This window comes from Pedobacter sp. UYP30 (assembly GCF_040547165.1).
Classification (GTDB): Bacteria; Bacteroidota; Bacteroidia; order Sphingobacteriales; family Sphingobacteriaceae; genus Pedobacter.
This window is the reverse complement of sequence record NZ_JBEPPD010000002.1, coordinates 288358-346028: the sequence shown is the minus strand read 5'-3', so window position 1 is coordinate 346028 and position 57671 is coordinate 288358. Positions and strand designations below refer to the sequence as shown.

Below are 57671 nucleotides of genomic sequence, written 5' to 3'. Positions count from 1 at the left end.
TTTTCTGTCCACTCGCACCCTCTTTTTGCATTTTTTGAAACGAAGGTACAGCAACGCCAAGTAACTGAACAACGATGGATGCCGAAATGTACGGCATAACCCCCAACGCTAAAATAGACACTCGCGAAAACGAACCACCGGCAAACATATCCAACAGGCCTAAAAGACCAGACTTCGTTGTATTTCCTAATGCACTCGGGTTTACACCTGGCATAACCACGTGAGAAACAAAACGGTAAATTAAAAGAATTAAGAACGTAAACAAAATACGTTCTTTTAATTCTTCAATTTTCCAAATATTACTTATAGTCGTAATTAGCTTTTTCATGTACTAGTTTACAGTTTTACGATTGAACCACCTGCAGCTTCAATTGCCTTTTGTGCGGTTGCAGAAAATGCATGTGCCGTAATTTCTAATTTTGCTTTCAACTCACCACGACCTAAAATCTTCACCAAGTCGTTTCTAGAAACCAATCCGTGTTCTTTTAATACTGCCAAATCTACAGATTTTAACTCGAATCTTTCTACTAGACCTTGCAGTACATCCAAATTTACACCAACATACTCTGTACGATTAATAGGCTTGAAACCAACCTTAGGCACACGACGTTGTAAAGGCATTTGACCCCCTTCAAAACCAACTTTAGATTTGTAACCAGAACGAGATTGAGCACCCTTGTGACCACGGGTAGATGTACCGCCACGTCCAGATCCAGTACCACGACCGATTCTCTTAACTTTTTTTGTAGAACCCTTTGCAGGTCTCAGATTACTTAAATTCATTTTCTTAAACTTGTGTTGCCCTTCGCTTTCACTAAACAGGTACAACGGTTAAAACTATAAAAAAGTAGCTACAAAAAAGCGGCTACTTTTCTAAATATTTATAAACTTTCTATGGCGATAAGGTGATTTACCTTTCTAACCATACCTACGATTTGTGGAGTTGCCTCAACTTCAACGCTTTGATTCATTTTCTTTAAACCCAAAGCCCTTACAGTTCTTTTTTGGCGTTCGCTTCTATCGATAGTACTTTTAATTTGTGTTATCTTAATTTTAGCCATGATTTTCTATCCGTTAAATACTTTGTTTAAATCTATGCCACGGGTTTGTGCAATCGTGTAAGCATCACGCATTTTTGTTAACGCATCTACAGTTGCCTTAACCACGTTGTGGGGGTTAGAAGAGCCTTTAGATTTTGCAAGTACGTTAGTTATACCGGCACTCTCTAATACGGCACGCATTGCACCACCGGCAATTACTCCCGTACCAACGGCAGCTGGCTTTATTAAAACAAAACCACCAGAGTACTTACCAATTTGCTCATGCGGAACTGTACCGTTTAAAATAGGCACCTTAACCAAGTTTTTCTTTGCATCATCAATTCCCTTAGCAATTGCTTCGGTAACCTCTTTCGCTTTTCCAAGCCCAAAACCAACCACACCATTTTCATCTCCCACAACAACAATTGCAGAAAAACTGAAGGTACGGCCACCTTTGGTAACTTTGGCAACGCGTTGTATGCTAACCAACCGATCTTTCAGTTCTATATCGGTTGTTTTTACTCTCTTTATATTGATAGTTGACATCTTCTTTCTTTCTTTACAATTTAAAAAACTAGACCACCCTCACGTGCGCCTTCTGCTAATGATTTAACACGACCATGGTATAAGTAGCCATTTCTATCGAAAACAACTTCTTTAACACCTGCTGCCAATGCTTTCTCTGCAACTAATTTTCCAACCGCTAAAGATTGCTCTACTTTGTTGCCTTTGCCAGCGAAATCTTTTGATAAAGATGAAGCAGATGCAATGGTACTTCCGTTCACATCATCTATCACTTGAGCATATATACCTTTATTGCTTCTGAAGACAGACAATCTTGGGCGTGCTTCTGAACCAGTAAGTCTCTTTCTGATTCCTTTCTTAATTCTATCTCTTCTTGATAATTTCTTTCCTGCCATGATTACTATTTCTTAGATGCTGATTTACCTGCTTTTCTTCTTAATACTTCGCCAACAAACTTAATACCTTTACCTTTATATGGCTCTGGCGCACGTAGCGAACGAATTTTTGCAGCTACTTGTCCTATCAATTGTTTGTCTATACTTTCCAAAATAATTTTTGGAGTTTGGCCTTTCTCAGAGCTTGTAGTAACCTTAACTTCTACAGGCAATTGAAAGATAAAGTGGTGGGAGTAACCCAAAACCAAATCTAATGTATTACCCTGATTTGTAGCACGGTAACCAACACCAACAAGTTCTTGTTGTAATTTGTATCCTTCGGTTACACCAATAACCATATTATTGATTAATGAACGGTATAAACCATGTAGTGCTTTATGTTTCTTTTGCTCTGATGCGCGACTTACTTGTAGTACGCCATCTTCTTGTTCAATGGTGATGTCTCGATCAACATTTTGAGTTAACTCACCTTTAGGTCCTTTCACCGTAACTACGTTTTCTTTAGAAACCGTTATTGTTACGCCTGCTGGAATTGTAATTGGGGCTTTTCCTATTCTCGACATTGTGTTTTCTCCTCTAATTAATAAATGTGACACAATACCTCACCACCAATTTTTAATTTGGCTGCTTCCTTATCGGTCATTACACCTTTAGAAGTAGATAAGATTGCGATACCTAAACCGTTTAATACCCTGGGCATATTATCTACACCGGCATACTGTCTCAAACCTGGTTTACTTATTCGCATCAACGTACGAATAGCAGGAACTTTTGTGATGGGGTTATACTTTAAGGCGATTTTAATGGTGCCTTGTGCGGTAGTGTCCTCAAATTTGTAGTTCGTGATGTAACCTTTGTCAAAAAGTACTTTCGTAATTTCCTTTTTAAGGTTTGATGCAGGAATTTCTACAACCCTATGGCTGGCCTTAATGGCATTCCTTACTCTTGTTAAATAATCTGCTATTGGATCTGTATTCATTTTTTATTGTTATGATAGTGGTTTCCATTTAGCTACCTAGCTAAAAGACCTGCCATCGGTTTATTTTGAGTTCTGAGTCATACGTAATAAGTTATAAGTTGAACAAACGTACAACGTATAACTTAAAACCTTCAACTCTTTGTTACCAAGATGCTTTTCTTACACCTGGTATCTTGCCATCTAATGCCATCTGGCGAAAAGTTACCCTAGATATACCAAAGGTGCGCATGTAACCGCGCGGTCTACCTGTTAACTTGCAACGGTTATGCAAACGAACTGGAGATGCATTTTTTGGCAACTTGTCCAAACCTTCGTAATCTCCTGCTGCTTTCATTGCGGCACGTTTATCTGCGTATTTTTCTACCAACCGTTGGCGTTTTACTTCGCGTGCTTTTATACCTTCTTTTGCCATTATTCTGCTATTTTTTGATTTTTAAACGGTAAACCGAATTGTTTTAGTAACTCAAGGGCTTCCACGTCAGATTTTGCCGAAGTTACGAAAGTAATATCCATCCCTAAAATTTTACTGATTTTATCGATGTTAATTTCCGGAAAGATGATTTGCTCAGTAACTCCCAACGTGTAGTTACCACGACCATCAAAACCTTTATCATTGATGCCTTTAAAATCGCGGATACGAGGAAGAGCAACAGAGATCAAACGATCTAAAAACTCATACATGTTGTTATCGCGCAATGTAACACGCACGCCAACAGGCATCCCTTTACGTAATTTAAAGTTAGAGATATCCTTTTTTGAATTTGCTCCAACTGCTTGCTGACCGGTAATGGTGGTCAACTCAGCAATAGAGGTATCCATAATTTTCTTATCTGTTACAGAAAATCTTCCCACACCTTGATTGATACAGATTTTTTCCAATTTTGGAACCTGCATAACCGTTTTGTACTGAAATTTCTCTTTAAGTGCAGTTACAACTTCTTCTTTGTACTTGCTTTTTAACCTAGGTGTAGCCATTATTTAATTTCCTCCCCTGATATTGTAGCCACTCTAACTAATTTACCTTCTGCATTTGCCTTACGGCCAACGCGGGTTGTCTTTCCAGATTTAGGATCAATCAACATAAGGTTTGAAATGTGTAAAGCTGCTTCTTTTTTAATAATACCACCGTTAGGATTAGCTGTATTTGGTTTAGTGTGTTTAGACACTAAGTTTACACCTTCTACAATGGCTCTGTTTTTCTCTATAAATACTTCTAGTACTTTTCCTTGCTGGCCTTTTGAGTCTCCTGCAATGATCTTTACTAAATCTCCTGTGCGGATCTTCAGCTTTGATGGTTTGTTTACTTTAGTTCCCATTTTATAATACCTCCGGTGCTAATGATACGATTTTCATGAATTGTTTCTCACGTAACTCTCTCGCAACGGGGCCAAAAATACGTGTACCTCTTGGCTCGTCTTGTGCGTTTAGCAATACGGCTGCATTATCATCAAAGCGGATGTAAGAGCCATCTTTGCGTCTAATCTCTTTTTTAGTTCTAACAACAACTGCTTTAGAAACTGTACCCTTTTTTATATTGCCTGATGGCAATGCGCTTTTAACGGTTACAACAACTTTATCGCCAATTGAAGCATAACGTTTGCCGGTTCCACCCAACACACGTATAACTAAAACTTCTTTTGCGCCACTGTTATCAGCAACGTTTAATCTTGATTCCTGTTGTAACATGTTATTTAGCCCTTTCTAAAATTTGTACCAATCTCCAATTCTTGTTTTTACTTAGCGGGCGAGTTTCCATAATCAATACAGTATCTCCGATACCACATTCGTTCTTCTCGTCATGTGCCATAAATTTGGTAGTTTTCTTAACGAACTTACCATAAATAGGGTGCTTTACTTTACGTTCTACAGTTACCACAACAGATTTATCCATCTTGTTGCTCACCACCAACCCTGTTCTTGTTTTTCTTAATTTTCTTTCCATTTCGACTTTCAAATTAATTGCTTTCAGTAGTAGCAGTTGCCGCGGCAGCCTTTACTTTAGTCAGTTCAGTATTTAAACGAGCTATATCTCTCCTTAATTTCCCTATACGAGAAGGATTTTCTATGGCCGAAACAGCGTGCGCAAATTTCATCTTTTTAAGATTTTCTGTTTCTTCTGCAATCTTAGCTACTAAATCTTCTTTTGAAAGCCCTATGATTTCTGAATATTTCATTTCTATTTTTCTTTTAATTTTGAGTGTAGCGGTTGTACAAACAAGTATCTACAACATTCATCTCAAATAACTTATGCTTCTACGTAATCTCTACGTACTACAAACTTGGTTTGGATTGGTAATTTTTGTGCTGCTAAACGTAATGCTTCTTTAGCAACTTCTAAAGGAACACCCTCGGCTTCGAAAATTACGCGCCCAGGTCTAACTACGGCAACCCAGTATTCTGGAGCTCCCTTACCTTTACCCATACGCACCTCTGCCGGCTTTTTGGTAATTGGCTTGTCCGGGAAAATTCTGATCCATACCTGGCCTTCACGTTTCATAAAACGTGTTACCGCAATACGGGCAGCCTCTATTTGTCTACTGGTAATCCAAGTAGATTCTAGAGATTTGATGCCAAAAGACCCAAATGCCAGCTCAGCTCCACGAGAAGCTAAACCTTTCATCCTGCCTTTTTGCATCTTCCTGAACTTTGTTCTTTTTGGCTGTAACATTTTATTCTTATCTTATCGTTAAACGATGTTAATTAATCAATTATTTGCGAGGACCTCTAACACCTGCACCTGCACCGCCGCCTCTATTATTGCCGCCGCCACCGCTGCGTCTGTCATTTCCACCACGGTTGTCTCTTCCACCACCTCTATTATCTCTTCCACCAAAAGAAGGCTTATCGCCGGCACCTTTAGGCCCGTTGTTTGTAACACCTATGTTCGGAGACAAATCGCGTTTGCCATAAACCTCGCCCTTCATAATCCAAACCTTAACACCTATTTTACCATAAGTAGTTAAAGCTTCTGCCAAAGCGTAATCTATATCTGCGCGGAAAGTGTGCAAAGGTACTCTTCCTTCTTTGTATTGTTCGCTACGTGCCATTTCTGCACCACCTAAACGACCAGAAGTCATGATTTTTATACCTTCTGCACCCATACGCATGGTTGATGCAATGGATGTTTTCATTGCTCTACGGAAAGAAATTCTTGCTTCTAATTGCTTAGCAACACCTTCTGCAACCAATTGTGCATCTAGCTCTGGGCGTTTGATTTCGAAAATGTTGATCTGAATTTCCTTTTTAGTCAATTTCTTCAACTCTTCCTTAATCTTATCAACCTCAGCTCCTGCCTTGCCAATTACAATTCCTGGGCGTGCTGTGTGGATAGTTACAGTAATACGCTTTAACGTACGCTCAATAACTACCTTAGATATGCCACCCTTTGCAATACGTGCAGACAGGTATTTTCTTATTTTTTCGTCCTCAACTAATTTATCGGCATAGTTATTTCCACCAAACCAGTTAGAGTCCCATCCTTTGATGATACCTAGCCTGTTACCTATTGGATTTGCTTTTTGTCCCATTTCCTAAATTAGTTTTGAGTTTCTGTATTTTTACTATCTACTATCAGCGTAATGTGGTTAGAACGTTTGCGTATTCTAAAACCACGGCCTTGCGGCGCTGGTCTTAAACGCTTAAGTTGGCGGCCACAGTCTACCATAATTGTCTTTACAAACAACTGGTTTTCTTCTGGTCGGGCACCATCATTTTTAGTTTCCCAATTTTTAATGGCAGATAATAATAGTTTTTCAACTCGTATTGCCACCTCTTTATTGGTAAACTTTAAAATGCTTAATGCTTTTTCTACGCGTTCACCTCTGATAAGATCTACAACTAGGCGCATTTTACGCGGCGAAGTTGGACAATTATTTAATTTTGCTATTGCTTCCATTGTCTAATTATTTCCTTTTTTCAGAGTGTCCTCTAAATGTTCTGGTTGGGGCAAATTCTCCCAACTTGTGTCCAACCATGTTTTCTGTTACGTACACAGGAATAAATTTATTACCGTTGTGTACCGCAAATGTATGACCAACAAAATCTGGAGAGATCATTGATCTGCGAGACCATGTTTTAATGACCGACTTTCTGCCTGCGTCATTCATAGAGAGAACCTTTTTCTCTACATTATGGTCTATATAAGGTCCTTTTTTTATCGAACGAGCCATTATTTCTTCCTTCTCTCTATGATGTAACGATTAGAATATTTTTTCTTTTCTCTGGTTTTAAAGCCTTTAGCTAATAAACCATTACGTGAACGTGGGTGACCACCTGATGATCTACCTTCGCCACCACCCATTGGGTGATCGACAGGATTCATCGCTACCGGCCTAGTTCTAGGACGGCGACCTAACCAACGTTTACGACCGGCTTTACCGAGTACTTCGTTTGCATGGTCTGAGTTAGAAACAGCACCTATTGTTGCCAAGCAGGTAACCAGTATTAAACGGGTTTCGCCAGATGGCATTTTAAGTGTGGCATACTTGCCATCGCGTGCAGCTAATTGTGCATAGGCACCAGCGCTACGTGCAAGCTGTGCTCCTTTGCCCGGGTGAATTTCTACGTTGTGAACGATAGAACCCAAAGGAATGTTAGCCAATTTTAAAGCATTACCAACTTCTGGAACAGCTTTCTCACCAGACATAACTTCTTGTCCTACTTGAATGCCTTCTGGAGCGATGATATAACGCTTCTCGCCATCTGCATAATGCAATAACGCTATGCGGGCGGTTCTGTTAGGATCGTATTCTACTGTTGCTACAGTAGCAGGAACATCAAACTTATCGCGTTTAAAATCTATTAAACGATAAGATTTTTTATGACCACCGCCCATGTAGCGCATAGTCATTTTTCCTGTGTTGTTACGCCCACCAGATTTCTTTGATGATACAACCAATGATTTTTCGGGCTTGGTTGCTGTAATCTCCGAAAAGCTGGCACCTACCCTAAAGCGAGTACCCGGAGTGACTGGTTTAAATTTTCTTAAGCCCATAGTTATTATTAATAATTGAATTAGATATTTGCGTAATAATCTATCGTTTCGCCATCTTTTAGCGTAACAATTGCTTTCTTATATTTATTGGTGCGACCAGAAACAAAGCCTCCTTTTGTATAACGAGATTTTGCTTTTCCGTCTACCACCATCGTATTTATCGCTACAATAGTAACACCATACATTTTTTCGATTTCCGATTTTATCTGTATTTTGTTAGCTCTATGGTCTGCGCTAAAAGTAAAGCGGTTGCCTTTCTCGGTTAAAAGAGAAGCTTTTTCGGTTAATATTGGTTTTTTTAAAATTTCCATATTACTTGGCAAATGCCTCCTCCAAAGATTTGACAGAATTTTCGGTAAACACAAGTACACCTGCATTTAATACGTCGTACGTATTTAATTGGCTTGCAAGAACTACCTTGGTTCTCTGAATGTTTCTGCTTGATAAATAAATATTGTTATCTGGTGCTGGTAATACCAACAATGTTTTTTGGCCATCTAAATTTAAAGCTTCCAATAAACCTCTATAGCTTTTAGTTTTCACAGCATCGAATGTAAAATCTTCTAAAACAAGCACGCTATTGTCTTTAGCTTTATAAGCCAGGGCAGATTTACGGGCCAAAGATTTAAGTTTCTTGTTTAACTTGAAGCCATAATCGCGCGGTTGCGGACCGAATACACGACCACCTCCATTAAACAAAGGTGACTTAATGCTACCAGCACGTGCACCACCTGTACCTTTTTGCTTGTAAAGTTTGCGGGTAGAGCCTGCAATTTCATTACGTTGTTTAGACTTGTGCGTACCTTGACGTTGATTGGCCAAATACTGTTTCACATCTAAATAAATAGCATGGTCGTTTGGTTCTATACCGAATACACTTTCAGAAAGCTGCACCTTGGCACCTGTTTCTTTACCTGAAATATTTAATACTTTAACTTCCATCTGACTACTTATCTAAAATTACGTAAGAACCCTTGGCGCCTGGTATGGAACCGTTAACCACAATTAGGTTTTGATCTGCATAGATCTTTAACACCTGCAAGTTTTGGACTTTTACCCTGTCTCCACCTGTTCTGCCTGCCATACGCATGCCTTTAAATACACGAGATGGAAACGAAGACGCTCCCAATGATCCTGGCGCACGTAAACGATTGTGCTGACCGTGTGTTTGCATACCCACACCGGCAAATCCATGACGTTTTACAACCCCTTGAAAACCTTTACCTTTAGAAGTTCCAACAACATCTACGTATTCTCCTACTTCGAAGATAGAAACGGTAACTGTATCACCTAAGACAACAGAATCGTCAAACTCATCAAACTCGATTAACTTACGTTTTGGAGTGGTCTTTGCTTTGGCAAAGTGGCCTTTTAAAGGCTGGGTGGTGTTTTTTTCTTTGGCTTCGTCATATCCAAGTTGAACTGACGAGTATCCATCTTTTTCTTCGGTTTTTACTTGTGTCACCACACAAGGCCCAGCTTCGATTACGGTACAAGGAATGTTTCTTCCTGCCTCATCGAAAATACTGGTCATTCCTACTTTCTTTCCAATAATTCCTGACATTATATTTTATTTTTTTAACACCCATCGAAGCAGTAGGGCTTCGTTCAAGGTGGTTCTTCATCCCGTTTTAGGGGAGGGCAAAAATAGGAAAGAATTATTAATATTCAAATAGTTAGCTCATTATTTTTTCAAATAGTTTATCGGATGTTAATCAGTTCTATTTAAAAGCAATTTTTAGAAAGACAAAAAACAGAAAAAAAGCGCTCCATACGGCCGTCTGTTGGCAATATTCCGGTTATCCTTATTGAAAGTCAATGAAATAGCTGCCGATCTTTTTACTGGGCACTGAATTATAGACTGTATTACAGAAACTAAGTTACACCTATCATGCAAAACCACCATTTAAGCTTAGCATGATAATGCAGAGTACGATGAAACCAATGACAACATACATATAGTCCTTCTCTAAAGAAAAGGTGAAAATGGAAAAGATAACTCTAGAGATAGGTGTAAAGATTAGCAGCAAAATCCCGAACTGTATGATGACTTTACCATTTAAGCTTGGCAACATTTTAATAATCTCGGTTGGTTTAGATAGTGATGCTATCTCTGGGGTAAACGTTTTATAGCTTACCTTTGTCCCGCTCTCGGCAATTAAAAAGAGAACCCCGCCAATAAGCACAACCGCCATAGATATGATTACCCCTACGCGCAACAAAGTGCCTAGAATTACCTGTATGTCTTTATCTTTCATCATTTTACTAAATTATATACTCCCGCTAAGGCCATTGTATATCATTTGTATTGCCAAAAAAAGCACCACGCCTGCAAATATGATTTTTAGTTTATCTGCTTTTGTGCGCACAAGTATTTTAGAACCCAACGTTGCTCCAAAAAGCACCCCAATGCATACCGGCATGGCAATACCAGGGTCTATCTGGCCGCGATGCAAGTAAACAACGGCACTTGCGGCCGCCGTTACCCCGATCATAAAATTACTGGTGGTGGTAGAAACCTTAAACGGCATACTCATTATGTTATCCATAGCGATTACCTTTAACGCGCCCGAGCCAATACCAAGCAATCCAGATAGCGTTCCAGCGAAAAGCATCATAAAAAAACCACCTACTACTCTGTGCACTTTATAGGGTTTTTCTACACCATCTATCGGATAACTCCCATTTAGTTTAAAATACAGCGCAAGTTTGCTTGTCTTTTGATTTTCTGATGTCCCCTTCTTTTTTACGACCATCATCACGGCAGAGAAAATTAGAATAAGACCAAATACCACAGCAATAAAACTTGGGTTGAGGTAAACTGCGATAATGGCGCCTCCAATAGCCCCCAAAGTGGTGGCAATCTCCAAAAACATCCCGATGCGGATGTTCGTAATGCCTTCCTTTACATAAGCGGCTGCAGAGCCAGAAGAAGTTGCAATAACTGAAACAATAGATGCACCAATGGCATAATGAATATCTACACCTAAGCCTAAAGTGAGCAAAGGTATGATGATAACTCCTCCACCCAAACCTGTAAGCGAGCCGACTAAGCCCGCTAAAAAAGCGCCGACCAGCAGAATTAAAGTAAAAAGTAAGATAGACATCTAGGCAAATATAATATACCTGTTTATGGTAAACGAAAGATTTACCGAATAAAACAATGTCTATCGGTTACGTGGACAAACTGGGAAAAATGCCCTTTACGTTTGATAAAAGGTTATTTTCTCTTAAACCAACTGGGTTTTTTTTACAAGAATAAAATGCTGCCATAATAACAAATATAAAATTTTGAGATACCCTACTATTGATAAACTTTTTCTCCCTTTTTTAGCCAAATGGACCATGTTCTGCTGTAAGCATGAACTTTAATTGTCTGCTTGCCATTCATATCAAAAACTGGAAAGCCCTCGTTTATCCATTCAAAAACTCCACCATACATATTGTGGGCGTTTGTATAACCTTCGGCAACGAGTTTGCCAGTTATTTTTTCGCTCCTTGCGCCAACAGAACAATACACGATAATTTGTTGGTCTTTAGGGATTCCTTTTAAACGTTGTGTATCAAAATCATCACATCCAACCCAAACCGCATTTTTTACATGACTGACTTCATATTCCGCTTTTTCCCTAGAATCTATAAACTGATATTTCTCTTGTTCTTTATGAGCTTTTTTAGCACTAATTTCGGGAACGTTCTCCTTTAATAACGCTTTTAACATTAAGTTATACGCTCCGCTCTCTACCTTTCGTTGAGCGCTAACAACTAAACTTGAAGTGCTCATTAGCAACATAAACGTATATGTTTTAAAATCATTCATTGTCTTTTAATCGTTGTTATGATTTCTACAAAAATAAGTGCATTACTTCCAATCTAATGGCGCAAGATGGTAGGTGCACTGTACAGATGGCAAAGATCAATTTGTCCATTCTTTTTTCAAATTAATAAAGTAGGGTTTGATGTAATAGCCTTTTTTGGCCAAAAGATTTAATATACCATGTTGGTAAGGTAAATGAGCTGCTCCAATCATTATGAAAAGGCTGTTATTTTTCAGCAACCTATCTATTCCATTAGCCATATTTGTATTTCTGCTGATCATGGTAGAATCGGAGTATTCTTTTTTTGGCAAAAGCTTTAAATTCTGATTGGAATAATTAAAAAACATATCAACATCGGTTTTCGTCTTATTAAAATCATCAATAGATTTCTTTAATTCTTCAATCGCCTTATCAAAACTCAAGCTGGGTTTGACTACCAAATCTACTTGTTCGTCGGCAGTTTCTAACCCCTTAACCGCTATACTTTTAGATTCACAATACTGTGTGAAAAATCCCTCTGGATTAAATTTAGATCGGCTAAATTCATTGGATGTGGATAATTGCTTTTCTAAAGTTATCATCGTAGTAAGGAATGAAGGTTTAATGTAATCTAACATATCCTTAAAACCTTTGAAAAAATCATTAGATGAATCAATCATTAATTGAAGTTTTTTTAAGTGTACCTCATCAAGACTATTTGAAATAGATTTTTCTCTTTTATCACCATCAAGATACATTTTGATACCTAATTTTTCAGATACCAGTTTAAAGTCAGCACCAGATATCTCAAGACAGAGCATACCTGTCTTGTCAATCAAACCTTTAATTTTCTCTATTGGAAACCTAACCTTTGTTGTATCTAATAGATGGATTGAGCCAAAAATATAAGAAGGATAGGAATTTTTGCTCTGTCTGATTTCCCAGCAAACTGAGTTGTCGAATTTTTGAGCTTTACTTGAATAGCCAATTGATAGCCCTGTAAGCAAAAGGAAAAATATTTTAGTTTTCATTCATAAAAATTGTATTTTTTTTACAAAGCGCTCAACGATTCGCGAAAGAGAAATTTCTTATTTCGATTTTCATCTCCCTACTTTCCCAACCTTCTAATCATTTCTGCACTCAAATCTCTCCCGTCGCTTAATCTATCTGCAAAAAAAGCTTTTGCTGCTTCGAAATGGGCTTTATAACCTTTTAGATCACCATAGCCAATTATAGACGCCCACTCGTGTACCGCGGTATGAAATTCTAGATCATCTCCCCTAATCGATTTATCGAACAAAGCTGTATGGATAGATTCCTCTAACATAGCGTCGTTTTTAAAAAGATATTCTGCAATGCCCAACCGAAGCTTAAAAGGAGGCGTTTGGCAAATTAGATTGTCATACGGATTTATACCCATTTTATACCATGCATACACCATACTCAGCAAGCTTAAATGCGAGTTTGGTTTTTGGTTGTGATTTGCATCCGATAGGCTAAATTCCCTCATAATGCTGTCATCAAGCAAAACAAATTTCCTACTCTCGTGAAAAACGAAACTTCTAGCAGCATAAATCTTTGCCCTAAACTGCTCCTCATCTTCACAAATCATCAATTTATATAATTCTGATTCTGCTTGGGCATAATACTTAACTTGTTCTTGGGCATACGGATTAAGGATTGCCAAACCGGCGTAAATGTGAGATTTATAACTAAAAATCCTCAGCGTGGTTAAAATTTTCACGTTATCTATTCCACCGGCATAAGCTGGATTATCCCAAGGGAAAAAACCTGCATTTTTCCACGCCGAGCCCATACTCTCAAAACCCATGTGCGTTACTGCCTGCGTATCTGCTACAATTCTATCATGGGTTTTATAATCATCTAGTTCGATGATGTTAGATTCTAGTGTTTTTAACACCGTAAGCGCTTTTAGATAAGCCTCATCAGAAGCGCGGTGCCTTACCACCACCAATGTCTGCCCTTTAGAACTAAAACCAGGCCCATGCAGGGAGTGACAAGTGACTATATGAGTTTCTTTTGGCAAATATTTTTCAAAAGCGGCAATCTCCGGATGCTTTACAGAGGTTTGCCCACCAACAATAGCGCCATACTTTGTAGAAAGCGCAAACTTTTCTACAACCTCTGCCACCTTCTCTGCCTCCACGCAATACAAAATAAAATCAGATTTGCGCGCAACCTCATGTCCGTCTCTAAGTACCTCTATATTACTGGGCGTTAACTCTGCCTTTAACACCTCAAACTGGTCGGGAACATCGGCACCACACACCCCAAAGCCTGCTTTGGCAAAGCATAGCGCATACAATTTGCCCATGTCGCCCAACCCGATAATTCCTATTTGCATTTAACAAATGTAACCGATACTCCTATAAATTATAATAAAATTTGCATAAAATTGTTAATTAACCATAAGTTTGAGCAAGGATTGAAATAAATTGGTTCTCGTTCAGGATTGCTTCGATTAAAAAATCACAACAAAAACACTAAAACCATTAACAATACGCTATGCAATTTTTAAAAAAAACAACGCTTCTTTTTTTTGCACTTACCCTACTTATTAGCTTCTTGGCGAATGCACAACAAGACACTACTAAAAATGCCGATCATTCTTTAAATGGCCAATACAGGTTCATGCTGTCCAAATCAAAGAGTCTTTATGGATCGAGGCTGATAAACCCTGGTAGATTATCGGTGCTGTGGCGGAGTGTTACAGATACCTTGAAAAAAGAACGCAAAGAACTTGCTCAAGCGAAAGGAAAAATTAATTCGCAAAAAGATGCAAGCGATAACTTAAAAAGCGAAATATCTAACAAACAGAGTGCTTTAGTAACAGCTACGGCAGCGGTAAACGAAATCGGGTTTTTAGGTATTCCGTTTCAAAAGGGAACTTATTCTGTGATGGTTTGGTCTATCATTATATTATTGGCGGTTGCGCTTGCAATAATCATATTTCAATCGGGTAAATATAGACAAGAGGCCAAGTACCGAACAGAACTCTACCAAGAAGTTGCAGACGAATTCCAAACCCATAAAGTAAAGGCCAAGGACAAAGAGATGAAACTAGCTCGCGAGCTACAAGACGAGCGAAATAAATGGGACGATCAAAGAAGAAACTAGTAATCTCTGCTTAAACATTCGTAAACAGCGGTAGTTAAGAAACATCCAAAACCTTTAATAGCATTGCGTGTTCTTCTTTTAAAAGAAAATAGCCATGAAAATAAGTACCTATAGAAAAGACCCTCACTTAGAAGGGTATGACGGCAAGGAGGGCTCGCCAGAAAAAAAAACAACCGTGGAGAGCGTTGAGAACGTTCAGAGCGTTGATGGCGTTAATAAAGCTTCTGAAAAAGGAAACGACGCAAACACTGTAACAAGTTTTGGAAACAAGACTCTAAAAGCAAAGAACAGCCGAGGCTTAAATGAAAATAACATTTTGGCCAAAGACGGTTTCGATAATACCGGAACGCAGGGCAAGGATTCCTTACACGACGACGCCTACCCGCACAAAGATGGGATGGAAACAAAGGAGAGTGCAGAAAGCAATACCGGAAGTTCTTCAAAAGATTTTAAATAAAATATCCATGAATTTATTCAAACTAGTACTTACAGGTGCAGCAGCTGTTTTCGCATATAAGTATGCTACAAAAAAGAGAGAAAGTGATGGCAAATCGTTTGTAGACGATATTTCTGAACAAGCGCCAGAAATGGCAGATAAAGTTAAAGCTTTTGGCGAGCAGCTTAAAGACAAGTATAAAAGCACCGCAGAAAACTTTTAAACCTAAAGTTTCTAAAATCCCTACCTAATTGAGCTGTATCCCTAATCGGATATATCTCGATATTTAACTGAAAAATTTTTTTTATAACTTGATACGCTTGTTTTAGTTATCGCTATCTCAATTTCTATATCGTGGATTTTTGGAGGATGTATGCGTATAAATATTGAAATTTAGCGTATTTATCGTCCACGTTGATGGTTTAATTATTTTGATATTTGATTTCGCTGAAAATCAATCAAAATAACCTTATAACTTGGATCAAGAAATTACGCTTCTTCATGTTTCTCTAATTTCTCTAGTTTCTGGCAACAACAATCTAGCACTTAAAAGCATAGATAATGTTAGTAATATTAAGTTAGCCGCCTCCTTGTTTAGCGAACTAGATACGCTGAGATTTTTAGAGGAAAAACCACTTCCACATCTGCTCTTCTTAGAAATACACACATTTACTAGCATAGAGCTAAACTTTATAAAACATTTAAAAGAACAACATCCAAAGTTAAAAATACTGTGCAACGCCTTTCTAGATGATGTGGAACTGCTTCAATTAGCATTCGAAAACAAGATAGAAGGTTTTATTATCGGCGGCTTCGAGTTACAAGAATTGATTTATGCTGTTAAACAAATCTTATTAGGTCAACCCTATCTTTCCTCTCAACTGGGCATAAAATATATGAAGCAAGCGGCGTCCATTAAAAACAAATCGGCGCATGGGGTGGCGAGGTCGCAACTAAAAATTAGCAAACGAGAGCTGGAGATCCTAAAGTTTGTTGCAGCGGGGTTTACCAACGAAGAAATTTCTGAAAAATTATTTTCGAGTAAAAGAACGATTGAGGGAAACAGAAAGAAATTGTTAGAGAAAACAGGAACAAGAAATACTGCAGAATTAATTGGGTTTGCAGTTAGAAATAATTTTATAGACTAATTACTCATCCGCTTTCTAAGCGTCAGCCATATTTATACAGGCTAAACGGTTAATGCTAAATGGCTTAGATTCGGCAACACTAGAAAAACCTATCTATTTCTTTTGCGAAGTGCACCCGCGATAACCTATAAAAAAAGCCCTGGCAATTTACCAGAGCTTTTTGCTTAGTTCTTTCTAAAGTTACACTTTAATCTCAACCTCAACACCGCTAGGCAATTCAAGTTTCATTAAAGCATCTACCGTTTTAGAGTTAGAGCTATAGATATCCAAAAGACGTTTGTAAGCGCACAATTGAAATTGCTCTCTAGCTTTCTTGTTTACGTGTGGAGAACGCAACACTGTGAAAATTTTCTTCTCTGTTGGCAGTGGAATCGGCCCACTAACCACGGCACCCGTAGGCTTAACCGTCTTTACAATCTTCTCAGCAGATTTATCTACCAAGTTGTAATCGTAAGATTTTAATTTAATTCTAATTCTTTGGCTCATTTTATTTTAAATTAAGACTATTTGTTAGAGCTATTGGTAACAAATAATCGGGTTTATTTTTGAGTAGCAAGTATAAAGTATCGAGTATCAAGATAAATGATCTGTCTTGATACTTGATACTAATATCTTAATACCTGATACTAATGTCTCGATACTATTTAGTCTTCTGCTTTCACCTTACCTTTAGACTTTGCAATTACTTCTTCCTGAACACCTTTTGGTGCAGCTTCGTAATGATCAAATTCCATAGTAGATGTTGCACGGCCTGAAGTGATGGTCCGTAACTGAGTTACATAACCAAACATTTCTGAAAGTGGCACGGTAGCTTTAATTACTTGCGATCCTGCTCTAGAATCCATACCTAACAATTGGCCACGACGACGGTTCATATCACCAATAACATCTCCCATGTTTTCTTCTGGAGTTAAGATTTCTATCTTCATAATCGGCTCCATCAAAGTAGGCTTACACTTAGGCAAAGCTTCACGATAAGCCATCCGAGCAGCAAGTTCGAAAGATAAAGCATCTGAATCGACAGCGTGGAATGAACCATCTGTTAAACGCACTTTCATATCTGGAAGTGGATAACCGGCCAATACACCATTTGCCATAGCGCTAGCAAAACCTTTTTCTACCGATGGAATAAATTCTCTAGGAATAGAACCACCAGTAATTTCGTTCACAAACTGTAAACCACCTTTTTCGTAATCTGCATCAATTGGAGAAATTATAACTGAGATATCGGCAAACTTACCACGACCACCAGATTGTTTCTTGTAAACTTCTCTGTGGTTTGTAGTTCCAAAAATTGCCTCTTTGTATGCAACTTGTGGTGCACCTTGGTTAACTTCTACCTTAAATTCGCGTCTTAAACGGTCAATTAAAATATCTAGGTGTAATTCGCCCATTCCAGAAATAACCGTTTGGCCAGTTTCTTGGTCGGTTTGAACCCTAAATGTAGGATCTTCTTCTGCAAGTTTACCTAACCCAATACCCAATTTATCAACATCAGCCTGAGTTTTTGGCTCAATAGCTAATCCGATAACCGGCTCAGGAAAGTTCATTGATTCCAGAACGATTGGATTCTTCTCTTCGCAAAGTGTATCTCCAGTTTTTATATCCTTAAAGCCCACTACCGCAGCAATATCTCCAGCAGCCACATTAGGCACAGGGTTTTGCTTGTTGGCATGCATTTGAAAGATTCTAGAGATACGTTCTTTATTTCCGGAACGCGAATTGTAAACATAAGACCCAGCGTCTAAATTACCCGAATAAACGCGGATAAAACATAAACGGCCTACAAAAGGATCGGTTGCGATTTTAAACGCTAAAGCTGCAAACGGCTCTGTAATACTTGGTTTTAATAAAACTTCTTCTTCTGTATCTGGGTTAATACCAACCACACCTTCGCTATCCATAGGCGATGGCAATAATTCCATCACATAATCTAGCATAGTTTGCACACCTTTATTTTTAAAAGACGAACCACAAACCATAGGTACAATTTTAGCATCTAAAACAGCTGCACGTAAAGCATCTAAAACTTCGCGCTCGGTAATGGTTTCTGGAGCATCAAAGAATTTCTCCATCAATGACTCATCATAATCTGCAACAGATTCCAATAATTTCTCTCTCCACTCGGCAACCTCTTCCAACATATCTTCTGGAATTGGCACTTCAGTAAAGGTCATACCTTTATCTTCTTCGTTCCAAACAATACCGCGGTTGTTAATTAAATCAACCACACCTTTAAATCCGTCTTCAGCACCGATAGGTAATTGCAATGGAACTGCATTGCTACCCAACATATCTTTAACCTGCTTAACAACCTGTAAAAAGTCAGCACCAGAACGGTCCATTTTGTTAACAAAACCGATACGTGGTACACTGTAATTATTCGCTAAACGCCAGTTGGTTTCAGATTGAGGCTCAACACCATCAACAGCCGAAAACAAGAATACCAATCCGTCTAACACTCGTAACGACCGATTTACCTCTACGGTAAAATCCACGTGACCAGGTGTATCAATAACGTTAACATGATATTTTTGACCCCTATAATTCCAATCAACCGTAGTTGCAGCAGAGGTAATGGTAATACCACGCTCTTGCTCCTGCGCCATCCAATCCATTGTTGCTGCACCTTCGTGCACCTCACCAATTTTATGACTAACACCAGCATAATATAATATACGCTCCGTAGTAGTCGTTTTACCAGCATCGATGTGTGCAGCGATACCAATATTTCTTGTAAATTTTAAATCTCTTGACATTTGTTATAATTAGCAAATGATTGAATTAGAGAACAAAGAAACAGTAAGCACCGTCGCATTATTCAAAATTCAATCATTCAAATTAATTCAATTTATATTAAAATCTGAAGTGAGAGAACGCTTTATTGGCTTCGGCCATTTTATGCGTATCTTCTTTCTTCTTAACCGCAGCACCTTCACCTTTGGCAGCAGCAACAATTTCTCCAGATAATTTTTCTTTCATCGTTTTTTCACCACGACGACGAGCATATAAAATTAACCACTTCATGCCTAAAGCAATCTTGCGATCTGGTCTAACTTCCATTGGAACCTGGAAATTTGCACCACCAACTCTACGGCTTTTAACCTCTACAGAAGGACTAATATTTGCCAATGCACGTTTAAACATTTCTAAACCGTTCTCGCCAACTTTCTTTTCAGCAAGTTCTACAGCATCGTAAAAAATAGAATAAGCGATGGATTTCTTTCCATCAAACATCATATTGTTTACAAAACGGGTTACCTGAATATCGTTAAATTTCGGATCAGGAAGAATAATTCTCTTTTTTGGTTTCGACTTTCTCATTTCTTATTTCCTCCTAATTATTTTTTCTTTTTTGCTGCGCCTTTAGCCGGCGCCGCTACTTGTCCTGGTTTTGGACGCTTAGTTCCATATTTACTACGACGTTGGTTACGGCCTGCCACACCTGATGTATCTAATGCACCACGGATAATGTGGTAACGTACACCCGGTAAATCTTTTACCCTACCACCGCGAATTAACACGATAGAGTGCTCTTGCAAATTGTGACCTTCTCCAGGAATGTACGCATTTACCTCTTTACCGTTCGTTAAACGAACACGGGCAACTTTACGCATTGCTGAGTTTGGTTTTTTAGGGGTAGTGGTGTACACACGTGTACATACACCTCTTCGCTGTGGACAGCTGTCCAACGCTGGAGCCTTACTCTTGAACTCCAGTGCTACTCTACCTTTTCTAACTAATTGTTGAATGGTTGGCATTGTGCTTTTTTATGTTGTTTATTAAATAATTACCGCTCCCCTAGCTTCTTTGCAGATAGCCCATAAAACGGACTGCAAAAGTAGAACAAAATTCTTGTAAAATCAAGGGGTAGAGGGAATTGTTTTTCGATCGTCGGTTGCTTGTTTGATATTGAAGCTTAGCGAGTTGCAAATCTACCGAAAATGGATGCATGTGGCCAAATAAATTACAAATACTTTTTTGGCGTTCCCCGGAAAAAAACCGGGGCCGGGCTGTTCGGGGGTACGCTTCGCTACCGTGCCAATAAAAAATTGGCACCAAGCCCCTACCATCCCTACCGCTAGCGAGGTGGCAGGGATGAAGTTTTAGGCACATGCCTTTCTCTTTTTTCGAAATTGCTCGCTTGTTAGATATGACCCCAAAAGGGCTGATGAGTATGGAAATACCTGTGAAAAAAAATAAAAGGCGCCATGATTATTTAAATTTAATAAGCCCCAATTAAAATTTCTGCAGGGATATTCAAAACTTCGTGCAACTTTCTAATCATGCTTAAACTTAGTTTTCTTTTGCCGCTTAATATTTCAGATTGGCGACTACGAGCACCGAATATTTTAGACAGTTCTGTCTGAGTTTTGCCCAATTGTTCTAATCTAAATTTAATGGCTTCAATTGGAGAGGGCGGCATTATGGGGTAATGAGCTTCTTCATAATGTTCAATTAACAAGGTAAGCAAATCTAGCTCATCTGCTTGTGCGGTATTTATTTCGACATCTTCTTGCATTAACAAATAAGCTTTTTCTAAAGCCAATTCATATTCTTGCTCTGTTTTACTTAATTTCACCATCTTTCAATTCCTCCACTTTAATTTTATCAAAGTTAAACGAACAAGAACATCAACAAACTATACTCAGATTAAGAATGAGGTCTAAGCTGAAAGACCAAAGTGTAAAACTCCCTTGAGCACTTTACTTCGTGCACTTTGTGAAAAACTTTTGTGCACTTTGTGGTAAACCAAAAATCTACTTCACAATATACCTATAAACACCACGGGCAACATCGCCATTATCGTCTATACCTTCTACCACCACTTTATATTTTCCTTTTCCGTCGGCATTGTAAAACTCAAAACTTGCTTTTCCTGCAGCATCTGTCACCACGCTAGGATTCCAATAAACGGTTGTTCTCAAATCATTACGGTTTAAGTTTGCAGGCACATCATATCGCGGCACATAAAAGGTACGCGATTTATCATATCCTTGTGGCGAAAAGGTTAACTGATAGTTTTTTGGGAGCATATCCAACAACTGCGCTTTGGTAATTCGCTGGCCTTTTGGCTTTTCCTTTTGATTGATTACAATAACACCGTTAATGTTATTTATCCGGTTTACAGTACCAAGGTCGTCCTTTAAAAATACCTCTACAGAAGATATATTGTCGCCAGACGCGGAGCCCAAAGAGCTCACATCAACAAAGAAACCGTTATAAAAAATACCCATAGGCGTACGGTTCCCAGCGTTGTAGTCTCTAGTGATGTAAAAATTATTGTCTACAAAAGTTACGCCAGGCAGCATGCCTTGCAAGCAATTAATTAATACGTTGCAACCCTTTAAGCTTTCGCCATTTATTTCATGATCAGCCAGTTGGCTAAGGCCGCTTAAGGCAGAGTAGTCTTTATGGCTTGGCTTAGGTTTTGCCGAAGCACGCACCGTTACATCTTTTAACGTGTGCAAGTAACCATATTGCTTTTTACTGTTGTTTAAATAGGTAGTTAAGGTGCTGTCTATATTCAACACTTCATCTGGCCCATTAAAATTACGACCTACATTGGGGTACGCATTTCCCTTTAAAGTTAGCACCATGTTTTGGTAACTGGGGTTGTACTTAGCAGATATGGTTACCTTCGAGGTATCATTTAAAACAAGGTTAGAAAACTTAAAATTACCCACCGGATCTGTGGTAAGCTCTTGCCTGTACCGCTTATCGGGAATGGTTAGCAGTAATTGGCCTTTTCTAACCGGGATACCATTGGCCATTCTCAACACACCAGAGACCTCGATTCCCTGCTCTGGAAAAAAAGCAATTTCTGGAACTCTATCTGCCAAAATATCACTATAATTAAAACTTCTGTATCCTTGTGTAAGCAACAGTAAATCTAGATTTTCAACCTTTTTTTCATCTGGCTTATCGAAATAATAATTCGGTTGTTCTATATACCCCTTAACATCGCTGGTAAGTAAAAATGTACTCAATATTGTCGCTTCGCGATCATCGTTATACGGCACTTTAGTTTCGTCGACTACTGCAACAGAAAAATTTCCCTTAACGGTAGCGGTATCATTTTTAGCCACAATATTTACTTTAACCTTCTTTTTTGCTCCATAACTTGTTAAGGGAGTAGAAATATTTAATGCAAGTGTATTTTTATGATCTACAAAAACGATACGTTCACTTACCGGCTTTCCATCTTCAGAAAACAAGGTAAACTGCGCAATACCTCGCGGAAACTTAATTTTCGGAATAGTTGTGTTGTACACTGGTTCTGCCAACGATGTTTGTGCGCCGTAGCAAATAACGCCTTTAGAACGTGCGATGAGATAGACTTTTTTCCCCTTATTTTTATCTAGAAAAGATTTGTTTGATGAGATCTTAACCACCAAATGATCCGGATTTGAATTATCAATATGAAGTACGCTGCCCTCTGCAGATACTGTTGGTAATTTTACCGTTTTTGTGCTTCCACCTGAAAAGGTAACTTTAGCCGAATACGTTTTCCCGGCTTCGGGCGTAAACTCAAAACTGCCCATTCCCAAATGTTGGGTGGTAAATGTGGTTACTTGCTTTGCACTTTCGTCTACAACAGAACCTTTCGCATCGACTCCTAGCCCATCGCTTTTAATCGATTTAAAGGCAACTTTGTTGGGAATATCGGCTACAAGGACACCACCCTCCGGAAAAAACTGGATGTCTTCGCTAACAATGGCATTCTTTAGCTTAAAACTGCTATTCGCCACGCTGATGTCGCTAATTTTTAGACTTGTATTTAAATTTCCATTTTTAAGCTGATATTCCGCATCTTGGTCTGCACTCATCGAAATTGTTAAATACCCGTTGGCATCTGTTGTTCCTCTACCCTTATCAACTATAGTATAAGTGGTTACCGCTTGCCACGTTACAGCCTTATTGGCGTAAGGCTTATCATTTGTATCTTTAAACTGAATGCGCGCACTTATCTGTTGTTGCTTATCGGTAGAAGTATTTTTGTAGGTAATGTGGGTCTTCAATTCTTTATCTATCGTTTCGCCAATGTAAAAAGTCTTATTAAAAAACGCAGGGTTTTCAAAGTTCAACATCCACTTGGTATATGCCCTAACGTGATAATTACCTTGGGCATAATTTATCTGATCAAGCGGAAAATTTCCGTCTGCCATACCATCTACCAATGGTAATTTTACGGTTTGTATCAACGAATCTTTCTGGTTGATAACATCTACATAGACAATCTTGCTAATTTTAGACAGCAGATTTAAGTTTTCGGTAACGTAAGCCTTAAACCAAACCGTGTCGGCCACAGCATAATAAGGCTTATCGAAGTGCAAATAAATTTTCTCCTCTGGGTAGGTTGATAAATATTTACCTGTTTTATTGATAATGGTATTGACGCTAAGGGTATCGGTTTGTGCTTTAGCACTAAAACAAGCCGCCCATAGTACGAAAAACAATATACTCGACCTTTTGAAGGAATTCATTTAGATAGTTTTAAATCTCGATGTGGTAAATATATCCAATTAAAAATTTTACACCTAACATGTTCTGCGCTTTAACATTTTTTTACAAAAATTCTCTTGGTAAATAACGCTAGCTTATTAAAGGAACAGGCTAGATATATAGCTTACTTAAATCTTAAATCGCTCCTTACGGGAAAATGATCTGAAAGTTTTGCTTCTGTAATGTTGTAATTCAACACTTGCAAATCTTTAGATGTGGCGATATAATCGATCTGAAAATTTGGAAATTTCCCATTATACGTTTTCCCCAAGCCAATCCCTTTTTTAACAAAAGCACTATTTAAACCTTTGGTAATTTGAGTAACCACGTAAGAAGCAGGTGTATCGTTAAAATCGCCAGCTATAAGATAAGGTGTTTTGCAACTCGCCATTTCGCTTTTCATAATATCTACCTGACCGCTTCGCTTTTCAAAGGCTCTTTTCAACATCCGCAAAATGCGCTTAATGGGTCTAACTTTGGTATCCATATCCTTTACTTGATTTAGATACTCATAATCTTGCGGCTGAAAAGAAATAGATTGGAAATGAACATTGTATACACGTAGTATTTTACCGCTTACATTTAGGTCCGTATAAATGCACATATTCCCCTTTAAGCCATTTAAAAAAGGAATTTCTCCCTGTGCAACAATTGGAAATCTTGAAAAAATGGCCAGTCCATTTGCCTCATATTCATTTTTTGTACTCTTTACAAAATATACATTTTTTATATCCAACTGCTTTTTCAGGCTATCTATAATATCAAACTTCCCCTTAAACCTTGTATAAAACTCCTGAAAACAAACCACATCTGGATTTTGGTCTTTTACAACTTGTAACATCTTTTCCTTTGCCGATTCTGTTTTCTTATCGTCGAATGGCTGAAAATTATGAACATTGTAAGTCATTAACCTAATGCTGTTCTCGGGTTTCTGTGCACTTCCCTCATCGCCCGAAAAAGAGAATGTAGCCCTTAATGGTCTATATCCGAGGATTATGATGGTTAAGGTTAGTATTGCAAAGGTGTATTTTTTGCTAATGATCCACCAAGCAATAACTATTAAATTTATAACCAGCACGTAAGGATATGCGAGCCCAAAAAATGCAATCATAGGCAACTTCCTTGGATCTACCACTCCGGCAAAAATTCCCATAACCAATGATATTGCAAACACGATAGCTATTGGCAACAAAAACTTGTCGAAAAAACTATATTTCCTTTTTGCCATCAATTCTTGCTTGCTTTAAAAAGCTGTTCCTTTTCGTTTGCCGTAAGTTTATCATATCCAGAAGTAGATATTTTATCGAGAATGGCATCTATTTCCTTTTGCGACACTTCATTTACAGGGCGCTTCTTTACAATTGGTCTATCGTTTTTTACCACTTTTAACTTGGGTTTCCGCTCTAAAATTTTACTCCAATCGCTGCCTTTTTGCAGGCTTTTGATGTAAAAAAATCCAAATAGCGCACCACCAATATGGGCAAAGCTGCCCCCGGCATTCGTACTGGCAATGCCCAAAACATCTAACACCAAAAACCCCAAAGCCAAGTACTTTATCTTTACTGGCCCCAAAAACATCATAAAGAGCGTATAATCGGGCATTAGCGTTGCCGCCGCCATAACAATGGCCATTACAGCTGCCGAAGAACCAATTACCGTAGCGCCATAAACGCTATTGGCAAAAACTGGAAAAACATTTAGTCCAATAATGTAAAACACCGCACCTGCCAATCCGCCAACTAGGTAAATAAAATGAAACTGTCGGCTTTTGGCAAAGTTTAAGAATATTTGTCCAAACCAATAAAGGCCTAGCATATTAAATAACAAATGGAAAATACCATCATGAAAAACCATGTAAGTAAAAATCGTGTAAAACCGCTCTGGCAATTTGCCTAGCGCGGCAGGAAGGCCAAACCATTCTCTTACCAAGGCGCTCATGTTAAAATGGCTGCCACTTAAAAACAGGGCAAGCGAAGCAATTCCTACAACTAAAAACACAAGAGTATTTACTCCGATATAAAAATAAAGTGGATTGCCCGAATTAAATACCTTGTACTTTAGGTCTTTTAAAATATTGTTATTATTCATAAAGCGTGTAAAATGTGTCGTCTTTATCTTTCCAAACTTTAACGAGGATAAATCCAATTAATGCGCCACCCAAGTGGGCATAGTGGGCAACAGAATCGCCAGCAAATTGCCCAACCCCTAAAAACAACTCAAATAATATGTATATGGGAATGATATATTTTGCCTTTACCGGCACGGGAATAAATAAAATAAACAACTCTGCATTAGGATAAAGCATGCCAAAAGCAACCAATAAGCCAAATATGGCGCCAGATGCGCCGATCATTGGCGTACCATAAATATCTGCCAACTTTCCAAGCTGAGCTTGCGTAATTCCGGGTACGTTGGCTTCTACCGTTCCCTTAATAAAGTCTATGTTAACCAAGTTGGTAATAGAGCCTGTAATTTGGTGCGCTTCAAAAGCTTGAACAGCCATCTGTAAAGCAAGGGCGCCTAAACCCGTAATCAAATAAAAGATGATGAATTTTTTAGTTCCCCATTTTACTTCTAGTACCGAGCCAAACATGTACAAGGCAAACATGTTAAAGAAAATATGTGCCAAACCACCATGCATAAACATATAGGTTATGGGTTGCCATGCCCTAAAAAACTGCGAATCGAAATAAAATGCGCCGAGCGAAAAGGCAAGTGGAGTTCCCTGAGCGTTAAAGTACATGGTTACCAGGTAAAAAAGCACGTTAATGATTAAGAGGTTCTTAATTACCGGCGGGATGTGTATGTTGTTCATTAATTTTTCTATCTTTTTTGTAAGCCGTTAAATTAACCGATTAAGCTAATTTTTATCAAATTTTTTATCCAACTCTGCCAACGTTATAGTTTGCACAATTGTTTTACCACTAGCTGTAAAGTTCGGTACTTTACAAGCAAAAAGCTCGTCTATGAGCGTATTCATTTCTGATTGGGCCAAGGCTAACCCAGCTTTAATACCACTGTTTTTGGCAAGACTTCTAGCTAAACCGTCGCGCTTGCTCAGCTTTAGCGTTTGCTGAGAGTTTTTAAAACCTTCTATAAGTTGCTCAAACAACTGGGTTTCATTAAAACTGCTTCCGCCCAAATCTACTGGGATCCCTTCTATAACCAAGGTATTGGTCCCAAATTCTCTTACATCAAAACCCAAGCTTCTTATGTCATCTAACAGGCTTTTAACCAGTTCGAAATCGTTTGCACTTAGGGTTACTGTTTGAGGAAACAAGCTTTGCTGGGAAGCCCCCTTTCTATCATCTAAATGCCGAAGAAAGCGATCATAAAGTATGCGCTCGTGCGCCAGCTGCTGGTCTATAACCATTAAACCAGATTTTATCTGGGAAACAATATACCTATTATGAACCTGCATGTAGTGCTTGTTCTGCGTTGTAAGGTCTTCGCTTTCTGTGTAAAAAGAAGTTTGCTCTACTGCCGGCATCGTAGAAATCTCATACAGCGAGCCCCAATTTTCTATACTGGGCTTTGAGTGTTGGTTACGCAAAAATGGGATTTCTTTTTCAGATGTCTTTTGACTCGTGCCAAACGGATTAAAGCTTGGATTAAAGTTTATGGTAGGCGGCACAATATCTTCTACAGCTTTTTGGGTAATCATTCCATTAAAACCAGTTTCTTGATCAAAATCTAAACTTGGCGCAATATTATACCTGCCTATTGATCGTTTTACCGCCGATTTTAAAATGGCATAAATAGATTTTTCGTCGAGGTATTTAATCTCTGTTTTGGTGGGATGTACATTTACATCAACCTTTGAAGGGTCTATTTCTATAAACAGTACATATAAAGGATAGCTATCTTCGGGCAGTAAATCAAAAAAAGCAGAAGCAACCGCATGGTTTAGGTAAGGATCTTTTATAAAGCGGTTGTTTACAAAAAAAAACTGTTCGCCACGGGTTTTCTTTGCAAATGCTGGCTTGCCAATGTATCCCTTTAGGTTGATGATGGTTGTTTCCTCTTCTACCGGCACCAGCCGCTCATTATAGTTTTTACCAAAGAGATGCACAATCCGTTGTTTCAAATTACCTTTCGGGAGGTTAAAAATCTCTACACTGTCGTGGTCTAACGTAAAAAAAACATGTGGGTGGGCGAGCGCTACACGTTGAAATTCATCAATAATGTGCCGCATTTCTACGGGATTGCTCCTCAAAAAATTCCTTCTCGCGGGTGTGTTAAAAAACAGATTCTTTACAGCTATCTGCGTTCCAGCGGTGGTTGCAACCGGCTCTTGATTTATTACTTGAGCACCTTCTATGGTTAAACAACTACCAATTTCATCTTCGTGCCTGCGGGTTTTCATTTCTACTTGCGCAATTGCGGCAATAGAAGCCATAGCCTCGCCTCTAAAACCCATGGTACGAATGGCAAATAAATCTTCTGCTTTTTTAACTTTCGAGGTGGCGTGGCGTTCAAAACACATGCGGGCATCGGTAACGCTCATTCCGCAGCCATTGTCTATCACCTGAATGAGGGCTTTACCTGCATCTTTTACCACCAACTGAATTTTATCGGCACCGGCATCGATAGCGTTTTCCAACAATTCTTTTACGGCAGAGGCAGGTCTTTGAACAACCTCCCCAGCAGCAATTTGGTTGGCAACGGCATCGGGCAATAAGTGGATAATATCTGTCATGTAAACGGGCAATAGTAATTTGCTAAATTATGCAAAAATAGCGTACAAATAAGGTTTTCTTTAAAACTCAACAAGTAAATGACGTTTTGAAATCTGGTAAAAAAGGCGAATTCTATAGGGAGACTAAAAAGGTAGAAAGCGAGAAGGTGGAGGGCTGAGAGCGGAACTGCAAAAAGTGCTACGTTGTAAGTAATACGTTTTAAGTTAGTGGCCTCCCGAGCATCCCATAAAGATAGCCGAGACTACGGTCACGCACTTTCTGTGAGGCACGAAAAGTCTAACCGCCGACTTTTTAGGGCGCTCAACCTCTCCTACTTTTTTCAATAAGGGTTTCCGGGTGGTTTTTACTTCCTACGCTTGCGTGAGGAATATGAGCGGAAAACCCACAGCGAGGATGGCCTGTCCCGATTTTGATTCGGGAAGCGAGGATCTGGAGCGTTAGCCCGACCCTTGCGCAGCTTGGGACACGCCCAAAAATATAACACGACCATGTTTCTGCAATCTGTTCCATTTCCTTTATCGATTTTAGCTCCTCCTCAAAATTGTTACAATTTTAAATGGATTTTATATATTTGGCTACCTAACTTAAACACGTGAAAATTTTTTGGTCTCTTTTATTTTTGGCAGTATCGCTTTTGGGATGCAGCAAAAAGAAACAGGCAGATCTAATTGTTTACAATGCCAAGGTTTATACCGTAAACAATAATTTCGATACTGTAGAAGCCTTTGCGGTTAAGCAAGGCAGGATATTAGCCCTCGGAAAAACGGATGAGATTCTTAGCAATTACAAGGCCGCCGATAAGATTGATGCAGGTGGAAAACCTGTATATCCGGGTTTTATAGATGCCCATGCCCATTTTTTTGAATACGGTCAACATTTGCAAATGGCCGATTTACGCGACACAAAATCCTGGCAAGAAGTGATCGACCGACTTAAAACTTTCGCTAAAACCCATTCCGAAGGTTGGCTAATTGGCAATGGCTGGGACCAGAACGATTGGGACAACAAAGATTTTCCGACAAATGATAAACTTAATGATGCCTTTCCAAACCGGCCTGTTTTTTTAAGCAGGGTTGACGGACATGCAGCCATTGCAAACCAAACTGCTTTAGCCCTCGCAGGTTTAAAAATACCGAAAAAGATTTCTGGTGGCGATATGCAAGCCATTAATGGAAAACTTACCGGGGTTCTGATAGACAATGCCGTGGGGCTAGTTGCGCAGAAAATCCCTATTCCCGACGCTGTTTCTGCTGAGAAAATATTCCTCGACGCCCAAAAAAACTGTTTCTCGGTTGGCCTTACCACTGTAGACGATTGCGGATTAGATTACCAATATGTAGAATTTATAGAAAAACTACAGAAAGAAAAAAAGCTTAAAATGCGGCTATTCGTAATGCTATCTGATAAAAAAACCAATTACGACTACCTTTTTAGGCGCGGCCCTATTAAAACAAACCTGCTAAATGTAAGTAGTTTTAAGGTCTACGCCGATGGTGCATTAGGATCTAGAGGCGCTTGCTTATTGCAACCTTATACTGATAAACCTAACGAAACCGGATTTTTGCTAAGCAGCCAAAAACATTTTGAAGAAATAGCAAAAAGACTCGCCAAAAGCTCTTTCCAAATGTGTACACATGCCATTGGCGATTCTGCAAACCGGGTAATTTTAAAGATTTACAACAAAGTACTAAAGGGCAAAAACGATAGACGCTGGCGCATTGAACATGCCCAAGTAATAGATCCCCAAGATTTTATTTTGTTTGCTAAGGCTAACATTATCCCATCTGTACAACCAACGCACGCAACCTCAGACATGTACTGGGCTGGCGAAAGATTAGGGGAAAACCGCATAAAAAATGCGTATGCGTACAAACAATTGCTCAACCAAAATGGTTGGATGCCTTTGGGAACGGACTTCCCGGTAGAAGATATAAGCCCAATAAAAACTTTTTATGCTGCCACAGTTAGGAAAGATGCAAAGGGCTTTCCGCCCGCCGGATTTCAAATAGAGAATGCCATAACACGGATAGAAGCCTTAAAAGGAATGACCATTTGGGCGGCAAAAGCAAACTTCGAGGAAAAAGAAAAAGGCAGTTTAGAAGTAGGAAAATTTGCAGATTTTGTGATGCTGGATCAAGATTTGCTCCGTACTAACCAATCGACCTTATTAAAAACGAACGTATTAAAAACATACCTGAACGGGGAAAAAGTATATGAAGCGAAATAGATTAATAGTTACAAGTATTGCAAGTTTTTTTTGCCTGTTGTGTTTAGCAGCTTGCGCCCAAGATCACAAAGACAATCAAAAAAAGTTAGATGTTATCAATTCCATTACAAAAAGTACAGTATTGCTAAATAACCACGATTCGATTGTACCAGTTGTGGGACTGGCAAAAAAAACGATTGCATCGGTTAGCTTAGGGTATAATTATGCAACTGTGTTTGATAGCTTAGCGAATAAATACGATAAGGTTACCTCGTTTAGTGCCAACGACTATAAAGAAAGTGAAAATCTGCATAAACTAGAAGAAGATTTAAAATTTTTCAACTTCATCTTAATTTCTATCGACAATGAGCATGTGAGAGACGCCAAATACATCAATTTTATTTTAAGTATTAGTAAAGCCAAGCAAGTGGTGGTGGCTTTTTTTGGAAATGGAAATGACTTAAAATCCTTTGATAATCTACAGGCACCGATTGTTTGGTCTGCACAAAACAATGCAGAAGCCGCTGCGCTTTCCCCGCAATATATTTTTGGTGGTATTGCGGCCGGCAATAAACTAAGCACCACCTACTCGGGCAAATATTTAAAAGGATCGGGATTTAACACAAAAGTTATCCGTTTAAAATATACAGTGCCAGAAGATGCGGGCGTAAATTCTAATAATTTAAAAGAGATAGACGGCATTGCCGCAGAAGCCATAAGAAAAAAAGCCACCCCCGGCTTGGTGGTATTGGTTGCCAAAGACGGAAAAGTGATTTTTAACAAGGCCTACGGCACACACACCTACGATGATGGCATGCCAGATAAGGTTACCGATATTTTTGATTTGGCCTCGGTTACCAAAGTTACCGCTACCACGCCTGCGGTAATGCGCTTATATGACGAAGATAAGCTAAAACTTGACACCAACATTGGCGCTTATATTCCGCTGGCGCGCCCAACGCCAATGAACGACATTCGGGTAAAAGAGGTAATGTTGCACCAGGCAGGATTTATTCCCTACATCCCTTTTCAAGATTATGTAAAAACAGGCGATTATAGCCGCGATTCTTCTGCTGCTTTTCCAACCAAAGTGGCAGATAACTATTACATAAAAAAAGGCTTTTTTAGCGATTTTATGTGGCCCAAAATGCTCAACTCGCCAATAAGAACCCGCGGAAAATATGTTTATAGCGATTTGAGCATGTATGTAATGAAAGACATTGTAGAACACCTTAGCGAAACGCCTTTGAACGATTACGTGCTGACGAATTTCTATAAACCCTTGGGTATGCAAACCGCGGGCTATTTACCAAGAAACCGATTCAGTAAAGATCAAATCATCCCTACAGAAAACGATACTTATTTTAGAAAAACGTTGTTGGTTGGCTACGTGCACGATCAAGGAGCGGCGCTAGCGGGTGGAGTTGCCGGGCATGCAGGTCTTTTTGCAAGCAGCAACGATTTGGCCATTTATTACCAAATGTTGCTTAACAAGGGCAGCTACGGCGGCACCCAATATTTTAAACCAGAAACGGTAACCATGTTTACTTCGAACCAATCGAAAGTTAGCCGTAGAGGGCTGGGTTTTGACAGAAAAGATCCAGATCCTGCAAAAAAATATCCATCTGCACTTGCTTCCTCTCAAACCTTTGGCCATACGGGTTACACAGGAATCGCCGTTTGGGTAGATCCAGCGCGAGGATTGGTGTACATTTTCCTATCGAACAGGGTAAACCCAACGGTAAGTGAGCAATTGGGCAAACTGAACATACGGCCAAGGATACAGGATGTAATTAACCGAGCAATAGACTTGGGCGATAAATAATTTAACACTAACCACCAATGGAATTCAACCGCCAACAGCACACCAATGAATTCTTACTAGAACTTTATAAAAAGTTGCTGCATCCGAGGTTGGTAGAAGAAAAAATGCTCATCCTGTTGCGCCAGGGAAGAATTGGAAAATGGTTTTCGGGCATAGGGCAAGAAGCAATTGCAGTTGGCAGTACCTTTGCTATGCAAGCCGATGAATACATTTTACCCATGCACCGCAACTTAGGAGTTTTTACCACGAGAGATATTCTATTAAAAAAATTGATGGCGCAGTGGCAAGGAAAGGCAACTGGTTTTACCAAAGGGCGAGATCGATCATTTCATTTTGGCACACAAGCGCATCACATTATTGGAATGATTTCTCATCTCGGTCCGCAAATGGCTGTTGCAGATGGTATAGCTTTAGCCGATAAACTTAGCAAAGCAACTAAAGCAACCTTAGTTTTTACTGGCGAGGGCGCCACCAGCGAAGGCGATTTTCATGAAGCGTTGAATCTTGCTTCTGTTTGGAATTTACCAGTTATTTTCTTGATTGAAACCAATGGTTACGGCCTTTCTACGCCAACCAATGAACAATACCATTGTAAAAACTTGGTAGATAGAGCGCTTGGATACGGTATAGAGGGCATTCAAATTGATGGAAATAATGTACTGGAAGTTTATGATACTGTTTTAAAAGTGGCAGATGATATTCGTAAAAACCCTCGACCTGTTTTATTAGAGTGTCTCACTTTCAGAATGCGCGGCCATGAAGAAGCATCGGGCACTAAATATGTTCCCACAGCATTGCTTACCGACTGGGCAGAGAAAGATCCGTTAAGCAATTTCGAAAATTATCTTATTGAGCAAGGAATATTAACTCCCAATGAGGTTGAGGATTTAAGAAACGCTTTTAAAAAAGAGATTTCATCAGAAGTTGAAGCAGCCTTTTTAGAACCAGAACCTGTTGTAAATACAAAACAAGAAGAACAGGACGTCTATTTTCCATACCGACAACAAGTGGTTGAGCCTGGAATTTTCTCTAAAGAAAAAAGATATTTAGATGCCATAACCGAAGGATTAGATTTGGCCATGCAGCAGCACGCCAACTTAATTTTAATGGGTCAGGACATTGCAGAATATGGTGGCGCCTTTAAAATTACCGAAGGATTTGTGCATAAATTTGGCAAAGAAAGAGTAAGAAACACGCCTATTTGCGAATCGGCGGTAGTTGGAGCCGCTTTGGGTCTGTCCATAAACGGATTTAAAAGCGTCGTAGAAATGCAGTTTGCAGATTTTGTAACGGTAGCTTTTAATCAAATAATAAACAATTTGGCCAAAAGTCATTATCGCTGGGGCGAAAAAGCAGACGTAGTTATCAGGATGCCAACTGGTGCTGGTACCGGCGCTGGCCCTTTCCATTCTCAAAGCAACGAAGCTTGGTTTACCAAAACTCCCGGCTTAAAAATCGTCTATCCGGCTTTCCCAAACGATGCAAAAGGACTCCTGTTGGCCGCGATAGAAGATCCTAATCCAGTTTTATTTTTTGAGCACAAATTCCTATATCGCAGCTTAACTGGGAATGTGCCCGAAGGTTATTACACCACCGAAATTGGCAAGGCTGCTCTACTTACCGAGGGAAAAACATTTACCATTATTACTTATGGTCTGGGCGTGCATTGGGCTTTAGATTATTTAACCAACCATCCGCTTTGCGGGATGCGGCTAATTGATTTGCGCACGCTGCAACCTTGGGATAAAAATGCGGTAACCGAAAGCGCCAAAGCTACCGGCAGGGTACTGATATTGCATGAAGACACGTTATCGAGCGGTTTTGGAGCAGAGATAGCCGCTTGGATTGGCGAATATTGTTTCGCTTTTTTGGATGCTCCAGTAATGCGTTGCGCAAGTTTAGACACGCCAATTCCGATGAATAAAGCATTAGAAGAAAACTTTTTGGCAAATGCAAGGTTGGAAAAGCAGATTGAAAAATTAATTAAATTTTAAACATCGCTGGCAAAAGCCGACAGAAAAAAGCAACACGTAAGCATGAATAATTTTAAAATTGAAGGGAATTTCGTTGATATTTTAGGTAGAAAAATCTTCTATGCAGCATTAACAATAGCGGATGGAAAAGTAGCTGCGATTAATAAAATTGCCGAGCAGAAAACCGATGCGCCTTTTATTATTCCGGGATTTATAGATAGCCATGTGCATATAGAAAGCAGCATGTTAATTCCTACCGAGTTTGCAAAATTGGCTGTGGTGCATGGAACGGTTGCTACGGTAAGCGATCCGCATGAAATTGCAAATGTGTGTGGCGTGGCTGGTGTAGATTTTATGATTGCTGATGGCAACAAAACGCCGTTTAAATTTTACTTTGGTGCGCCAAGCTGCGTTCCCGCTACCGCTTTTGAAACCGCTGGCGCAGAAATCACTTCTGTTGAAATTGAAGAACTTTTAGCGAGGCCGGAGATTGTATACCTCACGGAAATGATGAATTTCCCCGGTGTTTTAAATGATGACCGGGAAGTTCTAAAAAAAATAGCCATCGCCAAAAAGCTAGGCAAACCCATTGATGGCCATGCGCCGGGATTACGCGGCGAGGCATTGCAAAAATATATCGATGCGGGCATATCTACCGACCATGAATGTTTTACAGAAGCTGAGGCGCTAGAGAAACTTAAACGTGGCATGCACATTTTGATTAGAGAAGGTTCTGCAGCGAAAAATTTCGAAGCGCTAATTGGTTTAATTGATTCTTGGCCCGAAAAGATAATGTTTTGTAGCGACGATAAACATCCAGATTCTTTAGTTTTAGGACATATCAATCTATTGTGTAAACGGGCAGTTGCAAAAGGCGCAGATGTTTTTAACGTGCTTCGGGCAGCGTGCCTCAACCCTATTTTACATTATGATTTAAAAGTTGGAAAATTGGAAGTTGGCAATCCTGCAGATTTTACCTTGGTAAAAAACTTAACTGATTTCGAGGTGATGAAAACTTTCCTCGATGGAAAGTTGGTTGCGGAGAATGGGAAAGCCGTAGGTTTTGAAAAGGCTACGTCTCCAACGGAACCAATCAACAACTTCAGCTGCGAAGAGAAACAGCTAAAAGATTTTAAATATCCGTTTTCTGGCGAAGAAACCATTGCAGTTATAGAGGCGCTAGACGAGCAGCTCATTACCAACCGGTTAAACTTGGTTCCTAAAATTTTTGATGACGAGATTATAAGCGATATTGAAAACGACGTTTTAAAAATGGTGGTGATCAATAGGTATTTCGATGCGCCAACAGCAACAGCCTTTGTTAAAAACTTCGGTTTAAAAACTGGCGCCTTGGCAAGTAGCGTTGCACACGATAGTCATAACACTATTGCTGTAGGAGTTGATGATGAAAGTATTTGCCGCGCTGTAAACTTAATTATTAAACATAAAGGAGGTATTTGCGCAATTAACGGGACAGACGAAGAAGTTCTTCCACTCCCTGTAGCCGGCCTAATGAGCAATTCCGATGGTTACGAGGTTGCCAGAGCTTATACCTCGATAGATTTAATGGCAAAAAGTATGGGATCTAAACTCTTCGCCCCTTTTATGACGCTCTCTTTTATGGCTTTGCTGGTAATTCCTAGCTTAAAATTAAGCGATAAGGGTTTGTTTGATGGCGATAAGTTTGAGTTTGTTGGCCAGCTTTGAAATTAACCATATCACTTTCAATCTTCAAATCCAGAAAGAGCTTTGAGAGTTCTCTGCCTATAAGGCAAACACTATATTAAGTTAAACATCTGTTACCACATCAAAACCTTTAAAGCTGCCAACAATGGCCAACCCTGTTATCTTTTGTGCAATATCTTTTCTTTTTAATTTCTCGGCTATTTGATTTAACGTTGAACCACTCCCAACCGCATCGTCCAATAATAGTACGTGGTTGTATTTAATATTTTCGCTTACTGCGAAAGTATTCTTCGCATTCGTAATTCGTTCTTCCAGTTTATGCAATGATTTCTGTGGGACGGGAATTATGCCAGATATTTTTTGAATGTTAATTTTTGGTAGATTTATTTTAAGATGTGTTTCCAAATATTTCATCAATTGAAGCTCTCTTCTTATGGTTGGCGGTACAAAAGCAACCGCATCAAAATCTTCTCTTTCTAAAAGCGCGTCAATCTTTGATCGTAACTCTTTTAAAAGCATCTTCATTAAAAACTTATTTTGGCCTTGTTTAGCATAATGTAGAATAGTTCCAAGTTTAGTTTTGCCAAACCGCTCTATGGCGTAAAAGTCAAGATAAAAAACTTCGTCCAGATAAATTTTATCGTAACCTTTAGTATTTATCAATTTTGTTTTTCCGCTGATTATACCTAATTCATCATAATAACTTTCATATTTTTCCCTAGTTTTAATAAATTCATCAATTGTTTTCTCAAATGGTAATTTTCTTTGAAAGCACCACCTCATAAAAGCTTCCGCCCCCAATAAAACCTTACCAATCTCCGTAATCATTAAAAAATTTTCAGTCAGATACTGAACTTTTGTTTGGTCTTCAATTTGAAAACTTGGCTTATCGACAATCTTTTTATCCACCAAGCGATAAATTGTTTTTGGGACTCTACCGAATTTAACAACCGTATTGTTTTCTAATAGTTGATTGATAGATAAATGAATGGCCTGTTTTGAAGCATCCGTTAAATCAACCAATTCCTTTACTGATAAATCTCCTTTTTCTTCAAGAAATTTAACAACTTTCTGCGCAACCGTCATATTAACTCTTTACGATTAAGAATTTACAACCAAATATACTAAAAATTCAACTAAATTATACTTTACTATTTACTATCAATAGTAAAGTAAAAAATAAAAATATCCGCGAATATTTTTTATCCGATGCTAATCTGGGGATGCTAAATAAAACTCCTCCAGCACTTTCTATAAGCCCAAGGCTGGCGCACGCGTTTCGTGTGTGTCAATTTCTATAACAATCGCAAGCAGCATGCTTTCGCCAGCGAGTGAGACCTTTTACTATATTCAAGGTAAAGATCCGGTGGTATTTCGAGCAAGTTAATATAACGCATTAGCTCGTAATTTCGACGATAGGAGAAATCTTCCACGCAGGCACGATCGCACGACCGAGGGATGTTTTCGCTTTAGTCTTTGTGTTTTCTGATACTCTGAACCTTGTGGCTTCCACCCTTCTATCTCTTTTTTCGCTTTCCGCTCAGTCTTTTATCCTTGCTCTTTGTTCCTTATTTTAATAGACCTTAACCTTCCACTAAAAAAACTTCTGCCAAGGGATTGAACAGAAACAACCTTTTATCATCTAAACACAAACAACGGTAGCGTTTCCGTAATTGTTCGCCTTTGGCAAATCTGCGGCCGTCTTTAATTTTAAACACGGCGTCTTTTGGCAATTGCTCTAAATGAAGCACATCGTCTTTAAGCACATCATAAGCTTTTAGCGTTCTGGCCAAATGCAAATCGCCACAACTAGAGGCCGCAGGATTGGTCATGTATCTATTTATGGCTTGATGTACATCGGGTGGAAAAATTTGTAAGCCAAATATCGGACTCATCATTTTTTTGAAATTATTCTTCCATTCTAAGCCATGAGGTTTAACCTTGTTTTTATGCTCGTTCCAAGTAAGTAAATGTGCAAACTCGTGCACGGTGGTAACCAAAAAAGAAAATTGGTTTAAATTATAATTCACAGAAATTCTGTGCCCTTTATCGCCGCAAGGATGTCTATAATCTCCAAGCTTAGTGCTGCGTGTTTTAGAAATTTTAAATTCGCACTGAAAATAATCTACCCATTTAGCAATAATTGGCGCCGCATTTGGAGGCATATATTTTGCTAACAGCGCTGTTTTTTCCAAAGCGAAATGGTTTTATCCGCGGAAGCGAAAAATTATTTAATTAAATTATAAAGCTCATCTAATTTTGGCGAAAGCACAATCTCAATGCGCCTATTTTTGCTTCTTCCGGCTGGCGTTGCGTTACTATCCAACGGTTGAAACTCTCCTTTTCCGGTAGCGGTCATTCTAATTCCGTCTACACTTTCCTTACTTGTAAGGTAACGAACTACAGAAGTTGCCCGCAAAACGCTTAAATCCCAATTGTCTTTAATCTGCCCAAGGTTGTTAATTTTTTGGTTATCGGTATGGCCTTCTACGGCAATGTTAATTTCTGGTTGTTGTTTTAAAACACCTGCCAATTGCGTTAACGCTTGTTTACCTTTTTCATCGATAATGATACTTCCCGATGGAAACAACAACTTATCCATAAGTGATACGTAAACCTTCCCATTTCTGATATCGACCGTCAGCCCGCTTTTTGTAAATCCAAGCAAAGCTTGGTTAAGCTTTTCTTTTAAGGCGTTTGTGGCTTCATCACGCTTTCTAAGCACATCTTCTACTTCTTTTAATCGCTTTTCTCTTGCCGCTAAATCGCCAGAGAGCTTATCAATTTCAGATGAAGAATTAGCCTTCGTCTTTTTATAATCGTTGCTCATGGAGTTGTAATTTCCCTGCAAACTTCTCAACTCATCGGCCATCATGCTGGTATCTTTTTTTAGCTTAGAAGCTTCCTTTTCCATATCCTCAATTTTGACCAAACCTTCGTTGTAAGCGGTGTACAAGGAATCTTTTGAACCCAATAGGGCTTTATATTTTTTTGGAGACATGACCACGCAAGAACTCATTGCGGTAACAAACAGAAACAAAGCAAAAACAGAAATTAAATTTTTCATTAAAAATAAGTGAATGGGATAAATAATGTACAGTGTCGTATCTATGGTTTTACGGCCTCTCGCAAAAATGCGACTAAAGGTTGTATTTTTTGATAAGAACTTATCAACTTATTAACGATGGTGGCCTTAAAAAACTCTTCATCGGCTAGTTTTGTGAGCACTTCAAAACTTTTTAATTTCAACAGTTCTATATTTGGATCTTCGGGATTGTAGCCTTTTGGCGCTTTTTTTAACGCGTTGTTGCCATTTAAAAAAAATTGTTCTTTAAACGATGGGTTATCAATAATTTCCTTAAAACCAGTAGCGTTATAGTCTATTTCTTGTCTAATTAATTTTAAGTGTGCGGTATCGGGCATCCAATAACCACCTGCTAAAAAAGATGCTCCCGGCGCAATATTTAAATAATACCCCGGCTCGTTTCCCCCTTTTCCGTTTGCAGAAAACCATATACCGAAATTGGTTTTGTAAGGATCTTTATTTTTGCTAAACCGAACATCGCGATAGATCCGCATTAAGCTTTTTTTCGGATCACTGTCTGCAGAAATCATTGGATCTACTTTGGCCAATTTAGGAATCAACTCAGCAGCGAGTTGAAGTACATCAATCTTCGCCTCTTCGTAAAGGTATTTGTTTTCGGCAAACCATTCTCTGTTATTGTTAGCAGCAACAGCCTCTATAAAATTTAAGGTTTCTTTTTTCAGCATGGCTGATGTTTATAGGTTTGATTAAATTATGATGTTGTTTTTGGAAAGCTATGGGTTTGAGCGCTACTTGCAAATGGAAAGCTGAGCAAATCAAACACTTAACTTCTATCTAAAACTTCTGTATCATAATGTGGTTTGTATTTGATGTTTGGCGACAGTACATGCAGCAATAGCATTATGGAATATCTATAATTAAAAGGATATAAAAGAAAACAAGCACCAAAAATGGAAACTAAATAATATAAAAAATTATCGTCGGAAAGGCCGCCAACAAAAAGATACACAAGTATACTTACCGCGATCATTTCGGCAACATTCATGCCGTAGCTTACATACATTGCAGCATAAAAATAACCGGGCTCAATCTCTATCCGCTTACCGCAATGGCCACAAAACTCTTTGGTACGTTGAATGTTAAAGCCGTACATAGTACCGGTAAAAACATCTCCCCTTCTACAGTATGGACATTTTGAGTGAACAATTGCATAAAGTTTAGAGGTTTTTTCGGCCATCATCAGTTCAGATTGATTTGCTCGTTTTTCATGTTGAGATGAACGACTTTTTTACGGTATTTCTTATACCATATTATCCCAACTACCAACACCAAAAAGTAGGGAATAAAGAGTAGGTACATAATGCCCGAATTTAAACCAAGGCCTTGCGTGTTACCATTTTTAACACCCTCTTCGGCATTTATGGCGCACATGGCACACTGGGCATACGTATTTTGCACAAAAAGAAAGATTGGGCCGAGCGCCAAGAAGCAGCAAAACAATATTTTTTTCATCAACACAAATATAGAGAAATAAGGTTTCTACGCGCTTAACAATTGTGTCATAAAAATCTACGGTTTAATGCAAGGCCAATGCTTAGTGCGGATAATAAGGAGAAATCATTAAGTAAACAATTACACCGGTTACAGCAACATATAGCCAAATTGGAAACGCTATTCTGGCAATCTTCTTATGTTTATCAAACCTTTTTGCCAAAGCCCTTACAAAGGTAATAAGTACCAATGGAATGGTTACAATAGACAATATAATGTGCGTTATCAGTATAAAAAAATAAACAGGTCTAATATCTCCAGATCCTCCAAATTTGGTACTCGGTGTGGTCATGTGGTAAGTGATGTACATGAGCAGGAAAATGATCGAGCAACCAATAGCCGTCTTCATTAAGTTTTGATGTAAATTAACATTGCCATTTTTAATTGAAAAAACTGCGGCAATTAACAATATGGCCGTAATTCCGTTTATAGTGGCATAAATGGGTGGCAAAAAGTAAAGTGGCTTTGCGTTTGGAATCTTTACCACAAACAGGGCAGCAACCGCTACGGGAATAAGAATAGATAGAAAAACAATCCATTTGCTGTATTTTTTTTCTAATTGCTGCTCTTCCATCTTTCTTAAATTAGTTTTTTTATCGGCCGTCGTTCAGGTTCCTCAGATACTCCGCAACCAACACCTTAATTTCGTCATCTAACTTAGCCAAGGCTTGTGGGTTTGTGGCTTCATAATAACCTCTAATTCTTCTATCTGTATCGAGCAGTACTACTTGGTTTCCATAAATAAAGGTTTGTTTTCCACCTTCTTTCTGATACACCATATCTAGGTTTAATTCATTTCTTACAAAAGGATAAACCTGTGCAGTATCTCCAGACAAAAGATCCCAATGATTTTGTTTTGCGTTCATTTGTTTTGCAAACGATTTTAAAGTAGATGCATCATCATTGGGGTCAACAGATAAACTTAAAAAATTAATTAGGCTGTTTTTCTTGTAGCCGTCTGCTAACTCTCTAATGTTGTTGCTAACCGCTCTGCTTGGCGCTTGTGTATAAAAAAGGTTAAGAATTACAATTTTATCTCTAAAATTATTCCAGCTAACTGAATCGCCCTTTTGATCTATGTACTTAAAATCGCTAACATTATGATAAATAGTGTCGGGTATCTTTTGGCCATGCTTGGTATGAAAAGTGGCCGCAACTTCCTTTTTACCAAAAATAGGTAATTTTTTATACCTGTTTTTGGCGTAATGTGGCAAAAAATAAGAAAACAAAAATCCTGGTATGGCTAATATGCACACCAGGATTAGGATCTTTTTGACTAAACCTTTACCCATCAATTAACAAACATGTGGGTATGTAAATGACTTCCTTCTATTAACATTAAAACAATAAAATACGCTATAAGTATAAAGGAAAGTGAAAGTACAAGTTGTAAGCCTAGCTTTTCGAATTTTAAGTGCATAAAGTACCCAACAATATAAAACGCCTTTACCAGTGTTAGCACGATGTATAAGTAGTTTCCTACGTGTTGTGATAAATGCCCATTAGGTATTGCCCAAAGAGCAATAATAAACTCAATTCCTGTAACTAGCGCTAATAGGCCAGCAACCTGCCATATTTTTTTCTTGGATAAACCTCCTTCGGCGTGGTGTTCTGTTCCCTCTACCACTTCTGTATGATGATCTGACATAATATTTTTCTTAGAGATTAAAATTAAACTAGATAGAAAAAGGTAAACACAAATACCCAAACTAAATCTACAAAGTGCCAATATAAACCAACCTTTTCTACCATTAAATAATGTCCTTTTCTTTCGAAAGTACCATTAATCGTCATAATTAAGATGATGATATTGATAACTACCCCTGTAAATACGTGAAAACCGTGAAATCCTGTGATGGTAAAGAATAAGTTTGCAAACTGTTGACCTGCAACCAAAGAAACTGGACCGTTAAAAAACTCTTGCAATTTTTCTGCTGGCGGAATGTGTCCCCATCCAAAACCATCTTGAAATAAGTGTGTCCATTCTAGGGCTTGGCATCCTAAAAACATTAATCCGCCAATAATAGTTGCCACCATCCACCAAATCACTTCTTTTTTTGACCTTCTGTGCCCGGCCTCAACAGCCATAACCATAGTTACAGAACTCAAGATCAGAATAAACGTCATAATGCCCACAAAAACAAGTGGCGTACCATGCTCTGTTACAAATGGAATAGATTCGAAAACCTTATCTGGAGCAGGCCAGGTAAATTTGGTAAATCTCTGAGCGCCGTAATAAATCAAAAGGGAAGAAAAGGTAAAAGCATCAGACAGAAGGAAAAACCACATCATGATTTTGCCGTACTCTACTTTCCATGGCGAGTGCCCGCCACTCCAAGGCCCGGTTTTAATTTGATCTAATTGTGATACTGTATTCATTTGGAAATAGTATAATGATTTGTTGACAAGTTTAACGATTCAAAAGTAAAAAAACATAAAGATATATCCACAATATATCTATAAAATGCCAGAAAATCGATGCAATCTCCATTCTGTAAGTGTTTTTTGGTAGCGATATTTTTCTATAACTACCAATCAGTGCGTTACTTATCAGTCCAACACCTGCCAAAATATGTAGAAGGTGGATTCCAGAAACCACATAGATAAAAGAAATTGCAGCATTGTTGCCTACCAATGTGGCTCCAGTTCTTACCATACTTCCCCAAGCATCGAACTGCATTACCCCAAACACCACAGCTAAAATAGCCGTGGCCCATAACAGCGTGCGCTGAAGCTTAAAGTTTAGCTTTTTTAAAGCCTTTGACGCAAATACCAAGGTAATACTGCTGGCAATGATGATCATGGTGCTGTAAATAAACGCATCGGGCAAAACTAACCCGTGGCCTTTACCTTTCGATGCAGCAAAAACCAAGTAATAGCTTGTAAACCCACCAAACATAATGGTAGAAGTAACCACAAACAACCAAACGATAAACTTTTTGGGTCTGGGATCAAAAGAATCTTGAAAAGTAGCCATAGCAGATATCATAAATTACTTTGCAATAAAATCAAACAATAACGCCAGCTGCACTACTGGCAAATAAATAAAGGAGCAAAACATTACCCTTCTGGCGGCCTTAAGCTCTAATGTGCGCAACATAACGAAGGCAAAATAGCTGAAAGCAACCCCAGCCACAATTGACACTCCTGCAACGTAATAGCCGCCAAAATGATAAAAGGTTGGGAGCAGGCTAACAGGTATTAATATCAACGTAGATATAAAAGTAAAAGCAGCGGATGCAACATCCCTCTTTTTAGTCGGCAACAATCTAAAACCTGCTTTTTTATAATCATCATCTAACACCCAAGCAATTGCCCAGAAATGCGGGAACTGCCATACAAACTGAATGGAAAATAGTATAATGGCTATTTTATAATCGATATCTAAAAACATATCTGCCCTTAAACTACCAAAAGCTGCCAAATATCCAATTAACGTGGGTAATGCGCCAGGAATGGCTCCCACAAAAACGGCTATTGGGGATTTTGCTTTTAAAGGTGTGTACAAAAAGGCGTATAATAAAATAGAAAAAACCGATAAAAGGCCTGTCTCTAAATTAAGTTTCCCTAACAACCAGGTGCCCAAAAAAGCCATTAGCAAACCTAAAACCAAACCCTGCCCAGTAGTCATTCTCCCAGCAGGCATTGGTCTGTCTTTTGTACGAGACATCAGCTTATCTAAATCTTTTTCGATAATTTCATTAAAACAATTTGCAGACGCAGTAACCAAAAAACCTCCAACAATTAATATAACCCAATTACCCCAGTCTATAGTTTGGATATGACCACGCCCTATCTGCATTTTCTGTCCGATTAAAAAAGAAATCGACGCAGAAAAAACTACCAGGAACGTTAGTCTAAATTTAATAAGTTTTGAAAAGTCTGAAAAAATCCGTTTCAATTAATTTAGTCGTTAATGTTTGTACGTCTCGGTGTTCTCTACCAAGAGGTACAAGTAAAATTCCAATGAAAAAAGCATCATAGAAAACGTTAAATGTATTACTTGTGCAATAGGAGGCAACCCTAGGTATGCCAACATTACACCACTTAAAATTTGTATGGCCAATAAAATTAAAATACCCTTTGCAGCAAGTAATGGTGCTGCTTTTCCACTAAAACGATCAATCACCATTTTATAAATAATTCCGTTGGCAACGATAACCAGCAATGCCAAATTTCTATGGTAATGAAAAACTTTGCCAACCTGCTCTACCCACGATCCCCGATGTATATCTAATAAGGCTTTAGAAACCACATCAATTTCCTCTCTCACCTCTGTGCCCAAAATAATTTGCAAAATACTCAAGCCCAATGCAAACAGCAAAAAACCCTTTAACCAAGCAATGCGGTACATAATTACCGACTTTTGCTTGTGCAATTGCTTCGCGTAGCTATAAGTATATATGTTTATAGACAAAATTACCAAGGCCAATAACATGTGCACCGTAACAATCCATTGGGTTAAATTGGTGGAAACTACAATAGACCCAAGCCAAGCTTGATAACCTACCAGCGCCACGTTTAAGACGCTTAACACCACAATTCTTTTAGCGCTCTTTCTATAAGTAAAAGAACAGACGGCTGTTAATACTATAGCAAGGCCGGTAAGCATCCCAATAAGCCGATTTATATATTCAGTCCAAGTGTAGGCTGCATTAAATTCTTCGGGCTGCGTAATGCTTTTATCTTCTCTTATTTTCTTTGCGAGATCGTGTTTGCCGTATTTATCTAAATATTTTGCAAATTTCTCATTTTTCTTAAGTCGTTGCGCAACATACCTTTCTTGATAATTTGCAGGTAACTGAGAAACGTTTGTAGGCGGGATATAATTGCCAAAGCATTTTGGCCAATCAGGACAACCCATGCCCGAACCCGTGCTTCTTACCACCCCTCCGGCCACTATGACCAATAACGTAATGATTATGGCAATAAAGTTGATTCTAATAAAACGTTTTTCTGATCTGCTGATCATATCATTCTGTAGTGAAAAGGGTATCTGGCTTATTCGATCTTAACCAGGTACCCTCAAAATATCGACGAGAAAAAACTAAACCCTAGTTTCTTCTACCGGGTGTTCTAGTTCCCAAGCCTGTTGTATCTTCTCTGCTTCCTCGTTTCCTTCAAAATCGCTCGGTAAATTAGAGCTCATGGTTTGAGAAAATGGAACAGTTTGCGGAATAAAATCCAACTCATGACCAGGTTTACTGTAATCATACGGCCATCTGTATACCGTTGGGATTTCTCCTGGCCAGTTGCCATGTAAGTGTTCCACAGGTGTGGTCCATTCTAACGTATTGGCTTGCCATGGGTTCTGCTCTGCTTTCTTTCCTTTAAAAATAGAATAGAAGAAGTTAAACAAAAAGGCCACTTGCGCTATTGCAGCGGTTATTGCCGCCCAGGTGATAAACACATTTACGGTTAACCATTTTTTCATAAACTCAAACTCGGTAAAAGCATAATACCTACGTGGAACACCATCTAAGCCTAAAAAGTGCATTGGAAAGAAGACCATATACGCGGCTATGAATGTAAACCAAAAGTGTAAATAACCTAACTTAGGGTTCATCATCCGCCCAAACATTTTTGGAAACCAATGATAAACACCCGCAAGCATTCCAAAAATTGCTGCTGACCCCATAACCAAGTGGAAGTGGGCAACAACAAAATAAGTATCGTGCAAAGTAATGTCCAAAGCTGCGTTACCTAACCATAATCCGGTTAAACCACCAGAGATAAAGAAAGAAACTAACCCGATGGCAAACAACATGGCAGGTGTAAACCGAATGTTCCCTCGCCACAGGGTTGCGAGCCAGTTAAAAGTCTTAATAGCCGATGGAACAGCAATAATAAGGGTAGATACCATAAATACTCCACCTAGGAGCGGGCTCATACCTGTTACAAACATGTGGTGGCCCCAAACTAGAAACGAAAGCAAGGTAATTCCAACTAAAGAGTAAACCATTGCGTGGTACCCAAAAATAGGCTTACGGGAGTTTACAGACATCACTTCTGAAGCGATACCCATTGCTGGCATAATAACGATATATACCTCTGGGTGACCTAAAAACCAAAAAAGGTGTTGCCAAAGAATAGGTGAACCCCCTTCGTTTGGAAGAATTGTGGTACCCATTACAATATCCGACAGGTAAAAACTCGTTCCAAAACTTCTATCAAATATTAACAACACTACTCCTGCAACCAATACTGGAAAAGATAGAATGCCTAAAGTTGCAGTTAAAAAGAACGACCAAATAGTTAGTGGCATTTTCCATAAATCCATTCCTTTGGTACGCATGTTCAAAATAGTAGTTACGTAGTTGATACCTCCCATTAATTGTGATGCTACGAAAAGAATCATACTAATTAACCATAACGTCATCCCTAAACCAGAGCCAGGAATGGCCATGGGTATGGCAGACAATGGTGGATAAACTGTCCAGCCGCCAGAAGCAGGTCCGGTCTGAATAAAAAATGAGGACATCATCACCACACAAGCTGTAAAGAAGAACCAATAAGACAGCATGTTTAAAAATGGCGACGCCATATCTCTAGTTCCAATTTGTAAAGGAATAAGCAAGTTGCTAAAAGTTCCACTTAAACCAGCGGTTAATACAAAGAAGATCATAATCGTTCCGTGGATGGTAACCAAAGCCAAATAAAAATCTGGTTTTATGCGCCCTCCTTCAGCCCATTTGCCCAAAAATGTCTCCAAAAATGGAAAATTTTTATCAGGCCAGGCCAACTGGATACGAAACAAAATTGATAATCCCATGGCAATAACTGCCATAATAATACCTGTTATAAGAAATTGCTTTGCAATCATCTTATGATCTTGGCTAAAGATATACTTGGTAATTAAGCTTTCTTTATGATGCCCATGATCTGCATGATCGTGTGCTGCTTGGTGTTTTAATGCTATTGTTGACATATTTCTAGTGCTTTCCAATTATTTTTTAATCATTGCCATGGCGCTTGTATTCACCTTTGATGAATCTTTAGCTGCCGTATCTGAAACTGCTTTAGGAGCGGATATCGGTATTGGCAAATTGAAATCTTTTCTTAAATCATCGTTAAGATACGTTGGTTGCTTCGCAACCCATTCTTGATATTCCTTTTCGGACACAACGCGAACAACCTTTTGCATGTTATAGTGACCAGATCCACAAATTTTGTTGCAATAAAACAAAAATTTAAAATTGGGATCGTTCATTTTTTGTTGCATCTCTGCCGTCGTTTCGGTCGGCGTAAATTCAAACACCGTAGTCATTCCAGGAACAGTATTTAACTGCACCCTAAATTGTGGCATATAAAAACTGTGAATAACGTCCTTACTTCTAAGAAGTAATTTAACCGGCTTATTAACTGGAATGACCATTTCATCCGCCAATAAATCGTCTCTCGACTTTAAATCGCTGAAATCTATACCTAATCCATTGCTTGCGGTGGTAAGCTTGAAATTCTTTTTACCAACTATTCCGTCTGCACCAGGATAACGAAGGTCCCATTTAAACTGCTCAGAAGTAATTTCTATTTGTAGCGGTTTATGGTTTGGATCATCTGGCTTATTAAAAATAGACCTCCAAGTTAAAAAGCCCATCAACACCATACCTGTTAAAACCAACGCAGGAATAATGGTCCAAATTTTCTCTACGGTGTTATTATGTGGATAATAATAAGCACGTCTCTTATCAGAATATCTATAGATAAAAGAGAAGCCAAAAAGCAATATATGCGTAATTACCAATACGATCGTGGTTAAAACCATGGTAAAATCAAACATATCATCTATGCGTTTGCCGTGAATGGATGACGCGGCGGGCAAAATTTGTGCGCCGTGAACCGTATATTCCCAGTAAAGGCCATACAATCCAAATACAAGGGCAAGGGCAAACAACATTCCATTTATTCGATTCCAATTTATTCCAACTGGTTTTCCCTGCGCTTCTCTACTTAGTTCATAAACCCTTATAGATTTACCTATAATGGCAATGAAAAGACATAGGGAGAAAAAAATCAGTATATAATAAATCACTGATTTATATACCTCGCCCATATCTACCTTTGGTGCGGCGGTAACAGCTGCATCTTGCGCAAAAGCTTCTACGCTAGAAAAAAGCGTAAACAATACGGCCAGAACAACGGCAGCTTTTATTTTGATAAACTTTTTAATACTCATTTTATTAAGTGGTATATGTATTTCTACGCTATTAATTATACTAAACTGCAGCCCAATTAAAGCTGGTGGTGCAAACTCTCCTGTAATAGTGGGTGATTCTTCGCTACCAATGGCTTTTTCCCCAATGCAGTTAAAACTGTAAAGGTAAATATTCCTACAAAACCAATAGCAGTACCTATTTCTAAAATCCCTAGGCCGGCGTACCCGTCTTTAACTGCTCCTGGCATAATCATTTGATAATAATCTACCCAGTGACCGATTAAAACTAATATTGAGACTGCCAAAAGCTTTATATCAGTTCTTTTGTTATCCCTATCCATCAACAGTAATACTGGCGCTAAAAAGTTAAGGATTAGATTTAAGTAAAACCAAAACTCATAGTATTCAAATCGCTTGAAAAAATAAACCGACTCTTCTGGAATATTTGCGTAATAAGTTAATAAAAATTGTGCGAACCAAGTGTAAGTCCAAAAAATCGAAAACCCGAAGATAAATTGGCCTAAATTGTGTAAATGACTATTATTTACCCATGGCATATACCCTGCTCTTCTGAGTAGAATAACCACTACAGCTATTACAGCCAAACTACTTACCCACATGGCAGCAAAGTTGTACCAACCAAACATAGTAGAAAACCAATGTGCCTCTAAAGACATAATTGTATCGAATGAAAATATAGGACTGGTAAAGCCATAAACAACCAGGAAGATAACAGATACTTTAAAGCTCTTATTGTAATTGGCTAGTCCGCCGGCTAAATCTTCATTATACGAGTATTTTGCAAGCAACCAAGAAAACATACAATATAAACCCAGCAAAACTATTTCCCTACTCATAAAAAAAGGAACGTTTAAATAACCAGACTTGCCTTTAATAATCGCGTCGAAGTTTGGACTGCCTGGATCTGTAATTCCGTCTGCATGCCAATGATGATAAAGACCGTGGGTGTATAGCCCCGCACCTATTATAACCAAAAGAATGATAGAGGCAATAGGCAAAGTTCTAGCCATGGCTTGCGGCACACGTAAAATTGCGGTAGACCAGCCGGCCTGAGCAACATATTGTATTGCTAAAAAAAACGTGGCAGACATGCATACACATGCAAAATAATATGCCATAAGCAACAGGTTGGCGAAAGTGCGTTCCTCGTGCATAATTTCGTTGCTACCGAAAAAGCCATAAGCCACAGCTGCTACACCGATAATAATACCGACTATACTGAGGATTTTTACTTTCCCTGTAAACTCAAACTGTTCACTAAAATTTATATCGTGAGTTCCCATCTATAATATATTATTTTCTTATTGTCCTTTTGCTTTTTGTAAATGTTCAACCCATTCTACCACTTTCCAACGATCTGTTGGAGAAATTTGCGAAGCATGAGAACCCATATTATTTAAACCATAAGTAATGGTGTGGTAAATCTTGCCTGCGGTAAGATCAGCCATCAAACCTCCCCTAGACGAACTGCCTTCGAAATAGGATGGAACTCCATTAAACTTTTCAATTTTAACCAAATGCCCTTGGCCATCTCCCTTATCGCCATGACATGGAGAACAGAAAACGGTAAAGAGATGTTGCCCCTCTGCCAAGGTAACGCTATCTGCCGGAAGCGGGTTTACCATTTCGGCTCCTGCTGATTCATAACCAGCCTGGTCATTGGTGTATTCATCATATACCTTAAAGCCTATAGGTTTTGTATGTGCCGGTGGCATCTGTGCTGCCTGCCCATTAAAGCTCTTCAAATCTGGGTTGGTAGTAGAGATCTTTTGATCCGGGTTTAGCGCAATCGGATCGTACATATTACGTGCATACTCTAGCCCCGTGCTCCGCTTGTCTTTGCAAGCAGAGAACGCAAGCGCAACAACTGCTACAAAAAATATGGTGTATAAAGTTAAATTCCTATTCATAGCTCACGTACTTCCTTTCATTGTACTTTACTTCTAAAGCACCAGCATTTTTTAATAATCCATCAATAACATCATGCGCTGTATTTTCGCGCGCATCAATTGCCACTACAAAGCGATCGTCAGTTGCTCGCAAATCCATTACCCTTGGTGCACGACCTGGAAACAGGTGTGTAGAGGCATAATAGGTAAGTACCATACCAAAAGCACAAAACAGTACTGTTAGTTCGAACATAATTGGAATAAAATCTGGCAATACAAAAGTTGGCTTACCTCCAATATTCATTCTCCAGTCCATCACAGAACAAAAATAAATTAAACCAAATCCGGCTGCTGTACCTGTTATGCCAAAGCAAAAAGCTGCAACATCTATTCTCGAACGCTTAACACCTAATTTATCTTCAATTCCGTGTATAGGAATCGGAGTATATACATCAAAGATTTTGATGTTGTTCTCTTGAAGCTTGTCTATCCCGTGCATCATTTCGTCTGGATCGCCGAAACTGCCTAAAATATATTTGATATCACTCATTGTTATATTTTTGCGTATTGTTTTTGATTAACACTGTCAAATTTCTGTAGAGATTCTACATATTCTTTTACTTCCTCTGGTTTTTGATGTCCTTCTGCAATCAACTTCATTTTAGATTGCTCACTAGCTGTTTTCAACAATAATTTTACCTCGGCAATCGCTATAGATGGCAATACCCTTAAAAACAATAGGAACAAAGTAAAAAACAAACCGATTGAGCCAATAAACACACCCATATCTACCCAAGTTGGGTAAAACATTGCCCAACTGGAAGGAAGAAAATCTCGGTGTAATGATAAAACGATAATTACGAAGCGCTCGAACCACATCCCTATATTCACTACAATAGATAGTACCCAAGACAATGGAATATTCGTTCGTACTTTTTTAAACCACATCAACTGGGTCATTAGAACGTTACAACCGTACATCATACAACCTGCCCACCAATATGGCCCTATAAACCTATTTAAGAAAGTATACTGTTCATATTCGTTACCAGAATAATAAGCAATAAAAAACTCAGTTAAATACGCCACACCAACAATAGATCCCGTTAATAAGATGATCTTATTCATAGATTCTATGTGAAACATGGTAATGTAATTCTCTAATCCCATTACCTTTCTAGTTACCAACAATAAAGTTTGTACCATGGCAAAGCCAGAAAAGATTGCACCTGCAACAAAATAAGGTGGGAAAATAGTAGTGTGCCATCCTGGAATTAAGGAAGTTGCAAAATCCATAGATACAATTGTGTGTACCGAAAGCACTAAGGGAGTTGCTATACCGGCAAGAATTAACGATACCGCTTCAAAACGTTGCCAAGTCTTTACGCTTCCAGTCCATCCAAAAGAGAAAATAGAGTATACTTTTCTTCTCCAGCCTGTTCCGCGATCTCTAATTGCTGCAATATCTGGCAATAAACCAGTATACCAAAACAATAGGGAAACCGAAAAGTAAGTAGAGATGGCAAACATATCCCACACTAAGGGCGAGTTAAAGTTTACCCATAGGGAGCCAAACTGATTTGGCAAAGGCAACACCCAATAAGCCAACCATGGTCTTCCCATGTGTGATACTACGTAGGTAGCGGCACAAATTACCGCAAAAATTGTCATTGCTTCTGCAGATCTGTTAATAGAGTTACGCCAGTTTTGGCGGAACAGTAATAATACGGCAGAGATAAGTGTTCCTGCGTGACCTATACCAACCCACCAAACGAAGCCAGTAATATCCCAAGCCCAACCTACTGTTTTGTTTAGTCCCCAAGCACCAATCCCTGTCCAAAAGGTGTAGCTTACGCAAACCACCCAAAGTGTCGCACCAAGCGACGCAAAAGTAAAACCTATCCACCAGGCCTTATTGGGCTTGTTTTCTACTGGCGCTAAAATATCATTCGTAATTTTTGCATACGTAATGTTTTCGCCAGTAATTAAAGGCTCTCTAAGTAATGATTCGTTATGTCCTGACATAATTTGTAATTTCTGAATTTCGCTTAAACTGTTACCGTTTCACCACCTTTGTTCCTAATCTTTGTCATATAGCCAACACCAGGTTTAGTTCCCAATTCTTCCAAAACGTAGTAGGTGCGCTCAGATCTCAAAGCTTTAGAAACTTCTGAGTTTGGATTATTTCCATCTCCCATTATAATGGCATTTGCTGGACAAGCCTGTTGGCAAGCAGTTTTAATATCTCCATCTTTCAATGGTCTTCTTTCTATTTTGGCTTCTAACTTTCCGGCTTGAATACGTTGGATACACATTGAACATTTCTCCATTACACCACGAGAACGTGTGGTAACATCTGGATTTAAAACCAATTGTGTAAACTCGTTGTTCATATAGTTATCAAAACGAGAATCATTCCAATAGTTAAACCAGTTGAACCTACGCACTTTGTACGGACAGTTGTTTGCACAATAACGTGTACCTACGCAGCGGTTGTAAGCCATGTGGTTTAAACCGTCAGACGAGTGTACTGTAGCCAATACCGGGCAAACAGTTTCGCAAGGGGCATGATCACAATGTTGACAAAGCATTGGTTGATAGATAACGGATACATTATCTAGTTTATCTAAATCATCAAGCTCGCGTTCTTTGGTAATTTCTTTACCATCATTTTCGTAGCTATAATATCTATCTATGCGAATCCAATGCATTTCTCTACGGCGGCGAACTTCATCTCTACCAACCACAGGAATGTTATTTTCTACGCTACAGGCAACTACGCAAGTACCACAACCCGTACAAGCATTTAAATCTATTGCCATTACCCAGCTAGTGCCAAGTTGCTCGTATTTATTCCAAAGATCATAAACCTTATGGCCTTCTTCGCTCTTTTCGCTTCCAGCTGTAGGATCTTTTACATATTCTGCAAAAGTAGCTTCCTGAATAATGTTACGACCCTCGTAAGAATGGTGTGTTTGAGTTTGTGCCAACTCATAATGCCCATTAGAACCACTTATGGTAGCTGTTGTAAAATATTGCATACTTCCGTTTGCAAATGAAACGAATGGATAGGCATTCTGCCCAACCCCATCGCCTACTTTACCAGCTTTCTTACGGCCGTAGCCTAAAGCAATAGATGCTGTATCTTGAGCCTGACCTGGCTGAACCAGTACAGGAAGATCGATTGAATAACCGTTAGAACCTTTAACGGTAACAACGTCGAATTGGTTAATGTTAAGTTTGACAGCAGTTTTTGGCGATATTGCTAAGAAATTATCCCAAGTAACTTTTGATACTGGATCTGGCAACTCTTGCAAAAATGCATTGTTTGCATGTTTTCCGTCGCCAATGTTTACACTGCTGTAAAGTTGAATTTGAATGTCTTTATCTAAAGCCTTGCTAGCTGCAGAAATTGTGCTAACCGCTGCGGGTACATTTCCACTAAACGTGTAAGTTCCCGCCGCCTTTGCAGGCGAAGAAACGATACCTTTATCTAAAAGATCATCCCATTTAATTCCTGCTGTAGGCAAAATTTTAGTTTCCCAATTGTTGCGAACATAATCATAATAGGTTTTTATAGGATGAGCAGCCCATACCAATAAGCTTTCTTCTGCTTGTCTGCTGTTAAATACAGGGTTAATGGTTGGCTGAACGATAGAATACATGCCATCGTAAGCGCTTGCATCTCCCCACGATTCTAAATAATTTCTATTGATGGCAACTGCATCACATAAAGAAGCTGTTTCATCTGCACGATCCGCAAAAGAAACCTTTGCTGGCACATTCTTCAACGCATCTTCAAAAGGCTTGTTACCTGCAAAATCATAAACAGGATTTGCATTTAAGAAAAATACCATTCCCACCTCGCCGCGGCTCATTTCGCCTATAAGTTGGCCAAACTCTACATCGTTACTTCCGTATAATTTGCAAGGATTGTCTAAGTCTATTGTGGCGCCATAGCTACCTATAGCTGCATTAATGGCATTAACCAATGTTTGCGAAGCTACATCGTTGCTTCCGCAAACAACCAAGGCTTTGCCTTTTGCTTTTTGCAGTTCTAATGCCAACAGCCCAATTGCGGTAGCTGCTTTTTTGTTTGATAATGAACCACCTGCCGCGCTACCACCACTTACTGCGTTATATAGCGCAATTAACGCCGGACCTTGTTCTGAAGGCTTAATCGGAATACGTGTATCAGCGTTAGAGCCTGTTAAGCTCATGCCAGTTTCAAACTGAAAATGGCGACTCATTTTTTTATTGTCTAACGATTTTTGATTTCTGTTAGAAACATATTGAGCGGTAAATTCTTCGCCGCTTAACCAAGAACCTAAGAAATCTGCTCCGAAACTAATAATTAGGTCTGCCTTGTTAAAATTGTATTTAGGTACAACCGCCTTGCCAAAGCTGTTTTGGTTGGCCTGAATAATTCCTGAATAAGAAACCGGATCATATTGAACCACTTTTGCAGCAGGATACTTCGCTACAAACTCGCTCATTACATCTAAGGTAGATGGACTACTGATACTAGAAGAAACAATACGAATCTTTTTACCAGAAGCTTGTGCTTTTGAAAGCTCGGAAGTAACATACTTATCAATTGCTTCCCAATTTGCCTCTGCCTTATTTAATAGAGGATAACGAAGCTTAGAAACATCATATAAATCTAACACAGAAGCCTGCGCAGCTGAATCAGATCCCCAGGCGTAGTCGCCCACACTTGGATTGTGTTCTATTTTAATTGGCCTACCTTCTCTGGTTTTAACCAAAACACTTTTCCCTTTATAACTAGAGGTATAGTAATTTGCAACGCCTGGCGTAACTTCTTCTGGCTTAATTAAATAGGGAATCGATTTATGTACAGGTGTAGATTGGCAGGCAGCCAATGTAACAGCTCCTAGACCAAATCCCAATGCCTTTAGAAAATCCCTACGTGGTGTAACCGTACTTAATCCTACTTCGTTTAAAACATCTTCTATTGGAATAGGCTCAGCAAACTCGCTTTTGTTCTCGTTAACAAATTCTGGAGTATTGTGATATTCTTCCAGGCCTTTCCAGTATTTTTTATTGCTTTCCATTTAAGCTTCGTTACTGTTTATTCGATCGTTACTAAATTTCTTGTTAATAGTGACACTTGCCACACTCAATTCCACCCAATAATGCGGGGGTAATTTTCTCGCCTTTTTTAATCTTATCGTGCGCTTCTATCAATTTGGTATAAAAGGCATTATTCTTTTGGCCAGAAATATCTGTTTCCCTGTGGCAGTTTATACACCATTTCATCGTCAATGGAGAAGCTTGATAGATTTCTTCCATCGTATTTACTTGGCCGTGACAAGCAAAACAAACTGGCTCGGTTGGCTGTAAACCCTTCGCTTTACGAATAGCCTGTTCTGCTACCACAACGTGTTGAGAGTGGTTAAAATACGCAAAATCGGGCAGGTTGTGCACCCTTACCCATTCCATTGGTTTTTCCTTGCTCTTATCGTAAGTACGCGTTTCTGGATCATAACCTAAAGCGCTATATATCTTCTTAATTTCTGGCGAAATTTGACCGTCGTATTTTTCTGTTGCTTGTACCGCCTTATGGCAATTCATACATATATTTAATGAAGGTATTGTTGCGTTTTTAGATTTCCAGGCACCAGAGTGGCAATACTGACAATCGATTTGATTGATTCCAGCATGTAGCTCATGCGAGAATTTTATGGGTTGAACAGGTTGATAACCTTGATGAATACCAGTTTCCCACATGCCCATCCATCCCCAAGAACCGAGGAAAATAATTACACACAAAATAAAGAACATTACAAATTTCTTGTTCTTAAACATTTTGCGCACGCCCACTTTTAACGGAATGCTTTCTTCTACTTCTATACCCTGTTTCTGTAAAATAAGGCGTTCTAGCATTTTAACCGCTCTGCCCAATATTACCAATACCGAGATGGCTACCAAAATAATAGCGACAATTCCTGCTAGAGATAAACTAGAAATACCTTCATCTGCGGCAGCAGTAGCACCAGCGCCAGCAGCACCAGCTGCAGGTTTCGGCTCACCTTGTTTTATGTAGGCTAAAATGTCTTTTACCTTTGCTTCATCCAATTCTGGGAAAGAAGTCATCGGTATTTTTCCATTTGCCTCAAAAAGTTTAACCGCAGCAGCATCGCCAGATTTAACAAGACCTTGTGAGTTTGGAATCCACTTTAACAAAAAAGCTTCTGGATGCCTATCGCTTACACCCGTAAGTGCAGGCCCGATAACCTTTGTATCTAATGCATGACATGCAGTACATTTTGCTTTAAACAATGTCCTGCCTTCTTTAGCATCTTGCGCATTTGCGGTAGAGGCCGCAAAAACCGCTAATGCCGCTAAAACAAACGCAGACTTGTAAAGGCTTTTAAAAATCATCGAGATATCTCTCATAATGAACACTTTATACTTAATTTATTTTTATTTGCTACTTAAATCAATCTTAAAAGTAATTTCTGCTCTTAAAACTTCCACAAAAGTATAACTTATTAATAATTCCATGACAAAATACTGACTTGAGATACAATTTATAATCATTCTAAACAAATATTGATTCCGGCTAATCAGTGCACAAAACCGTAGTTTGTGGCATCTATTTAAGCGGGATAAAATCGACATCAATGGTAAAAAATATT

65 protein-coding genes (1 of these 65 running past the window's edge) are annotated in these 57671 nt (G+C 38.9%); 8 read left to right on the top strand and 57 right to left on the bottom strand.

The features are described 5' to 3' along the window. The 26 genes from secY to ABIB40_RS03720 form a co-directional block, all read right to left on the bottom strand. Window positions 1-328 carry the 5' portion of a preprotein translocase subunit SecY gene (secY, locus tag ABIB40_RS03845; RefSeq protein ID WP_354356149.1) on the bottom strand. It extends 1013 nt beyond the left edge of the window, so only the first 328 of its 1341 coding nucleotides appear in the window; its start codon is at window positions 326-328; its stop codon lies off the left edge, out of view. An 8-nt stretch (window positions 329-336) separates the two neighbouring features. Further along, window positions 337-783 carry a 50S ribosomal protein L15 gene (gene rplO, locus ABIB40_RS03840; protein WP_354356147.1) on the bottom strand — a complete coding sequence of 149 codons (447 nt, stop codon included), beginning with the start codon at window positions 781-783 and terminating at the stop codon, window positions 337-339. A gap of 98 nt (window positions 784-881) precedes the next feature. Then, on the bottom strand, window positions 882-1061 hold the full coding sequence (rpmD, locus tag ABIB40_RS03835; RefSeq protein WP_354356145.1) for a 50S ribosomal protein L30: 180 nt from the start codon (window positions 1059-1061) through the stop codon (window positions 882-884). 6 nt (window positions 1062-1067) lie between these two features. Next, window positions 1068-1586: a 30S ribosomal protein S5 gene (gene rpsE / locus ABIB40_RS03830; RefSeq protein WP_354356143.1), complete on the bottom strand. Its 519-nt coding sequence runs from the start codon at window positions 1584-1586 to the stop codon at window positions 1068-1070. Between the two features lie 20 nt (window positions 1587-1606). Continuing rightward, window positions 1607-1960: a 50S ribosomal protein L18 gene (gene rplR, locus ABIB40_RS03825; protein WP_354356141.1), complete on the bottom strand. Its 354-nt coding sequence runs from the start codon at window positions 1958-1960 to the stop codon at window positions 1607-1609. A 5-nt stretch (window positions 1961-1965) separates the two neighbouring features. After that, window positions 1966-2523, bottom strand: a complete 558-nt coding sequence (gene rplF, locus ABIB40_RS03820; RefSeq protein ID WP_354356139.1) for a 50S ribosomal protein L6 — start codon at window positions 2521-2523, stop codon at window positions 1966-1968. Window positions 2524-2540: 17 nt separating this feature from the next. After that, window positions 2541-2939, bottom strand: coding sequence for a 30S ribosomal protein S8 (gene rpsH, locus ABIB40_RS03815; RefSeq protein ID WP_354356137.1), 399 nt, complete (start codon window positions 2937-2939; stop codon window positions 2541-2543). Window positions 2940-3081: 142 nt separating this feature from the next. Further along, window positions 3082-3351 (bottom strand): 30S ribosomal protein S14, encoded by a 270-nt coding sequence (rpsN, locus tag ABIB40_RS03810; protein WP_354356135.1) that lies wholly within the window; start codon window positions 3349-3351, stop codon window positions 3082-3084. Continuing rightward, window positions 3351-3917, bottom strand: coding sequence for a 50S ribosomal protein L5 (gene rplE, locus ABIB40_RS03805; RefSeq protein ID WP_354356343.1), 567 nt, complete (start codon window positions 3915-3917; stop codon window positions 3351-3353). The genes rpsN and rplE overlap by 1 nt, the downstream gene beginning before the upstream one ends. Then, complete coding sequence (gene rplX, locus ABIB40_RS03800; protein WP_502931046.1) at window positions 3914-4255, bottom strand: 50S ribosomal protein L24; 342 nt, start codon at window positions 4253-4255, stop codon at window positions 3914-3916. Before rplX ends, rplE begins: the two co-directional genes overlap by 4 nt. Window position 4256: 1 nt before the next feature. Next, on the bottom strand, window positions 4257-4625 hold the full coding sequence (rplN, locus tag ABIB40_RS03795) for a 50S ribosomal protein L14 (RefSeq protein WP_354356133.1): 369 nt from the start codon (window positions 4623-4625) through the stop codon (window positions 4257-4259). Window position 4626: 1 nt separating this feature from the next. Next, a complete protein-coding gene (gene rpsQ / locus ABIB40_RS03790; RefSeq protein ID WP_354356131.1) occupies window positions 4627-4881 on the bottom strand; it encodes a 30S ribosomal protein S17 in 255 nt (84 codons plus the stop codon). A 13-nt stretch (window positions 4882-4894) separates the two neighbouring features. Continuing rightward, window positions 4895-5113: a 50S ribosomal protein L29 gene (gene rpmC, locus ABIB40_RS03785; RefSeq protein ID WP_354356129.1), complete on the bottom strand. Its 219-nt coding sequence runs from the start codon at window positions 5111-5113 to the stop codon at window positions 4895-4897. 71 nt (window positions 5114-5184) lie between these two features. Further along, window positions 5185-5607 carry a 50S ribosomal protein L16 gene (gene rplP, locus ABIB40_RS03780; RefSeq protein ID WP_354356127.1) on the bottom strand — a complete coding sequence of 141 codons (423 nt, stop codon included), beginning with the start codon at window positions 5605-5607 and terminating at the stop codon, window positions 5185-5187. A 40-nt stretch (window positions 5608-5647) separates the two neighbouring features. Further along, window positions 5648-6466 carry a 30S ribosomal protein S3 gene (gene rpsC, locus ABIB40_RS03775; protein ID WP_354356125.1) on the bottom strand — a complete coding sequence of 273 codons (819 nt, stop codon included), beginning with the start codon at window positions 6464-6466 and terminating at the stop codon, window positions 5648-5650. An 8-nt stretch (window positions 6467-6474) separates the two neighbouring features. Further along, window positions 6475-6834: a 50S ribosomal protein L22 gene (gene rplV / locus ABIB40_RS03770; protein ID WP_354356123.1), complete on the bottom strand. Its 360-nt coding sequence runs from the start codon at window positions 6832-6834 to the stop codon at window positions 6475-6477. Window positions 6835-6841: 7 nt separating this feature from the next. Further along, the gene (gene rpsS, locus ABIB40_RS03765; protein ID WP_354356121.1) at window positions 6842-7108 is read right to left on the bottom strand and encodes a 30S ribosomal protein S19; all 267 of its coding nucleotides are present in this window, start codon (window positions 7106-7108) and stop codon (window positions 6842-6844) included. Beyond that, entirely contained in the window at window positions 7108-7932 is an 825-nt protein-coding gene (gene rplB, locus ABIB40_RS03760) for a 50S ribosomal protein L2 (RefSeq protein ID WP_354356119.1), read from the bottom strand. The genes rpsS and rplB overlap by 1 nt, the downstream gene beginning before the upstream one ends. A 20-nt stretch (window positions 7933-7952) precedes the next feature. Then, window positions 7953-8243: a 50S ribosomal protein L23 gene (rplW, locus tag ABIB40_RS03755; protein WP_354356117.1), complete on the bottom strand. Its 291-nt coding sequence runs from the start codon at window positions 8241-8243 to the stop codon at window positions 7953-7955. Window position 8244: 1 nt separating this feature from the next. Next, a complete protein-coding gene (gene rplD, locus ABIB40_RS03750) occupies window positions 8245-8874 on the bottom strand; it encodes a 50S ribosomal protein L4 (RefSeq protein ID WP_354356115.1) in 630 nt (209 codons plus the stop codon). Window positions 8875-8878: 4 nt separating this feature from the next. Further along, window positions 8879-9496 (bottom strand): 50S ribosomal protein L3, encoded by a 618-nt coding sequence (gene rplC, locus ABIB40_RS03745; RefSeq protein WP_354356113.1) that lies wholly within the window; start codon window positions 9494-9496, stop codon window positions 8879-8881. Between the two features lie 325 nt (window positions 9497-9821). Continuing rightward, window positions 9822-10193 carry a DUF1634 domain-containing protein gene (locus ABIB40_RS03740; protein WP_354356111.1) on the bottom strand — a complete coding sequence of 124 codons (372 nt, stop codon included), beginning with the start codon at window positions 10191-10193 and terminating at the stop codon, window positions 9822-9824. A gap of 9 nt (window positions 10194-10202) precedes the next feature. Continuing rightward, complete coding sequence (locus ABIB40_RS03735; RefSeq protein WP_354356109.1) at window positions 10203-11039, bottom strand: sulfite exporter TauE/SafE family protein; 837 nt, start codon at window positions 11037-11039, stop codon at window positions 10203-10205. Window positions 11040-11236: 197 nt separating this feature from the next. Next, a complete protein-coding gene (locus tag ABIB40_RS03730; RefSeq protein ID WP_354356107.1) occupies window positions 11237-11752 on the bottom strand; it encodes a rhodanese-like domain-containing protein in 516 nt (171 codons plus the stop codon). A gap of 96 nt (window positions 11753-11848) precedes the next feature. Beyond that, on the bottom strand, window positions 11849-12760 hold the full coding sequence (locus tag ABIB40_RS03725; RefSeq protein ID WP_354356105.1) for a TraB/GumN family protein: 912 nt from the start codon (window positions 12758-12760) through the stop codon (window positions 11849-11851). 77 nt (window positions 12761-12837) lie between these two features. Continuing rightward, a complete protein-coding gene (locus ABIB40_RS03720) occupies window positions 12838-14094 on the bottom strand; it encodes an NAD(P)-binding domain-containing protein (RefSeq protein WP_354356103.1) in 1257 nt (418 codons plus the stop codon). Between the two features lie 161 nt (window positions 14095-14255). On the opposite strand from ABIB40_RS03720, the gene ABIB40_RS03715 reads away from it, so the two are divergent. The 4 genes from ABIB40_RS03715 to ABIB40_RS03700 all read left to right on the top strand — a co-directional run bounded on the left by ABIB40_RS03715 (window position 14256) and on the right by ABIB40_RS03700 (window position 16451). Then, window positions 14256-14867, top strand: a complete 612-nt coding sequence (locus ABIB40_RS03715) for a hypothetical protein (RefSeq protein WP_354356101.1) — start codon at window positions 14256-14258, stop codon at window positions 14865-14867. Between the two features lie 94 nt (window positions 14868-14961). After that, window positions 14962-15324 carry a hypothetical protein gene (locus ABIB40_RS03710; protein WP_354356099.1) on the top strand — a complete coding sequence of 121 codons (363 nt, stop codon included), beginning with the start codon at window positions 14962-14964 and terminating at the stop codon, window positions 15322-15324. Window positions 15325-15331: 7 nt separating this feature from the next. Then, window positions 15332-15526 carry a YtxH domain-containing protein gene (locus ABIB40_RS03705; RefSeq protein ID WP_354356097.1) on the top strand — a complete coding sequence of 65 codons (195 nt, stop codon included), beginning with the start codon at window positions 15332-15334 and terminating at the stop codon, window positions 15524-15526. A gap of 253 nt (window positions 15527-15779) precedes the next feature. After that, window positions 15780-16451, top strand: a complete 672-nt coding sequence (locus ABIB40_RS03700; RefSeq protein ID WP_354356095.1) for a helix-turn-helix transcriptional regulator — start codon at window positions 15780-15782, stop codon at window positions 16449-16451. Between the two features lie 180 nt (window positions 16452-16631). On the opposite strand, the gene rpsJ is transcribed toward ABIB40_RS03700, so the two are convergent. The 10 genes from rpsJ to mutL all read right to left on the bottom strand — a co-directional run bounded on the left by rpsJ (window position 16632) and on the right by mutL (window position 28656). Next, the gene (gene rpsJ / locus ABIB40_RS03695; RefSeq protein ID WP_008244591.1) at window positions 16632-16937 is read right to left on the bottom strand and encodes a 30S ribosomal protein S10; all 306 of its coding nucleotides are present in this window, start codon (window positions 16935-16937) and stop codon (window positions 16632-16634) included. A 158-nt stretch (window positions 16938-17095) separates the two neighbouring features. Continuing rightward, window positions 17096-19210 (bottom strand): elongation factor G, encoded by a 2115-nt coding sequence (fusA, locus tag ABIB40_RS03690; protein WP_354356093.1) that lies wholly within the window; start codon window positions 19208-19210, stop codon window positions 17096-17098. A 97-nt stretch (window positions 19211-19307) separates the two neighbouring features. Further along, window positions 19308-19775 (bottom strand): 30S ribosomal protein S7, encoded by a 468-nt coding sequence (rpsG, locus tag ABIB40_RS03685; RefSeq protein WP_354356091.1) that lies wholly within the window; start codon window positions 19773-19775, stop codon window positions 19308-19310. 17 nt (window positions 19776-19792) lie between these two features. Beyond that, window positions 19793-20212 (bottom strand): 30S ribosomal protein S12, encoded by a 420-nt coding sequence (rpsL, locus tag ABIB40_RS03680; protein ID WP_354356089.1) that lies wholly within the window; start codon window positions 20210-20212, stop codon window positions 19793-19795. 464 nt (window positions 20213-20676) lie between these two features. Continuing rightward, a complete protein-coding gene (locus ABIB40_RS03675; RefSeq protein WP_354356087.1) occupies window positions 20677-21036 on the bottom strand; it encodes a helix-turn-helix domain-containing protein in 360 nt (119 codons plus the stop codon). Window positions 21037-21211: 175 nt separating this feature from the next. After that, the gene (locus ABIB40_RS03670; RefSeq protein ID WP_354356085.1) at window positions 21212-23938 is read right to left on the bottom strand and encodes a carboxypeptidase regulatory-like domain-containing protein; all 2727 of its coding nucleotides are present in this window, start codon (window positions 23936-23938) and stop codon (window positions 21212-21214) included. A 143-nt stretch (window positions 23939-24081) separates the two neighbouring features. Further along, on the bottom strand, window positions 24082-25185 hold the full coding sequence (locus ABIB40_RS03665) for an endonuclease/exonuclease/phosphatase family protein (RefSeq protein WP_354356083.1): 1104 nt from the start codon (window positions 25183-25185) through the stop codon (window positions 24082-24084). Then, entirely contained in the window at window positions 25185-26045 is an 861-nt protein-coding gene (locus ABIB40_RS03660) for a rhomboid family intramembrane serine protease (protein WP_354356081.1), read from the bottom strand. The genes ABIB40_RS03665 and ABIB40_RS03660 overlap by 1 nt, the downstream gene beginning before the upstream one ends. Next, on the bottom strand, window positions 26038-26772 hold the full coding sequence (locus ABIB40_RS03655) for a rhomboid family intramembrane serine protease (protein ID WP_354356079.1): 735 nt from the start codon (window positions 26770-26772) through the stop codon (window positions 26038-26040). Before ABIB40_RS03655 ends, ABIB40_RS03660 begins: the two co-directional genes overlap by 8 nt. Before the next feature lie 45 nt (window positions 26773-26817). Then, a complete protein-coding gene (gene mutL, locus ABIB40_RS03650) occupies window positions 26818-28656 on the bottom strand; it encodes a DNA mismatch repair endonuclease MutL (RefSeq protein ID WP_354356077.1) in 1839 nt (612 codons plus the stop codon). Window positions 28657-29249: 593 nt separating this feature from the next. Between mutL and ABIB40_RS03645 the strand changes: the two genes are divergently transcribed. The 4 genes from ABIB40_RS03645 to ade are packed head-to-tail and all read left to right on the top strand — an operon-like array spanning window position 29250 to window position 36368. Beyond that, window positions 29250-30884, top strand: coding sequence for an amidohydrolase (locus tag ABIB40_RS03645; RefSeq protein ID WP_354356075.1), 1635 nt, complete (start codon window positions 29250-29252; stop codon window positions 30882-30884). Beyond that, window positions 30871-32688, top strand: coding sequence for a serine hydrolase domain-containing protein (locus tag ABIB40_RS03640; RefSeq protein WP_354356073.1), 1818 nt, complete (start codon window positions 30871-30873; stop codon window positions 32686-32688). The genes ABIB40_RS03645 and ABIB40_RS03640 overlap by 14 nt, the downstream gene beginning before the upstream one ends. A 17-nt stretch (window positions 32689-32705) precedes the next feature. Continuing rightward, on the top strand, window positions 32706-34682 hold the full coding sequence (locus ABIB40_RS03635; protein ID WP_354356071.1) for an alpha-ketoacid dehydrogenase subunit alpha/beta: 1977 nt from the start codon (window positions 32706-32708) through the stop codon (window positions 34680-34682). A 42-nt stretch (window positions 34683-34724) separates the two neighbouring features. After that, complete coding sequence (ade, locus tag ABIB40_RS03630; RefSeq protein WP_354356069.1) at window positions 34725-36368, top strand: adenine deaminase; 1644 nt, start codon at window positions 34725-34727, stop codon at window positions 36366-36368. 81 nt (window positions 36369-36449) lie between these two features. Here ade and ABIB40_RS03625 read toward each other — a convergent pair whose 3' ends face one another. From ABIB40_RS03625 to ABIB40_RS03525, 21 genes are all read right to left on the bottom strand, one after another. Next, on the bottom strand, window positions 36450-37433 hold the full coding sequence (locus ABIB40_RS03625) for a ComF family protein (RefSeq protein ID WP_354356067.1): 984 nt from the start codon (window positions 37431-37433) through the stop codon (window positions 36450-36452). A gap of 497 nt (window positions 37434-37930) precedes the next feature. Continuing rightward, window positions 37931-38542, bottom strand: a complete 612-nt coding sequence (locus ABIB40_RS03620) for a SprT-like domain-containing protein (protein WP_354356065.1) — start codon at window positions 38540-38542, stop codon at window positions 37931-37933. A gap of 32 nt (window positions 38543-38574) precedes the next feature. Then, window positions 38575-39414, bottom strand: coding sequence for an OmpA family protein (locus ABIB40_RS03615; RefSeq protein ID WP_354356063.1), 840 nt, complete (start codon window positions 39412-39414; stop codon window positions 38575-38577). A 41-nt stretch (window positions 39415-39455) separates the two neighbouring features. Beyond that, window positions 39456-40118, bottom strand: a complete 663-nt coding sequence (locus tag ABIB40_RS03610) for a DUF2461 domain-containing protein (protein WP_354356061.1) — start codon at window positions 40116-40118, stop codon at window positions 39456-39458. A gap of 98 nt (window positions 40119-40216) precedes the next feature. Continuing rightward, window positions 40217-40633, bottom strand: a complete 417-nt coding sequence (locus ABIB40_RS03605) for a DUF983 domain-containing protein (protein ID WP_354356059.1) — start codon at window positions 40631-40633, stop codon at window positions 40217-40219. After that, window positions 40633-40905, bottom strand: a complete 273-nt coding sequence (locus ABIB40_RS03600; RefSeq protein ID WP_354356057.1) for a CAMCR motif-containing small membrane protein — start codon at window positions 40903-40905, stop codon at window positions 40633-40635. The genes ABIB40_RS03605 and ABIB40_RS03600 overlap by 1 nt, the downstream gene beginning before the upstream one ends. An 82-nt stretch (window positions 40906-40987) precedes the next feature. Beyond that, window positions 40988-41518 (bottom strand): DUF420 domain-containing protein, encoded by a 531-nt coding sequence (locus ABIB40_RS03595; RefSeq protein ID WP_354356055.1) that lies wholly within the window; start codon window positions 41516-41518, stop codon window positions 40988-40990. A gap of 19 nt (window positions 41519-41537) precedes the next feature. After that, the gene (locus ABIB40_RS03590) at window positions 41538-42200 is read right to left on the bottom strand and encodes an SCO family protein (RefSeq protein WP_354356053.1); all 663 of its coding nucleotides are present in this window, start codon (window positions 42198-42200) and stop codon (window positions 41538-41540) included. Between the two features lie 35 nt (window positions 42201-42235). Next, entirely contained in the window at window positions 42236-42592 is a 357-nt protein-coding gene (locus ABIB40_RS03585; protein ID WP_354356051.1) for a cytochrome C oxidase subunit IV family protein, read from the bottom strand. Window positions 42593-42615: 23 nt separating this feature from the next. Beyond that, entirely contained in the window at window positions 42616-43323 is a 708-nt protein-coding gene (locus tag ABIB40_RS03580; protein ID WP_354356049.1) for a cytochrome c oxidase subunit 3, read from the bottom strand. Between the two features lie 31 nt (window positions 43324-43354). Beyond that, on the bottom strand, window positions 43355-43921 hold the full coding sequence (locus ABIB40_RS03575; protein WP_354356047.1) for a cytochrome c oxidase subunit 3: 567 nt from the start codon (window positions 43919-43921) through the stop codon (window positions 43355-43357). A gap of 15 nt (window positions 43922-43936) precedes the next feature. After that, window positions 43937-44845 carry a heme o synthase gene (gene cyoE, locus ABIB40_RS03570; RefSeq protein WP_354356045.1) on the bottom strand — a complete coding sequence of 303 codons (909 nt, stop codon included), beginning with the start codon at window positions 44843-44845 and terminating at the stop codon, window positions 43937-43939. A gap of 12 nt (window positions 44846-44857) precedes the next feature. Next, a complete protein-coding gene (locus tag ABIB40_RS03565; RefSeq protein WP_354356043.1) occupies window positions 44858-45916 on the bottom strand; it encodes a COX15/CtaA family protein in 1059 nt (352 codons plus the stop codon). Window positions 45917-45991: 75 nt separating this feature from the next. After that, a complete protein-coding gene (locus ABIB40_RS03560; RefSeq protein WP_354356041.1) occupies window positions 45992-47872 on the bottom strand; it encodes a cytochrome c oxidase subunit I in 1881 nt (626 codons plus the stop codon). Between the two features lie 18 nt (window positions 47873-47890). Then, window positions 47891-49120, bottom strand: coding sequence for a cytochrome c oxidase subunit II (locus ABIB40_RS03555; RefSeq protein ID WP_354356039.1), 1230 nt, complete (start codon window positions 49118-49120; stop codon window positions 47891-47893). Window positions 49121-49176: 56 nt separating this feature from the next. Further along, window positions 49177-50403 (bottom strand): quinol:cytochrome C oxidoreductase, encoded by a 1227-nt coding sequence (locus ABIB40_RS03550; RefSeq protein WP_354356037.1) that lies wholly within the window; start codon window positions 50401-50403, stop codon window positions 49177-49179. 18 nt (window positions 50404-50421) lie between these two features. After that, window positions 50422-51030, bottom strand: coding sequence for a c-type cytochrome (locus ABIB40_RS03545; RefSeq protein WP_354356035.1), 609 nt, complete (start codon window positions 51028-51030; stop codon window positions 50422-50424). After that, window positions 51023-51559: a DUF3341 domain-containing protein gene (locus ABIB40_RS03540; RefSeq protein ID WP_354356033.1), complete on the bottom strand. Its 537-nt coding sequence runs from the start codon at window positions 51557-51559 to the stop codon at window positions 51023-51025. The genes ABIB40_RS03545 and ABIB40_RS03540 overlap by 8 nt, the downstream gene beginning before the upstream one ends. 2 nt (window positions 51560-51561) lie before the next feature. After that, window positions 51562-53034 carry an NrfD/PsrC family molybdoenzyme membrane anchor subunit gene (nrfD, locus tag ABIB40_RS03535; RefSeq protein ID WP_354356031.1) on the bottom strand — a complete coding sequence of 491 codons (1473 nt, stop codon included), beginning with the start codon at window positions 53032-53034 and terminating at the stop codon, window positions 51562-51564. A gap of 23 nt (window positions 53035-53057) precedes the next feature. Next, complete coding sequence (locus tag ABIB40_RS03530; RefSeq protein ID WP_354356029.1) at window positions 53058-56084, bottom strand: TAT-variant-translocated molybdopterin oxidoreductase; 3027 nt, start codon at window positions 56082-56084, stop codon at window positions 53058-53060. A 43-nt stretch (window positions 56085-56127) separates the two neighbouring features. After that, a complete protein-coding gene (locus ABIB40_RS03525; protein WP_354356027.1) occupies window positions 56128-57429 on the bottom strand; it encodes a c-type cytochrome in 1302 nt (433 codons plus the stop codon). Window positions 57430-57671 lie beyond the last annotated feature (242 nt).

Coding starts and splice junctions, on each gene's coding strand:
- rplO (WP_354356147.1), bottom strand. CDS start 783: ATGAATTTAAGTAATCTGAGACCTGCAAAGGGTTCTACAAAAAAAGTT.
- rpmD (WP_354356145.1), bottom strand. CDS start 1,061: ATGGCTAAAATTAAGATAACACAAATTAAAAGTACTATCGATAGAAGC.
- rpsE (WP_354356143.1), bottom strand. CDS start 1,586: ATGTCAACTATCAATATAAAGAGAGTAAAAACAACCGATATAGAACTG.
- rplR (WP_354356141.1), bottom strand. CDS start 1,960: ATGGCAGGAAAGAAATTATCAAGAAGAGATAGAATTAAGAAAGGAATC.
- rplF (WP_354356139.1), bottom strand. CDS start 2,523: ATGTCGAGAATAGGAAAAGCCCCAATTACAATTCCAGCAGGCGTAACA.
- rpsH (WP_354356137.1), bottom strand. CDS start 2,939: ATGAATACAGATCCAATAGCAGATTATTTAACAAGAGTAAGGAATGCC.
- rpsN (WP_354356135.1), bottom strand. CDS start 3,351: ATGGCAAAAGAAGGTATAAAAGCACGCGAAGTAAAACGCCAACGGTTG.
- rplX (WP_502931046.1), bottom strand. CDS start 4,255: ATGGGAACTAAAGTAAACAAACCATCAAAGCTGAAGATCCGCACAGGA.
- rplN (WP_354356133.1), bottom strand. CDS start 4,625: ATGTTACAACAGGAATCAAGATTAAACGTTGCTGATAACAGTGGCGCA.
- rpsQ (WP_354356131.1), bottom strand. CDS start 4,881: ATGGAAAGAAAATTAAGAAAAACAAGAACAGGGTTGGTGGTGAGCAAC.
- rpmC (WP_354356129.1), bottom strand. CDS start 5,113: ATGAAATATTCAGAAATCATAGGGCTTTCAAAAGAAGATTTAGTAGCT.
- rplP (WP_354356127.1), bottom strand. CDS start 5,607: ATGTTACAGCCAAAAAGAACAAAGTTCAGGAAGATGCAAAAAGGCAGG.
- rpsC (WP_354356125.1), bottom strand. CDS start 6,466: ATGGGACAAAAAGCAAATCCAATAGGTAACAGGCTAGGTATCATCAAA.
- rplV (WP_354356123.1), bottom strand. CDS start 6,834: ATGGAAGCAATAGCAAAATTAAATAATTGTCCAACTTCGCCGCGTAAA.
- rpsS (WP_354356121.1), bottom strand. CDS start 7,108: ATGGCTCGTTCGATAAAAAAAGGACCTTATATAGACCATAATGTAGAG.
- rplB (WP_354356119.1), bottom strand. CDS start 7,932: ATGGGCTTAAGAAAATTTAAACCAGTCACTCCGGGTACTCGCTTTAGG.
- rplW (WP_354356117.1), bottom strand. CDS start 8,243: ATGGAAATTTTAAAAAAACCAATATTAACCGAAAAAGCTTCTCTTTTA.
- rplD (WP_354356115.1), bottom strand. CDS start 8,874: ATGGAAGTTAAAGTATTAAATATTTCAGGTAAAGAAACAGGTGCCAAG.
- rplC (WP_354356113.1), bottom strand. CDS start 9,496: ATGTCAGGAATTATTGGAAAGAAAGTAGGAATGACCAGTATTTTCGAT.
- ABIB40_RS03740 (WP_354356111.1), bottom strand. CDS start 10,193: ATGATGAAAGATAAAGACATACAGGTAATTCTAGGCACTTTGTTGCGC.
- ABIB40_RS03735 (WP_354356109.1), bottom strand. CDS start 11,039: ATGTCTATCTTACTTTTTACTTTAATTCTGCTGGTCGGCGCTTTTTTA.
- ABIB40_RS03730 (WP_354356107.1), bottom strand. CDS start 11,752: ATGAATGATTTTAAAACATATACGTTTATGTTGCTAATGAGCACTTCA.
- ABIB40_RS03725 (WP_354356105.1), bottom strand. CDS start 12,760: ATGAAAACTAAAATATTTTTCCTTTTGCTTACAGGGCTATCAATTGGC.
- ABIB40_RS03720 (WP_354356103.1), bottom strand. CDS start 14,094: ATGCAAATAGGAATTATCGGGTTGGGCGACATGGGCAAATTGTATGCG.
- ABIB40_RS03715 (WP_354356101.1), top strand. CDS start 14,256: ATGCAATTTTTAAAAAAAACAACGCTTCTTTTTTTTGCACTTACCCTA.
- ABIB40_RS03710 (WP_354356099.1), top strand. CDS start 14,962: ATGAAAATAAGTACCTATAGAAAAGACCCTCACTTAGAAGGGTATGAC.
- ABIB40_RS03705 (WP_354356097.1), top strand. CDS start 15,332: ATGAATTTATTCAAACTAGTACTTACAGGTGCAGCAGCTGTTTTCGCA.
- rpsJ (WP_008244591.1), bottom strand. CDS start 16,937: ATGAGCCAAAGAATTAGAATTAAATTAAAATCTTACGATTACAACTTG.
- fusA (WP_354356093.1), bottom strand. CDS start 19,210: ATGTCAAGAGATTTAAAATTTACAAGAAATATTGGTATCGCTGCACAC.
- rpsG (WP_354356091.1), bottom strand. CDS start 19,775: ATGAGAAAGTCGAAACCAAAAAAGAGAATTATTCTTCCTGATCCGAAA.
- rpsL (WP_354356089.1), bottom strand. CDS start 20,212: ATGCCAACCATTCAACAATTAGTTAGAAAAGGTAGAGTAGCACTGGAG.
- ABIB40_RS03675 (WP_354356087.1), bottom strand. CDS start 21,036: ATGGTGAAATTAAGTAAAACAGAGCAAGAATATGAATTGGCTTTAGAA.
- ABIB40_RS03670 (WP_354356085.1), bottom strand. CDS start 23,938: ATGAATTCCTTCAAAAGGTCGAGTATATTGTTTTTCGTACTATGGGCG.
- ABIB40_RS03665 (WP_354356083.1), bottom strand. CDS start 25,185: ATGGCAAAAAGGAAATATAGTTTTTTCGACAAGTTTTTGTTGCCAATA.
- ABIB40_RS03660 (WP_354356081.1), bottom strand. CDS start 26,045: ATGAATAATAACAATATTTTAAAAGACCTAAAGTACAAGGTATTTAAT.
- ABIB40_RS03655 (WP_354356079.1), bottom strand. CDS start 26,772: ATGAACAACATACACATCCCGCCGGTAATTAAGAACCTCTTAATCATT.
- mutL (WP_354356077.1), bottom strand. CDS start 28,656: ATGACAGATATTATCCACTTATTGCCCGATGCCGTTGCCAACCAAATT.
- ABIB40_RS03640 (WP_354356073.1), top strand. CDS start 30,871: ATGAAGCGAAATAGATTAATAGTTACAAGTATTGCAAGTTTTTTTTGC.
- ABIB40_RS03635 (WP_354356071.1), top strand. CDS start 32,706: ATGGAATTCAACCGCCAACAGCACACCAATGAATTCTTACTAGAACTT.
- ade (WP_354356069.1), top strand. CDS start 34,725: ATGAATAATTTTAAAATTGAAGGGAATTTCGTTGATATTTTAGGTAGA.
- ABIB40_RS03625 (WP_354356067.1), bottom strand. CDS start 37,433: ATGACGGTTGCGCAGAAAGTTGTTAAATTTCTTGAAGAAAAAGGAGAT.
- ABIB40_RS03615 (WP_354356063.1), bottom strand. CDS start 39,414: ATGAAAAATTTAATTTCTGTTTTTGCTTTGTTTCTGTTTGTTACCGCA.
- ABIB40_RS03610 (WP_354356061.1), bottom strand. CDS start 40,118: ATGCTGAAAAAAGAAACCTTAAATTTTATAGAGGCTGTTGCTGCTAAC.
- ABIB40_RS03605 (WP_354356059.1), bottom strand. CDS start 40,633: ATGATGGCCGAAAAAACCTCTAAACTTTATGCAATTGTTCACTCAAAA.
- ABIB40_RS03600 (WP_354356057.1), bottom strand. CDS start 40,905: ATGAAAAAAATATTGTTTTGCTGCTTCTTGGCGCTCGGCCCAATCTTT.
- ABIB40_RS03595 (WP_354356055.1), bottom strand. CDS start 41,518: ATGGAAGAGCAGCAATTAGAAAAAAAATACAGCAAATGGATTGTTTTT.
- ABIB40_RS03585 (WP_354356051.1), bottom strand. CDS start 42,592: ATGTCAGATCATCATACAGAAGTGGTAGAGGGAACAGAACACCACGCC.
- ABIB40_RS03580 (WP_354356049.1), bottom strand. CDS start 43,323: ATGAATACAGTATCACAATTAGATCAAATTAAAACCGGGCCTTGGAGT.
- ABIB40_RS03575 (WP_354356047.1), bottom strand. CDS start 43,921: ATGGCTACTTTTCAAGATTCTTTTGATCCCAGACCCAAAAAGTTTATC.
- ABIB40_RS03565 (WP_354356043.1), bottom strand. CDS start 45,916: ATGATCAGCAGATCAGAAAAACGTTTTATTAGAATCAACTTTATTGCC.
- ABIB40_RS03560 (WP_354356041.1), bottom strand. CDS start 47,872: ATGTCAACAATAGCATTAAAACACCAAGCAGCACACGATCATGCAGAT.
- ABIB40_RS03555 (WP_354356039.1), bottom strand. CDS start 49,120: ATGAGTATTAAAAAGTTTATCAAAATAAAAGCTGCCGTTGTTCTGGCC.
- ABIB40_RS03550 (WP_354356037.1), bottom strand. CDS start 50,403: ATGGGAACTCACGATATAAATTTTAGTGAACAGTTTGAGTTTACAGGG.
- ABIB40_RS03545 (WP_354356035.1), bottom strand. CDS start 51,030: ATGAATAGGAATTTAACTTTATACACCATATTTTTTGTAGCAGTTGTT.
- ABIB40_RS03540 (WP_354356033.1), bottom strand. CDS start 51,559: ATGAGTGATATCAAATATATTTTAGGCAGTTTCGGCGATCCAGACGAA.
- nrfD (WP_354356031.1), bottom strand. CDS start 53,034: ATGTCAGGACATAACGAATCATTACTTAGAGAGCCTTTAATTACTGGC.
- ABIB40_RS03530 (WP_354356029.1), bottom strand. CDS start 56,084: ATGGAAAGCAATAAAAAATACTGGAAAGGCCTGGAAGAATATCACAAT.
- ABIB40_RS03525 (WP_354356027.1), bottom strand. CDS start 57,429: ATGAGAGATATCTCGATGATTTTTAAAAGCCTTTACAAGTCTGCGTTT.